Source organism: Streptomyces sp. NPDC033229 (assembly GCF_055576875.1).
This window is the reverse complement of the sequence record NZ_JBVIQR010000022.1, coordinates 1-49,298: the sequence shown is the minus strand read 5'-3', so window position 1 is coordinate 49,298 and position 49,298 is coordinate 1. Positions and strand designations below refer to the sequence as shown.

The window sequence follows — 49,298 nt, the reverse complement described above, 5'->3', positions numbered from 1 at the left end:
TCTTCTGGTTGCTCGACCGGCAGCGGCTCCCTCGTAGGAGGCGCCGGGCCCGGCCGGCCGGAGTAACACCGGTCACCGACGCCGGACGGGCTTGATGTGGCTGAACTCAGCCACATCAAGCCCGTCCGGCGTTTGAGGACGCGCCCTAGGAACCGCGCTGAGCGGCAAGCTCCTTGGCCGCCTCGGTCAGGTCCTTGGCCGTGTCGATGGCGCGCCAGTACGCGCCGTGCGGGAGCGGGAACCCGGCCAGCCGGCGCTCACGGGCCAGCCGCGGGAAGGTGGTGCGCTCGTGGTCGCCCCGCTCGGGCAGCAGATCCGCGAAGCCGGCGGAGAAGACGTACACACCGGCGTTGATCAGATAGGGCGAGGGCGGCGACTCGATGAAGTCGAGGACGTGACCGAACTCGTCGGTCTCCACCGCGCCCCACGGAATGCGCGGGCGGGCCAGCGCCAGGGTCGCCGTGGCGTCGCGCTCATGGTGGAAGGCGGCCATCTCGCGGAGCGAGAAGCGGGTCCAGATGTCGCCGTTGGTGGCGTACCAGGGCTGGTCCGGGTGGGGCAGCGACGCCGCGGCGTGCTTGAGGCCGCCACCTCGGCCGAGGGGCTCCTTCTCGACCACGGTGGTCACCCGGAGCGGCAGGTCGGCCGACGCGAGCCAGTCCTGGAGGACCTCGGCCAGATGGCCGCAGGAGACCACGGCATCGGTGACGCCCTCGGCGGCCAGCCAGGCGAGTTGATGGCCGATGATCGGGATCCCCGTGCCGGGGATCTCGACCATCGGCTTGGGACGGTCGTCGGTGTACGGGCGCAGCCGCGACCCCTGGCCGCCGGCCAGGACGACGGCCTGCGTGGGGTACGGATGAGCGTGGATGCCGGTCATGCGTACGACGATATGCCGTGGCACCGGTCGCCGGGCGACCGGTGCCACGGCAACGCCCGCGGGGGGCGCTCAGTGGTTCTGGGCGACGCCGGTGGCGAAGGACGTGTCACAGACGGGCCGTGAGAAGGCCTGGGCCTGCTTCACGGAGCCGTACTTGGCGACCGCGGCCCGTCCGAGGGCGCGCGCGATGTCGGCGCAGTGGCGGGCCAGTGAGGGGCGTCCCTCGGCGGCCTGCTGGAGGTGCGTGAGCGCGACGCCCGGGTTCTTTTCCTGGAGCTCGGTGAGCAGCCGGTCGCGCAGCACCTCGTGCGGGGCGCGCGCGGCCTTGGCCTGAGTGGAGGCGGTATGGGAGGAAGCGGTGAGCACCTGCGTCCGGTCGCTCGGCGCCGCCCACGGGACGCGGGTGACCGCGAGGGTCCCGGAGAGCACGAGAACGACGGGGAGGACGAAGGCGAGAGTTCTGCCGATGTGGCGGGCGGCCTGGTTCATGTCGCAGATGGTAGCGAGGGGTAATGATATGGCGACATTTAGTCACCCGGTTGAGGGACGCCACAGCGCGTGAGTGCGGTATCGATGTTGACGCACGGGGCTCGAAAAGCGTGGTGTGCGGGGGTATTTATCGGCAGCGGGTGCGAAACGGACGTCCACTTGTGCAAGGTGCTCCACGAGGGCGCGGGGACGACCGGGCCCCGCACCGGGGGCGTCCGGTGCGGGGCCGTCGTCGTGCGCGGGGCGGGCGTCAGTCGCTGAGGCGCTCACCCGAGGAGGTGGAGAAGACGTGCAGTTCGCCGGGGCGCGGCACCACGTGCAGGATCGACCCCTTCTCCGGCACCCGGCGGCCGTTGACGCGCACCACGAGGTCCTTCTGTTCGGTGCCGACCTCGGCGGTGCCGTAGACGTATCCGTCCGCGCCGAGCTCCTCGACCACGTTGACCGTGACGGCGAGGCCGGCCGGGGCGTCGTCGGCCGCCTTGGAGAGCGTCTTGGCGGTGGTGCCGTTCTGCTCGACCACGTCGAAGTGCTCCGGCCGCACGCCGACGGTGACCGTGCGGTCGCCCCGGTCGGCGGCGGCGGTCAGCGCCTGCCGCGAGACGGGCACGACGCTGTTGCCGAACTTCACGCCGCCGTCGGTGATCGGCACCTCGACCAGGTTCATGGCCGGCGAGCCGATGAAGCCGGCGACGAAGAGGTTGACGGGACGGTCGTACATGTTGCGCGGCGAGTCGACCTGCTGGAGCAGTCCGTCCTTGAGCACCGCGACCCGGTCACCCATGGTCATGGCCTCGACCTGGTCGTGGGTGACGTAGACGGTGGTGATGCCCAGGCGTCGCTGGAGCCCCGCGATCTGGGTGCGGGTCTGCACCCGCAGCTTGGCGTCGAGGTTCGACAGCGGCTCGTCCATGAGGAACACCTGCGGCTCGCGCACGATCGCGCGCCCCATGGCCACCCGCTGCCGCTGCCCGCCGGACAGCGCCTTGGGCTTGCGCCCCAGGTACTCGGTGAGGTCCAGGATCCGCGCCGCGTCCTCGACCTTCTGCCGGATCTCCGTCTTGTTGACCCCGGCGATCTTCAGGGCGAAGCCCATGTTGTCGGCGACGGTCATGTGCGGGTACAGCGCGTAGTTCTGGAACACCATCGCGATGTCCCGGTCCTTCGGCGGCAGGTGCGTGACGTCGCGGTCGCCGATCCTGATGGATCCGCCGTTGACGTCCTCCAGCCCCGCGAGCATGCGCAGCGAGGTGGACTTCCCGCAGCCGGAAGGGCCGACGAGAACGAGGAATTCACCGTCCTCGATGGAGATGTCGAGCTGATCGACGGCGGGCTTGTCGGACCCCGGGTAGATGCGAGTCGCCTTGTCGTACGTGACCGTGGCCATGGTGATGCGGTCCCTTCACCGGCAGGAACGTGCCGGACGATCCGAGTAGAGGGAGTGGTCCAGTCCAATGGGACGGGGTTGCGGGTGACGGTACCCGGGCGTGGGGCGGTTGTCAGTAGTTGAGGGGGCGAATTCTGGAGGTGGTGCCAGAGCAATCGCCTTTTGACCTTGATCTCGGTCCCGAGAAGCTTCCTGCTTCCTCCGCCCCGGACGGCGCGGGTTGTGCCCATTGCCAGCAAAGGACAGACGCACTGTCCTCGGCCGTGCCCTTCAAAGGCACTGCCGACTGGTCTTGCACAGGCTCCACAGGCTTTGCGGCCGACGGCCCGTCGGTCCGTGTGTCGCGTTCTTGGTTTACGCCGCAGACGAGCACTCTGCGAGATCGTCAGCCCGGATCACGGGCGGTGGCACCTTGCCCGTCGGTAGCGACTCCGCTACCAACCGGTACAGCCGCAATCCCTCCTCTCGGAGATTGACCGCCGCATTCACATCCCGGTCGTGCACTGCCGCGCACCCCGCACATGTCCAGACGCGTACCGACAGGTCTTTCGGCCCGCTATCCGCATGGCAGGTGGAACAGAGCTGCGTGGAGGGAAAGTACCGGCTGACAACGACGAGGGTGCGGCCGTACCACGCCGCCTTGTACGTGAGCTGCCGTAACAGTTCACCCCAGCCGGCATCCGAGATCGCCTCGTTCAGCCGGGCCCTCAGCCGCCTGTGCATACCGGGCCGGTCGCGCTTCAGGCTCTCGATGTCCAGGTCCTCCACCACGAGCACTTGGTTCTCGCGCACGAGGCGGGTGGTGAGCTGGTCGAGCACGTCTTTACGGACATCACCGATGCGCGCGTAGAGCCGGGCGATCGAGCGCCTGGCCTTGGCCCGGTTCTTGGACCCCCGCTTTTTTCGATGCAGCTGTCGCTGCAAGCGGGCCAGTCGAGTGCGGTAGTGGCGCAGCAACCGGGGATGGTCGACTTTGCCGCCGTCGTCGAGTGTGACCAGGGAGACCAGCCCCAGATCAAGTCCCACCGTCTTCGGGCCGCCCGCACTTCCGTCGAGCCCGACCACCGGGGGCAGTGGATCGATACGTTCCTCAACCAGAACGGAGAGGAAATAGCGCCCCGCGCGGTCCCGCGTCACGGTGAGCTTGACCGGATGCGTCCCAGCGGGCAAGGCCCGCGACCAGCGAACCTCCAACGGGCCGGATTGCTTGGCGAGACATATGAGCCCGGTGCCACGGCGCTCCGGATCCTCGAACCACCGGAACCCCGTCCGTACGTACGTCGCGGAGTCCCGCGCCCGCCCCTTCTTCTTCCGCTGCGGATAACGCGCAGCGCCCCGGAAGAACCGTGAGTACGCCGCGTCGAGATGCCGCAAGGACTGCTGTAGCACCGTTGATGAGACCTCCTGCAGCCACGAGGTCTCGCCTGCCCGCCGCCAGCCCGTCAACGCCCGGCACGTCTCCGCGTAACCGATCGAGACCTGGTGCTGCTCCCAACCGTTTGTGCGGAGCTCCAGGCCCTGGTTGTAGACCCATCGGCAGGCGCCGAAGGTTTTCGACAACTGCTCGGCCTGCTCATCCGTCGGATAGAAGCGGAAGCGGTACGTGCGCTCGCGGGTCCCGGAAGGCTTGGTGCGGCCCTTCATCGGCGAGGCCGGTTTTTGCTGGTGTTTGCGCTGCTCAGGTATACCCAGGGTTTCGCGCTTGACCCGGTGGGCTCTCTCGCCGGTCACCCGTATTCGCTGTTCAGCGGCGGGGGCCGCCTGCTCCTTCATCACACCCTCCCATGCGCTGACGATCGGACCAGCACATGAGCGTCAACGAGCGAAATCATGCAAAGTCACTGATACGCCGCTATGTCGTTGTCTGGGTGCGCTTGGGAGAGGGGAACGGGTGTCTGGGTTGTGGATGACGGAACGGGGCGCTGTGTAGAGTGGTGCCGCGTCCGTGGGCGGTGCCCGCGTGCGTTGTGCCGCCTTAGCTCAGTTGGCTAGAGCAGCTGATTTGTAATCAGCAGGTCGTCGGTTCGAGTCCGACAGGCGGCTCAGTAAAAGCGCAGGTCAGCGCGAACAACGGCCCTCCGTGAGTGATCACGGAGGGCCGTTGCTATTCGCGGTCGTGTACGAACCGGTTACTTACCGGCGGGCTTCCTCGCCCGCCGACCACTGCGGGGCCGTGCCCGCGTCGTCGTGGTGGGCCGGGACGGGCTCCGTGGGGGAGTCCTGGTGGCCCGGCCACCAGGCCTTGTGGCCCAGCAGGGAGGTCACGGTCGGGACGAGCGGCATCGCCATCACGAAGGCCGTGAGGAGGATGCCGAAGGCCACCGCGAAGCCCATCTGCTGGAGCATGGAGTTCTCGGCGAGCATCAGGACGCCGAAGGTGCCCGCGAGGATGATCGCCGCCGAGGTGATGGTCGGGGTCGACTGGGCGACCGCGGTGCGGATCGCCTCCTTCGGCGGGACGCCGCGGCGGACCTCCTCGCGGAGCCGGGCGACCATGAGGATGTTGTAGTCGGTGCCGATGGCGACCACGAAGAGATAGACGATCACCGGCAGCATGAACAGCAGCCCGGACTCGCCCTTGATGTCCTGGAAGAGCCAGACCGTCGCGCCGAGCGTGGCGCTGAAGCCGAGGGCGACCGCGATCATCAGGTACACCGGGGCGACGAGGCTGCGCAGCAGCAGGCCCAGGATGACCATGATGGCGATGCCGGCGACCGGGAAGACCAGCTTGTAGTCGTGGGCGACGGCCTTCTGGATGTCGGAGAGCACCGCGGAGGTGCCGCCGACGAGGGCCTCGGTGCCCTGGGGCGCGGAGGCGTGCGCGGTGTCGCGCAGGGTGCCGCCGGCCAGCTCGATGGACTTGTCCTCGGTGGGCCGGTACTTGAGCACGACCGCGTACTGGGCGACGGTCCCGTCCGGGTTGCTGACGGCGGGGGCCACCTGGCCGACGCCCTCGATGCCGGCCAGCTTCGTGCGGAAGGTGCCCAGTTCGGCCTGGTTCAGCTTGGCGCCGTCCTTGGACTTCAGGTAGACCATGGCGGGGTCGGACTGGCCGGCGGAGAAGCCGCGCTGCATGTCCTTCATCGCCTGGACCGACTCGAGCTTCTGCGGCATCTGGCTGGAGGTGTCGAACTCGGCCTTGAAGCTGAACGCGCCGACGGCGAGGACGGCGAGGACCGCGGTGGACAGGCACGCGACGATGGCGGGGCGGCGGGCGACGAGGTTGCCGACGCCGTTGGCGAACCGGTTCTTCGGGGTCTTCTTCCACGCCTTGGACGGCCAGAAGGCCTTGGTGCCCAGCAGCGAGAACACGGCGGGGACGAGCGTGAGCGCGGCCACCAGCGTCACGGCGACGGAGATCGCGAGCGAGGGGCCCATCGCCCGCATCATGCCCATGGTGGACAGCAGCAGCGCGAGGAAGGCGACGATGACGGCGCCGGCGGCGGAGGCGATGGTCTCGCCGACCTTGGCGACGGCGTCGGCCAGCGCCTCCTTCGGCTCCTGGCCCTGCCGCAGGTGCTCGCGGTAGCGGAAGAGCAGGAAGAGGATGTAGTCGGTGCCGACGCCGAAGAGGACGACGATGAGGATCGCGGAGATGGAGGCGTCCGCCTTCAGCCCGCCGAGCTCGGCGGCGGTGCCGATGAGGCCGTTGGCGACCATGGCGACCACGAGGATGATGATGACCGGCAGGATCGCGATGAGCGGGCTGCGGAAGATGACGAGCAGCAGCACGATGATGAGCAGCAGGGTCGCCATCATGATCATCGCGTCGGTGTCGCCGGAGGACTCCTGGGAGTCCAGGGCGCTGGCCGCCTGACCGGTGATGCCCATCTTCAGCTGGGTGCCTTCGAGCAGCGACTTGCCGTCGTTGCGCAGGTCCTTGACGGACTTGGGCAGCTTGTCGTCGAAGGCGTTCTTGGTGGTGGCGATGATGTTGGCCAGGGCGACCTCACCGTTGGGGGAGACGGCCTGGGGTCCGGTGACCACCTTGGCGATCTTCTCGCGGTGCTTGCCCTCGAGGCCGGCCGACACCTTGATCACGTCGCTGCGGTCGGCGGCGGTGAGTTTGCCGCCGTCCTTGCGCTGGAAGACCACGATGGCGGCGGGCTGCTCGGTCTTGGGGAAGGCCTCCTCCTGGAGCTTGCCGACCCGGACCGACTCGTAGTGCGAGGGGAGGAACTCCGTTTCGTCGGTGGTGGACTTCAGCCCGGGCGCGAACACGGCCAGAAGGACGGCGGCTATGATCCAGCCCCCGATGGTGAGCCAGGGGCGGTGGACGGCGAACCGACCTACTCGTCGGAACATGGTGCTCCTTTAAAAGATTTAATCTTGCGCGGCCCGCCGACCTGTCGCGTGTTTGTATGGCCGAGTGTTTGTACGGGCATGAACACGCTAGGCAGGGGGGTTGCTTGCGCACAACGGATTCAGGGGGAAATCGGTCCTGGGTCGGGGTACACCTCATCCGCCGGTAGGAGGGGCTCTCACCCGTGAGGTCGAGAAGTTCCCGCCGACCGCCTTCGTCCGGATTACGCTGCCCCCATGACCGATGCCGCCGCTGTCGCCCCGGGGTCGTCCGATGACCCGGTGGAACCCAAGGATTACGCCGCCCGGATGGAGCGTGCCGCGCTGTCGGCCGCTGATGCCGGACTGGCCGGACTGATCGTCACACCGGGCCCGGATCTGGTGTGGCTGACCGGCTACCGGCCGCCCACCACCGAGCGGCTGACGGTGCTGTTGCTCGCCCCCGGACGCCGGCCGCAGCTGCTGGTGCCCGCCCTGGAGCGGCCCGACGCCGAACGGGCCCCGGGTGCCCGCGCGTTGGCGGTCAGCGGCTGGACAGACGGCGAGGATCCGTACGCGCTGATGGCCAAGCTCCTGGAGCCGAGGGGTCGTTACGGGGTCTCCGACAACGCCTGGGCGTTGCATCTGCTGGCTTTGCAGCGAAACCGCCCGGAGGTGGCGTACGGCGCCCTCACGGAGGTGCTGCCGATGCTGCGCGCGGTCAAGGACGCCTACGAGGTGGAGCGGCTGGCCGCGGCGGGGGCCGCCGCGGACGCCACGTACGAGCAGATCGTGGGCGTGCGCTTCGCCGGGCGCCGGGAGTCCGAGGTGGCGGCGGATCTGGCGCGGCTGTTGCGCGAACACGGCCACAGCCAGGTCGATTTCACGATCGTCGGCTCCGGGCCGAACGGTGCCAACCCGCATCACGAGGCAGGGGAGCGGGTGATCGAGGACGGCGACATGGTCGTCCTGGACTTCGGCGGGTTGAAGGACGGATACGGCTCGGACACGACCCGTACGGTCCATGTGGGGGAGCCGACGCGCGAGGAGCGCGCGGTGCACGACCTGGTGCGCGAGGCGCAGCAGGCGGCGTTCGAGGCGGTGCGGCCGGGGGTGGCGTGCCAGGAGATCGACCGGGTGGCGCGGCAGGTCATCCGGCGGGCGGGGTACGGCGAGTACTTCATCCACCGCACCGGGCACGGCATCGGGGTGACCACGCACGAGCCGCCGTATCTGGTGGAAGGGGAGCACCTGCCGCTGGTGCCGGGGATGTGTTTCTCGATCGAGCCGGGGATCTATCTGCCGGGCCGGTTCGGCGTCCGTATCGAGGACATCGTGACCTGCACGGAGACGGGCGGCCGACGGCTGAACAACACGGCGCGCGAGCTGCGCGTGGTGGCCTGACGGCGCTGTCCGGCCGGGGGCCCGCCGCTACAGCGGGCGGTGCATGATGTGCAGCCCGGTGTATGTGCCGTCGGGCAGTCGGTAGCCCTCGGGGAGGGTGCCGATGACGGTGAAGCCGAGTGAGCGCCAGAGGGCGACGGCGCGGACGTTGGTCTGGACGACGGCGTTGAACTGCATGGCGCGGTAGCCCTCGGCGCGGGCCCATTCGATGGTGTACTCGCCGAGGGCGCGGCCGATGCCGCGGCCCGTGTGCTCGGGGGCGACCATGTAGCTGGCGCTGGCGATGTGGGCGGCCGGGCCCATGTGGTTGGGGTTCATTTTGGCGGTGCCGAGGACGGTTCCCGCGTCGTCGACCGCCACGACCGTCCGGCTGGGCGCGGTGAGCATCCAGCATTCGCGGGCGAAGTCCTCGCCGATGTCGCGTGGGAAGGTGAAGCTCTCGCCCGCCGAGGCCACGGTGCGGACGATGGGCCATATGGCGGGCCAGTCGGCAGCCTCGGCGATTCTGATCTTCATGGCGTCCAGCATGCCCGCCCGGGCGGGTGCGCGCATGTGGTTTTTCGTGGCGGTGGAGGTGGCGGTGGCGGTGGTGCCGTGCGGTGGCGCGTTCATGGGTTTCGTCTCCATCTCACAGGTGATCGTTGCCTGTTGCACCGGCCGGATATGGTCCTTGACTGCACTGACGGATCAGCGGACGGGGATGTGACGGGTGAGCGAGAAGGATTTGCTGGCGCGACGGTTCGAGGAGCACCGGCCCCATCTGCGGGCGGTGGCCTACCGGATGCTGGGCTCGCTCGGTGACGTGGACGACGCCGTCCAGGAGACCTGGCTCAAGCTGAGCCGTTCCGATGTCACCGGCGTGGAGAACCTGGGCGGCTGGCTGACCACGGTGACCGGCCGGGTGTGCCTGGACATGCTGCGCTCGCGCACCACGCGGCGTGAGAGCCCGCTGCACGACGACGAGGGGCGGGTCCGTCTTCCCGACCCGGTCATCAGCGGTCCGGACGGCCTCGACCCGGAACAGGAGATCCTCCTGGCCGATTCGGTCGGCATCGCCCTGCTCGTCGTCCTGGAGACGCTCGCTCCGGCTGAGCGTCTCGCGTTCGTCCTGCACGACATGTTCGCCGTGCCCTTCGACGAGATCGCCCCCGTCCTCGGTCGCACCGCCGCCTCGACCAGACAGCTCGCCAGCCGGGCCCGTCGCCGGGTCCAGGGTGCGGCGCCCGCTCCCGACTCCGATCTGGCCCATCGGCGCCGGATCGTGGACGCCTTCCTCGCCGCCGCGCGCGGCGGGGACTTCGATGCCCTCGTCGCCGTCCTGGATCCGGAGATCGTGGCGCGCTCCGACGGTGGGGCGCTGCGTCCGGGCGTGCTCCGCCGTGGTGCGGCGGAGGTCGCCTCCCAGGCGATCACCTTCGCCCGGTTCGCGGAAACCGCCTTCCCGGCGCTGGTCAACGGCACCCCCGGTGTGGTCGCGGTGGCGGACGGCCGGGCGATTTCCGTCATGGCGTTCACCGTCCAGGGCGACCGGATCACCACGCTCGACATCCTCACCGACCCCGAGCGGCTCGCGCGGATCGATCTGAGTGTGCTGGGCGGCTGATCAGGTCTCGGCGAACGGCAGCGGGTGCCCGGCCTTGCCGGGCGCCCGCTGCCGTCCCGGGCCGTCGGGGGATGCAGGTCAGGCCTGGCGTCGGACGACGGCGTCGGTGTTCCGGGTGGGGTCGCCCGCCGGTGTGCCGTGCTTGGGCGCCCGGGCGGTGACGAGGAGGCCGCTCGCGACGGCGGCGAGCAGCATGATGCCCGAGCCCCAGCCGATCGCGACATGGAAGCCGTGGACCACGCCTTCCTTGGTGACGGCGTCCCGGACGGCGGGTGTCAGCGGGCCGTCGGCGGCGGCGGATGTGAGGTGCGCGGCGATGTAGCCGGCGCTGGTGGTGGTGGCGATGGTGTTGAGGAGTGCGGTGCCGACGGAGCCGCCGACCTGCTGGGCCGTGTTGACCGTGGCGGAGGTGACACCGGACTCGGTCGGGGCGACCCCCGCGGTGGCGGTGGCCATGACCGGCATGAAGATCAGGCCCATGCCGAGCCCGACGAGGATCTCGGCGGGCAGGACGTGCGAGACGTAGGCGGGCTCGACGGTCAGGAAGGTCAGCAGGAACAGCCCGACGGCGGCGAGCAGCGCCCCGGGCACCATCAGGGTGCGCGGTGGCACGTGGGTCATGAGCCGGGCCGAGACCTGGGTCGAGGTGAGGATGATCGCGGCAGTGAGCGGCAGGAACGCCAGGCCGGTCCGGACGGGGGAGTAGCCGAGCACGACCTGGAGGTAGTACGTCATGAACAGGAACATGCCGAACATGGCGATGACGGCGAGCCCCATCGTGAGGAACGCGCCGGCTCGATTGCGGTCGCGAATGATGTGCGGGGGCAGGAGGGGGCTGCCGGCCCGGGTCTGCCACCAGGCGAAGACCGCCAGCAGTGCCACCCCGCCGGTCAGCAGGGCGAGGACGAGCGGATCGCCCCAGCCGCGCGGTTCGGCCTCGCTGCAGCCGTAGACGACGGCGACGAGGCCGCCGCAGCCGAGCAGCACGCCGGGGATGTCCAGGCGCGGGCGGTGGGTGGGGCGGTGGTCCTGCAGCAGCCACAGGGCACCGGCCAGGGCGCCCAGGGCGATCGGGATGTTCACGTAGAGGCACCAGCGCCAGTCCAGGTACTCGGTCAGCAGCCCGCCCGCGATCAGTCCGATCGCGGAGCCGCCGCCCGCGATAGCGCCGTAGATGCCGAAGGCCTTGCTGCGTTCCCTCACGTCCGTGAACGTCGTGGTCAGGAGGGAGAGCGCGGAGGGCGCGAGCAGCGCGGCGAAGACGCCCTGCAGGGCGCGGGCGGCGAACAGCAGCGTCGAGGTGTGGGCGGCGCCGCCCAGCGCGGACGCCGCCGCGAAGCCGACCAGCCCGACCGTGAAGGTGCGTTTGCGGCCGACCAGGTCCGCGACCTTGCCGCCGAGCAGCAGCAGACCGCCGAAGGCGAGGGTGTAGGCGGTGATCACCCACTGGCGGTCGCCGTCGGACATGTGGAGGTCGCGCTGGGCGGAGGGGAGGGCGATGTTCACGACCGTCGCGTCGAGGACCACCATCAGCTGGGCGAGCGCGATGACGACCAGGGCCCACCAGCGGCGGTGGGGGTGGGGTGGCGGCTCGGTCGGCGTCGGCGCGGGTGCGCCGCCCGGGCTCGTCGGGCTCGAACTCATCGGAACCTGCCTTTCGCGGCCGGTTTCGGACGGCCGACGACGGCGTCTGATGCGCCCGTCCAGCCTAGGTGCGATGGCGTGGGGCCGCTTCTCGAGCCTGGTGGCAGGCCTAGGGTGTGTCCGCGAAGTCGCGGCGTACGCCCGAAGGGCGTGGCCCGCGGCGTCTGGTGCGTGCGATCGCAAGGCGGAGGGTCGCCCTCGTACCGGGCGTACTCGGGCGAGCCCGACAACGCAGCGAGCGTGCGTGCCGGGCGTCGCGGGCCAGACGCGAATTTGCGGACACACCCTAGGGGATGAGGACGACCTTGCCCATCGTGGCGCGCGAGGTCAGTGCCACGTGCGCGGCGGCGGCGTCGGCGAGCGGGAAGCGGTGCACGGTGGGGGTGACGTTGCCCGCGGCGGCCTGGGCCAGCGACTCCTCCTCCAGCCTGCGCAGCCCCACCTGTCCGCCGCCGAACCGGGCCAGCATCGGCGGGCCGAGGACCGACTGCGAGGTGAGGGACCGCTCGGCGAGCTCCGCGGGGTCGAGGGTGATCGGGCCGCCGGAGGACCAGCCGTAGACGAGGTGCGTGCCGCCGGGGCCGAGCAGGTCGACGGCGGCGCGGGCGGCGGGGCCGCCCACGGCGTCGAAGACGACCGTGGCGGTGCGCCCGCCGAGTGCGGTCCGGGCGGCCCCGGCCCAGTCCTCGGCGGTGTAGTCGAAGGCGAGGTCCGCGCCCAGCTCGCGTACCCGCCGGACCTTGGCCGGGCCGCCGGCGAGGCCGACGACGGTTGCGCCCGCGTTCTTGGCGTACTGCGTGAGCAGCGAGCCGATGCCCCCGGCCGCCGCCGTCACGATCACGACGTCCGCGCCGCTCAGCTCGGTGAAGCCGAGGACGCCGAGGGCGGTGCGGCCGGTGCCGATCATGGCGATGGCCTGGTCCTCGCGCAGCCCGTCCGGTATCTCGTGCAGCTTCTCCGCGGCGATGACGGCCAGCTCGGCGTAGCCGCCGGGGGCGGTGCCGAGGTGCCCGATGACTCGGCGGCCGAGCCAGCGGGGGTCGGTGCCCGCGCCGAGGGCGTCGACGGTGCCCGCGATCTCGCGGCCGGGGATGGTGGGCAGCTCGGGGAGGGGGTACGGGCCGTTCGGGTCGCCGGCGCGCAGGGTGGTGTCGACGAGGTGCACCCCGGCGGCGGCGACGGCGACCCGGACCTGGCCGGGGCCGGGCTCGGGGTCGTCGGTCTTCTCGTAGGTGAGGTTCTCGGCGGGGCCGAAGGCGTGCAGCCGGACGGCGTGCATGGGTTCTCCTCGAACGGTGTTCCGTGAACGATGTTCCGTGGACTCCTTGAGTCTTCAATCTCGACCATGGTTGAGGTCAAGGGGTGGGGTGGGGCGCGGCGGTGCGTGCCGACAGGCGTTGTCAGTGCCGTGTGCCACGGTGGCGGCATGACGACGCGCGGCAGGCAGCAGGCAGGCAAGGCACAGCCGACGGCCCGGCTCCCGGAGGTACGGCTGCCGCCGCTGCGGCCGTGGGCGGGGGCGGAGCTGGAGCGGGAGGGCGATTACGACGGCGTCGATTTCACCGAGGTCGACCTGGGCGGTCAGCTCGCTTCCGGCGCCCGTTTCATGGACTGCGGGATCTTCCGCTGCGCGCTGGACGGGACGCGGCTGGACCGGGCCCGGTTCCTGGACTGTGTGCTCGACGGGGTGCGCGGGGTGGGCACGGATCTGGCGGAGGCGACGCTGCGCGACGTGGAGGTGCGGGACGCGCGGCTGGGCGGCACCCAGCTGCACGGCGCGGTGCTGGAGCGGGTCCTGGTGCGCGGCGGCAAGATCGACTACCTGAATCTGCGCACGGCAAGGCTCAAGGACGTCACCTTCGAGGGCTGTGTGCTCTCCGAGGCCGACTTCGGCGGGGCGCGGCTGGAGCGGGTCGTCTTCCGGGACTGCGTGCTGCGTCGCGTCGATTTCACCGCCGTGCGGATGAAGGACGTGGATCTACGGGCGGTCACCGAGCTGGACATCGCCCGGGGGATCGACCAACTGGCGGGCGCGGTGATCAGCCCGTCCCAACTCCTGGATCTGGCACCGGCCTTCGCCGCACAGATCGGCGTACGCGTCGCCGGTCGCGAGCCGTGACGTACGCGCCGGCCCATCAAGCCCGTCCGGCGATTGAGGACGCGCCCGCAGGGGCGCTCGCCGCCGCAGGCGGCAAAGACGGCCCGCAGGGCGCTCGCCGCCGCAGGCGCTGGGCGCCCGGCGATCTCAGACCCGCGGGAACCGGCTCTGCAGATCCCAGACGACCGGGTTGTCGGCAAGACCCTCGTGCATGTCGGAGAGGTCCGCGATCAGGTCGTGGAGGAAGTCCCGTGCCTCGCGGCGCAGTGCCCGGTGGTTGAAGCTGAGCGGGGGTTCGTCCGCCGGCTGCCAGTCGGCGGTGACCTCCACCCAGCCGAAGCGGCGTTCGAACATCAGTCGGTCGGTCGATTCCGTGAAGTCCAGCTCCGCGTACTGCGGGATCGACGCGCGGTTGCCCCGGGGGTCGCGGTCGACCTGCTCCAGGACGTCGCAGAGCGCCCACGCGAAGTCCAGCACGGGAACCCATCCCCAGCCTGTGGACAGCTCCCGGTCCGTCTTCACGTCGGCGAGGTAGACGTCACCGCAGAAGAGGTCGTGCCGCAGCGCCCGCACGTGCGCCGTGCGGTAGTCCGTCTGCGGCGGGTCGGGGAAGCGGTGCGAAAGCGAATAGCCGAGGTCGATCACGCCTCGATGGTGTCACGGGCGTCGGCCGGGTGCGTACACACGCCTGCCCGCGCCCTCGCCACCGTCAGTGGCGAGGACACGGGCCGGTCACCGGAGGGTGATCACCGCGTGGGTGTGAGCACTGCGGGTGCGGTGATCACTTCCGGGACGTCCGCCGTGCCGTGTCCCGGTCGGGACCCGGTCACCTCACGAAGTGGTCACTTCACGTTGATGGCGGTCCAGGCGGCGGCGACCGTCTTGTACTCCGTGCTGGTGGAGCCGTAGAGGTCCGCGGTGGCCTTCAGGGTGCCGGCGCGGGCCGCCTTGTAGTTCGTGGTGGAGGTGAAGTACGTGGTCAGGGCCTTGTACCAGATCTTGGTGGCCTTGTCCCGGCCGATGCCGGTGACCTTGGAGTTGTTGTAGGTGGGGCTGTTGTAGCTCACACCGTCGATGGTCTTCGCGCCGCTGCCCTCGGACAGCAGGTAGAAGAAGTGGTTGGCCGGGCCCGACGAGTAGTGGACGTCGGTGTTGCCGAGGCCCGAGGACCAGTAGTCCTTCGAGGCGCCGTCCTTGCTCGGCTTGTCCATGTAGCGCAGCGGGGTGCCGTCGCCGTTGATGTCGATCTTCTCGCCGATGAGGTAGTCGCCGGCGTCCGTGGAGTTCTTGGCGTAGAACTCCGAGGCGGTGCCGAAGATGTCGCTGGTCGCCTCGTTGAGACCACCGGACTCGCCGCTGTAGTTCAGCCCGGCGGTGGCCGAGGTGACGCCGTGCGTCATCTCGTGGGCGGCCACGTCGAGGGAGGTCAGCGGGTTGGCGTTGTTCTCGCCGTCGCCGTAGGTCATGCAGAAGCAGTCGTCGTCCCAGAAGGCGTTGACGTAGCCGTTGCCGTAGTGGACGCGGGAGTAGGCGCCGACACCGTCGCCCTTGATGCCGCTGCGGCCCAGGACGTTCTTGTAGAAGTCCCAGGTGACCGCCGCGCCGTAGTGCGCGTCGACGGCGGCGGCCTGGCTGCCGGAGCCCCAGACGTCGCTGGAGTTGGTGAAGAGCGTGCCCGTGCCGGACGTGCCCTGCTTCAGGTCGTACGTCTTGTGGCCGCCGCGCGCACCGTCGGTGAGGGAGTAGCCGGAGGACGTCTTGGTGGTGGTCAGCGGGACGGTGCCGCTGTAGGTGCTGGTGCCGCTGCCGGTCTCGATGGCCTCGCGCTGGAACAGCGTCTTGCCGCTGGCCGCGTCGGTCACCACGTGCAGCTTGCTCGGGGTGCCGTCCTTCTGGACGCCCTTGACGACGGTCTCGTACGCGAGGACGGCCTTGCCGCCCGCGGCCCAGATGACCTTGCGCGGGGCCTGGCTGTCGGCCTTGGCGGTCTTCTCCGCGGCGGCCACGCCGAGCGCCTTCTGCTTCGCCGCGGTGGGCGCGAGGGAAGCGGACGTCGTGGGCACGGATATGTCGGCCTCGGTCGCCTTGGTGACGCTGCGCGAGCCGCTCTTCGCCCGGTGCACGACCAGGTCGCCGCCGAGCACCGGCAGGCCTTCGTAGGTGCGCTCGTAGCGCGTATGCACCGTGCCGTTCGCGTCCTTGACGACGTCCCGGACGACCAGCTTCTCCTTGCCGCCGAGACCGAGCTCGGCAGCGGCGGAGGAGGCTCCCGCCTGCGCGTCCTTGAGCGCGGACACCCGCTGACCGGCGGAGAGCGCCAGCGCCGTGGCGCCGTTCTCGCGGTCGGCCGCGGCGGTCGCCGAACCGGTCTGGACGCCGACGGCGACCATGGCGGCGGAGGCGACCAGCGCTGCGGCGCGCAGGGTGTGCTTGCGGGAGGTGGAGGTGATGAGTCTCAACTCTGGCTCCTAATGCGGGCCGCGAACTCGCGGCCGAATGAGGGGGGTTCGGGCAGCCGGTGGGGACCGCCCGTTTGGTGCAGGAGTGGTGCAAGAGCGAATTGAGGAGAGAGTGCCATCACTTCCCTGTCATTGACAGGGGCGCAACAAGGATTTGATCTAGCGTTTTCTTAACAGCGGTTGATTGGATCCGCTATGCGGTGAACTGCTCCCGATTGGTCTGCACTTGACTGCCTACTGGAGTGTTCAACTGAGCAACCGCTGTTCCTTCGCCACCGCCACGGCGCCCGCACGTGTGTCCACGCCGAGCTTGTCGTAGATCCGACCCAAATGCGTCTTCACCGTCGCCTCGCTGATGGACAGCGCCCGCGCGATCTCACGATTGCCCAGCCCACGGGCGAGTTGACCGAGGATGTCGCGCTCCCGCTCGGTGAGCGCGGGCCGCCCCGCGCCGCGCATCCGGGCCATGACACGGCCCGCGACGGGCGGCGACAGCGCGGTGCGCCCCTCGGCGGCGGCCCGGATCGCGGAGAACAACTCCTCCGGCCGCTCGGCCTTCAGCAGATAGCCGGTCGCCCCGGCCTCGATGGCACGGGTGATGTCGGCGTCGGTGTCGTAGGTGGTGAGGACGAGAACGTACGGGCCGTGGGCGCGCTGACCGCCGGTGCCGGCGCCGGTGCCGGTGTCGGCGCCGACCTTGGTGTCGTCGCCCGTGCCGCCGACCGCCGTCGCGTCCGCGACGATGCGGCGGGTCGCCTCGATTCCGTCCATCCCCGGGCCGAGTTGAAGGTCCATCAGCACAACGTCGGGCCGCAGCCTCGCGGCCAGCGCGACCGCCTCCTCGCCGCCGCCCGCCTCCCCGACGACCTCGATGCCGGGCGCGCTGCCCAGCAGCGCGAGCAACCCGGCCCGTACGACGGTGTGGTCGTCGCAGAGCAGGATGCGGACGGGGGCCGGTCCGCAGGGATCGGTCGGGGTCACGGGGTCTCCAGGGGAACGGACGCGGACAGGACGGTGCCCTCGCCGGGCACCGATTCGATCGTCAGGGTGCCGCCGAGCCGACGGACGCGGGCGTGCATCGCGGGCAGCCCGTGTCCGCGGGCCCCGCCGGTCGGGGCGGCGCCGGGGTCGAAGCCGCGCCCGTCGTCGGCGACGTCCAGGACCACCTGGTCGCCGAGGTAGCTGAGGGTGAGGGCGACCGTCGTCGCGGCGGCGTGCTCGGTCACGTTCGCCAGCGCGCCCTGCGCGATGCGCAGCAGGGCCGACCGCACCCGGTCGGGCAGTGGGACGGGGGCGCCCTCGACGTGGAAGCGCACGGAGACGGTGGTCGTCTCCGGCGCGGCGAGCGCCCGTAGCGCGTCCTCCAGGCCCGCGCCCCCGTCGAACTGCGGCGGCGCCAGATCGTGCACGAACCGCCGGGCCTCGGCCAGCCCGCGGGCAGCGATGTCCGCCGCCGTACGAACATGCCGACGCGCCGCCTCCGCATCCGAATCCCAGGTGCGGTCCGCTGCTTGGAGCAGCATCTGCTGGCTGGACAGGCCCTGGGCCAAGGTGTCGTGGATCTCCATGGAGAGCCGCTGCCGCTCCGCGAGGGTGCCCTCGCGCCGTTCGGTGGCGGCGAGTTCGCGACGTGTGCGGATCAAGTCGTCGATCAACGCGCGCTGTCGGGCCGCCTGGCGCTGCGTGTGGACGAAGACGGCGGTGGCGATCGCGGCGACGGCGGGCGGCGCGAGCACGAGGTTGGGGTCGAAGCCCTCGGCGAGACGCAGCTGCGCGGCGACCACCAGGGTGGTGAGCAGGGCCACCAGCACGAGCGACGCGCGGGCGGGCAGGGTGCGCAGGCCCGTATAGAAGAGGGGTACCGCGCACCACGCGAAGCTCGGCGCGAGGACGACCAGCACGACCCAGGACGCGACGACGGCGCCCAGCCAGGTGAACCGCCGGGCGCTCGTGCCGGAGTCGGCTCCTCCGGGTCCCCCCAGTACGGGGCCGAGTACATAGAGGAGGGCGAGGGCCACGCTGAACGCGATGATCCAGGGCGTGCGGGGTTCGCCGGGGTGGCGGATGAGGAAACGGACGAGGGAGGCGCCGAGGAGAAGGAAGAAGGCCGCGTGCATGACGGCTTCGAGCCAGGGGGCGTCCGGGTCGGGCGCGGCTTGTGGCTGGTCTCGCACGCTTCTCCTTGCCGGAGGGTCACTTGTCATGGCGCCCGCACCACCGCTGCGCGGCGGTGTCCTCAATCTCCCCCAGCTACCGCTGGGAGGTGCCCCCAGCGGGCTTGATGTGGCTGAGCTCAGCCAAACCAAAAACGTCTAGGGAGTGAGGGAGGGCTCGTAGGGAGGCCGCCGCCGCAGGCGGCAACGACGGCCCGCAGCCGAAGATCCGCCGGCACCGCCTAGTTCTAACCCGCGCGGAGCGCACCCCGCATCGGCCGATCGGTTGACACCGGGGGCAGCCGGGACGGCGATGTCCGGGGGGCGTGGCGGCTCAAGGATGAAAGACACGGTTCATCTCACGAGGAGCGCATGATGCAGACCCCCACCCTGTCCAAGCGGGCCCGCGTACTCACCGGTGCCGCGGCTGCCGTCGCCGTCGCGGCCGGTGCGTTCGGCGCCGTTTCCGCGACCGCCTCGCCCGCCGCCGGGCAGCAGACCCCGGTGCGCGCCGTCGCCGGCAAGAGCCTCAACCAGTCGACGCACCTGTCGCTGGCCGCCGCCACCAAGGCCGCGCAGGGCGCGCTCGCCGCCGCGCAGAAGGAGGGGCAGAAGGTCTCGGTCGCCGTCGTCGACCGCAACGGCAACACGCTCGTCACGCTGCGCGGTGACGGTGCGGGCCCGCAGTCGTACGAGTCCGCCGTGCGCAAGGGCTTCACCGCGGTGTCCTGGAACGCGCCCACCTCGGAGCTGGTCAAGCGCCTCCAGAGCGCGCCGAACCTCAAGGACATCCCCGGCACGCTGTTCCTGCCGGGTGGCGCCCCGGTCCAGGCGCAGGGCGCGCCGGTCGCGGGCCTCGGGGTCGCGGGGGCTCCGAGCGGTGAGCTGGACGAGAAGTTCGCCCAGGCGGGCGTCGCCGCACTGGGCTAATCTGCCGCGACGGCAGGAGGCAGGGGGCGGCGTGGAGATCAGGACGTTTGCCGAGGACGAGGTTCCGGCGGATCTCCGCGCCCGTGCGCGCACGCTGCGGGAGGCGGTGTGGCCGGGTGTCGTCGGTGCCCACGATCCCGCGCTGCGGCCCCGGACGGTGCTGCTCGTATCGCCGGAAGGCGACGTACCGGCAGTGCTGGACATCCTGACGAAGGACCTCGTCCACGGTGGCCGGCGCTATCGGGCCGCCGGGCTGAGCGCGCTCGTCACGGACCCCGCGCGGCGGGGCCGCGGCTACGGGCGGCAGCTGGTGGCCGCCGCCCGTGCGCTGATCGCGGGGAGCGGCGCGGACCTGGGGCTGTTCACCTGCGACCGCCCTTTGCGGGGCTTCTACGAGAGCGCGGGGTGGAGCGAGCTGGCCGGCGCCGTTCTCGTCGGCGGGACGCGGCAGGCTCCGTTCCCCAGTGACGGGCCCGGTTTCGACAAGGTCACCATGGCCGGGTTCTTCACGGAGCGGGGCAAGCGCGACGCGGCGGCCTTCCGGCACTGCCGCATCGGGCTCTACCCGGGCGGGATCGACCGGCTCTGGTGACGCCGCCTACTTCGGTTCGTCGGTGGGCCGGTTGCCCAGCTGGTCGCCCAGCTTCTGCTGGGCCGTGTCCGTCTGGCTCTGGTACTTGTTCTGCGTCCTGGCGTCGAAGGCGTCACCGGCCTTCTCGACGCCTTGGCGTGCCTGGTCCGGGTGCCCCTTGATCAGACCTTTGAGCTTGTCGAGCATGGACATGGTGGTCCTCCTCGTGGGATGTCTGACGTACCTCAGCATCTCCGCATTCGGCCCGGCCCGCATCCGCGGGGGAGGGCGCGCGGGGGCCCTCGGGCGGCGTGCGGAAGCCCCGGATCAGGGTTTCCCGCGGGGTACGGCCACGCCCAGCTCGGGGGTGACCGTGAACCGGGCGGCCGCGCAGTCCTCGGTGGCGGGGACGGCGACGACGGGTTCGTCGAGCCGTCCGCCGACGGCGACGCCGGTGATCGTGCGGCGGTGGCACTGCTTGCCCAGTTCCGTGCCGGGCAGCCTGTCCGCGGTGGCGCGCAGATGGATCTCCACCGGTACGGGCTGCTTGACCTGCGGCGACGTCTCCGGGGGCGGGTTGGCCGCCCAGGCGTAGACCACGAGGCAGGCCGCGGTGAGGACGCCGGTGCGCAACAGCGTGCGGATCAGGGCGCGATAAAGCTGTTGGGACTGCCAGGCGTTGGCCCGGGTGAGACAGAGGGTGACGGCGTGTTCCAGGGCGGCGACGCGCTCCTGGGCCTCGGTGTCCGTCGGGGTGTGCGCCGCCCGCGCGCGGGCACCCTCGAGCTCCCGGCGGATGGCGGCGGTGCCCTCGAACGGCACGGCCTCGGTGGAGCTGGCCTCCTTGAGCAGGTGCAGCAGCGCGTCGTAGGAGAGATGGCTGCGGCCGGCGGCCAGCAGCGGCAGTGCGCTGCCGCGGCGTCTGATCGCGGGTATCTCGTGGTTGACGAAGATGTCCGTCCAGGTCAGGTCGGGTGTGATCAGCACATGAGCGGCTCGCACGATCATCCAGCCGGTGCCCAGGAGCGCGACGAACACGGCCCCCAGCGCCAGCGGTAACCGCCAGGGCTCCTCGGTGCCCAGCCCGCCCAGCGACCCCAGCTGCAGCCCGGCCACGAGCACCGTGCCGACGGCGGCGAACGCCGTGGTCAGCCAGCGGGCCGCCTCGCGGATCGAGGTACCGCGGTCGGGCGTGGTCTCTGTGACAGGGGGTGTGCCCTGGGGCAGCGACACCTGGCCTCTTCTCTCCAGTACGACGTACGAAGCTTGTCCGGCGCGATGCGCCACCGGCTCAATTACCGTACGGGGAAGGTGTTCTGGCGCAGTTCGAGGATGCGCCCATCCTTTGGCGGGTATCCAACTTGCAGCATCTTCGCTCCACAGATGTACTACATCTTGATGGACAAGTTGCGGCACACTGGGGCGGGCGCACCCGAGGCATGAGGAGAGACATATGACCAAGGTCAGCTTGAGTGAAGCCAGGATCGTCACGATGCGTGAGCTCTCGCAGCGGACGTCCCAGGTGGTCCAGGAGATCTGCCAATCGGGTCAGCCTGCGCTCATCACTCGGCACGGCAAGTTCCTCGCCGCGATCGCCCCACTGGAGGACGTCACCATCGACGCGGCGATCCAAAGCATCGCCGGACGTGCGCCGTTGCCCGATGACGACGGCAACCGGACGCTGCTGGATCCGGATACCGCCCGCCGTCACCTGGGATTGACGCCTTGAAAGTACGCCTGAGGCGTGCGGGGCGCTGCGCTATAAAAGAGCGGTGCAGCGACCCTACTTACTCAGCATCAATGCCTGCGAGGATCTCTATGGTTGCGGCCGAGTGCTCGTAGAAAGCCTGTTTGACGTCATTCAGCACGGGTTGACGATCCCACCGGATCCGGAGGACGAGGACGAGGGCGGCAAGCCGCCGCCCTGCTACTACTGGCGCCGCGGGCTGCTGAAGGAGCACCGGGCGAAGCTCACCGAGGCGCTGAGGTCCGGTCAGGACGAAGAGCCCTCGTACGGCGACGAGCAGGCGTGGAACTACGTCATCGTCTTCCGCAAGGCGACGGCCGCGGAGTGCATCACCGGCCGTATGCGGCTCAGGGACGAGCCCGTCGTGGTGGAACGTTTTCTGGACAGCGCGCGCATCGGTTCCGAGGTGCTGTCGCTCGTCCTGCGGCAGTAGCCGCCCCCGGGGCTAGAGGATCTTGTGCTGCTCGGCCCGGTCCAGGGTGTCCATGAAGCGCTGGAAGCACTCGGCGGACTCCGCACTGCCGGCCGTCACCGTGAACTCCTCGGGTGACATGAACGCCGCCAGCCGTTCCCGGGTCTCGGGGTCCAGCGCATCCCACGCCGCTCTATCCAGAGGTGACTGCGCCGCAGTTTCCGCACTGCCAGTTTCCATTGTTGAGTTGCCTCATGTCTGCAGATCCACATACGGGACAGGTCATGTGCGTCTCCCGAGCGATGATGTCAGCCGGTTGCCGACACCGGTAGTGGCCGTTCACCCATGAACAGTCGGGCGTTCCACGCCCCCCGGCGGCTTGATGGTACGGCGCGGGTGGCGGGCGGCAACAGGGCAACAGCGCGGATGGACGCACCCGGGGGCGCGGCGGGGACGCGGCCGCGAACGGGTACGAAGAGAGGGTCACCCGCGCTGGGGTGACCCTCTCCCGGATCAGCCGCTCGGCGGCCGCGCGCTACGGCGGTGTCAGACGTTGACGCCGAAGTCCGACGCGATGCCCGCGAGGCCCGAGGCGTAGCCCTGGCCGACCGCGCGGAACTTCCACTCCGCGCCGTTGCGGTACAGCTCGCCGAAGACCATGGCGGTCTCGGTGGCGGCGTCCTCGCTCAGGTCGTAGCGGGCCACCTCGGCGCCGCCGGCCTGGTTGAGGACGCGGATGTAGGCGTTGCGCACCTGGCCGAAGTTCTGGCTGCGGGACTCGGCGTCGTAGATGGAGACCGGGAAGACGATCTTCTCGACGTCGGCGGGCAGGGCCGACAGGTTGACGTTGATCTGCTCGTCGTCGCCCTCGCCCACGCCGGTGGTGTTGTCACCGGTGTGCACGATGGACTGGTCCGGGGTGGACTTGTTGTTGAAGAACACGAAGTGGGCGTCGGAGTAGACCTTGCCCGTCGGGTTCACCGCGATGGCGCTCGCGTCGAGGTCGAAGTCCGTGCCGGTGGTGGTGCGGACGTCCCAGCCGAGGCCGACCGTGACGGCCGTCAGGCCCGGGGCCTCCTTGGTGAGGGAGACGTTGCCGCCCTTGGACAGGCTTACAGCCATGGGATAGGTCCCTTTCTATCGATTCGTCGGGCCTCGCGAGGTACGAACGAAGGTCCGCGCCCGAAGCTACCGTCACCCCCGATAACGCGAGCAGGGGACCGAAGGGTTCCAGCACTCTTTACTTTCTTTGCCAATTCCTGATGCGGGTGTCGCGGGGGCAGGCGCAAAACGAGGTGACGCGCCCGGCCCCGGCACGGGATCATGGGTGTCATGTCCGGTCCACACGTCATCCGCGGTTCGGTCTCCCTGCCGGAGGCCGAGCTCATGTGGCGTTTCTCGCGCTCCTCCGGCCCGGGGGGCCAGCACGTCAACACCAGCGACAGCCAGGTCGAGCTGCGGTTCGACATCGCCCGCACCGAGGCGCTGCCGCCGGTGTGGAAGGAGCGCGCGCTGGCCCGGCTGGAGAGCCGGCTGGTCGGCGGCGTCGTGACCGTGCGGGCCTCGGAGCACCGCTCGCAGTGGCGCAACCGTGAGACGGCCGCGGTGCGGCTCGCCGCGCTGCTGGCCGAGGCCACCGCGCCGCCGCCCCGGCCCCGGCGGGCGACGAAGATCCCGCGCGGGATCAACGAGCGGCGACTGCGCAACAAGAAGCAGCGGAGCGACACGAAGCGGGGGCGTTCCGGGCGCGACTGGTCTTAGGCCGCGCCTTTCGCCTGGCTGGCGGTTTCTTTGGCCCGCGGGCCGTCTTTGCCGCCTGCGGCGGCGGGCGCCCTGCGGGCGCGTCCTCAAGCGCCGGACGGGCTGGTTTTCGCTGAGCCCGGCCGCATCGAACCCGTCCGGCGCTGAGGACAGCCGGTTCAGGCCAGCGTCCGGTACCGGCCCCGGAAGTACGTCAGCGGTCCGGCCTCCGAGGTCGGGGCCGCGGCCGTCAGCACCCGGCCGATGACCAGCGTGTGGTCCCCGGCCACGACCCGCTGCTCGGTCCGGCACTCCAGCACCGCCAGCGCGCCCCCGACGAGCGGCGCGCCCGAGGCCTCCCCGCGGGTGTACGCGATGTCCTCGAAGAGCAGCCGGTCGCTGATGCGCCCCTTCATGGCGAAGCGTCCCGCGACGTGACGCTGGCTCTCGGCGAGCACGGACACCGCCCACAGCGGCTGCTCCGCCAGCAGGTCGTCCATCCGTGAGCCGTTGCGAACGCTCACCATGACCAGCGGCGGGTCGAGGGAGACGGACAGGAAGGCCGTCGCCGTCATGCCGACGTCCTCGCCGCGTGGGCCGTCCTCCGGGTCGTGCGCGGTCACCAGCACCACGCCGGCGGCGAGGCGGGCGAGGGCGGCACGGAATTCGTCGGCGCTCACCCCTTCAGGATGGGCTATGGCGGTCTCGAGGGCCGTAGTCGTCTGCAACACGCTCCGCACGCTAGCCGTACTGTCCGTCGTGCCGCATCGGGCCGGGGAACCACTCGGGGCCGATCCGGGGTCCTAGGTCGCGAGGGTTCCGGATTTGCGTTCAGGAAGCATAAGAACGCCTTCGAACGCCAGTAGTAGGACTCCACCGCCCTCTGTGACATGGGTCACAGAGGGCGGTAATTGTTGACCCTGTGTACCGAGTGGTCAGCTCGCTGTGATTCAGTGGCCGGGGTAAGCGGACGACAAGAAGCCTGGAGTTGCTGTCGGGGTCTCGGGGGAGAGCGAGCTATGGAGACCGAGTCGGAGCCGTATGTCCGCCTGGCGACCTTGAGGCAGTTGCATCAAGTAGTCGCTGATCTGAACACCGCGCGCAGCCTCGCGGACACGTTGCAGACCGTGGCGGACGGCATCATCGCCGGGCTCGGCTACGAGCTCTCGGCCGTCAATCTCGTACGCCCCGACGGGGACCTCGTGGTGGCCGCCGTCGCGGGCAGCGCCGGGGCGGAGGCCCTGATGGCGGGCCGGGTCGGCTCGCGGGTGTCCTGGGAGCGCCGGCTCGCGATGGGCGACCACTGGGGCGATCTGCGCTTCATCCCGTACACCGAGGGCTGGGTCCTCGACGACGACGACGTCCCGCAGTGGCACACCACCGGACCCGCCCCGCGCTTCGCCGACGAGTGGCATCCCATGGACCGCCTCTTCGCCCCGATGTACACCGCGGGGGCCTCGGGCGGCGAGCTGCTCGGTGTCATCTCGGTCGACAAACCGCGCAACGGCCGCCGCCCCGGCGCCTGGGGGCGCGAAGCGCTCCAGATGTACGCCTTCCAAGCCGCGATTGCGATCAGTAACGCTCGTCTACGCGCAAATATGCAGCGCGCCCTGGTCAGACTGGAGCGCGAACAGCAGGCGCTCCGCGCCAGTGAGGAAAGCTTCCGCCAGGCCTTCGAGTACGCGCCCAGCGGCATGGCCATCGCCGAGATGGGCGGCGACCAGCACGGTCGGCTGCACCGCACCAACGACGCCCTGTGCCGGCTGCTCGGCCGGTCCGCCTCGCAGATGCGCCGCTACTCCTTCTCCGATCTCGTGCACCCCGAGGACGTCGGCACCCTGCTGCGGACCTCAGCCGAGGGCGGCCGGGCCGAGCTGCGCCTCGGCCGTCGTGACGGCACCTACGTCTGGGTCTCGCTGCGCAATTCCGTGGTGGCCGACGCCGCCGACGGGCCGCGCTTCCTGCTCACCCACGTCGAGGACATCGAGGAGCGCAAGCGCCATGAGCTGCAGCTCGCCCACCGCGCCAGCCATGACTCGCTGACCGGGCTGCCCAACAGCGCCGAGCTGAGAGCCCGCCTCGGCAGCCGGCTCTGCGACCGCCCGGCGGGCAGCGAGACCCACGCGGCGGCGGCCGTCGGGCCGTACGGCTGTCTCGACGGCTTCGCCGAGGTCGAGAGCGCCGCGTACGGACACGGCTTCGGCGCCGACGTCGGCCCGGACTACGCGCCGGAGCGGGGCGGTGAGCCCGCCCCCGACGAGTACCGCGGCGGTCCGGAGGCGGGTTACGACCACCATGTGCACACCATCGCGCCCGACGAGGAGACCGACGACGGCATCAAGGGCCTGGCCGTCCTCTTCTGCGACCTCGACGGCTTCAAGTCGATCAACGACCGGTTCGGCCACCACACCGGGGACGCCGTGCTGATCGAGGTCGCCCGTCGGCTGAGCAACGGCGTGCGCGACGGCGACACGGTGGCCCGCCTCGGCGGTGACGAGTTCGTCGTCCTCGCCGACGGGCTGGGGCCGGCGGACGCGGAGGATCTGGCCGTCCGCCTGCGCAATGCCATCATTCCGCCCATAAGGGTGGAAGGCCGGGCGGTTCGCGTCGGGGCCAGTTTCGGCATCGGCTGGGCCGCCTGCGGAATGTCCGCGGAGGAGGTTCTCGCCTCCGCCGACCAGCGGATGTACGTCGAGAAGCGGTCCCGGTCCAAGGCCGGGCGCCGGGCCTGCTGAGGTCCAGACCACGGCGTGGTCTCCCCCGATCGGGGTAGGCTGCGCCGATGCGGCACCGACGCCGCCCGTGAATCGATCATGAATTTTGGCCATCCGAACCCGCGGTAGCCGGCCGGGCCCCCGGCCGCCTCGGCCGCGGGTTCAGGCACATACGCAGTGGGTGCCGATGGGCAACACCATGTTGGGAGTGACAGGGGATGACGGCGGGTAATAACGGCCAGGGCACGCCGGAGGGCGACGACCCGTTCGGCTACCTCTACCGCGGCGGCGACGGGAGCACCGACGGCGGTCAGCCGGCGCACCAGCCCGGCGTCCCCCGTACGTCGTACAACCAGGTCCGCCCGGTCGGCTCGCGCCAGTACGGTCAGCAGCCCCAGCAGCAGGTGACCTACGGCCAGCAGCCCTCGCAGGGCCCCGCCCCGCACTACGCCGCCCCCGAGACCCTCCCCGGCGGCGCCCCCCAGGCCCCCGCCCAAGGCGGTCGCGGCGGCGCCCGGCCCAAGCGGCGCGGGCCGCTCATCGCCGCCATAGCCGTCGTCGCGGTCGTCGTGGCCGGCATCGGCGTCGCGATCTTCACCAACGGCTCGGACGAGAAGAAGGAACAGCAGAACACCGCGAACGGCGGCGGCGAGGACAAGCCGGCCCCGGCGAAGGACGACAAGCCCGCCGAGGAGAAGAAGACCGAGCCCGCCAAGCGCAAGCCCGCCAAGCTGCCCAAGGAGGACGCGGCGAGCCTGCGGCTCAGCGGCGGCGCCGTCACGGAGAAGACCGTGCCGGGCGCGCAGGGCGACGGTGGTCTCTACATCGCCGGCATGAACAAGCAGGGCGCCGGCGTCGAGTGGAAGGTCGACGTCGAGAAGGCGGGCGACTACCGGCTGAACGCGCGCTACGGCGTGCCCGGCACGGACGCCGCCCTCACGATCTCCGCCAACGGCAAGGCCGACTCCCGGCCCATCAACATGAAGAACTTCGGCGGCACGAAGGACTGGGAGAACGGGTGGAAGACCACCTGGTCCCTGGTCAGGCTCAACGAGGGCACGAACATTCTGAGGCTCTCCTGCGAGGCCGGTAACTCGTGCGACGTGCACCTCGACCAGCTCTGGATCTCGCCCAAGAACGGCTGATGATCCGGGGCGGACAGTGGCGGTCAGCCGCTGACGGTCCGTAGGAAGTGCGCCACCGTCCGAGCCATCGCCTCCCGCGCCGGTGCCAGGTACTTGCGCGGGTCGACCGTCGAGGGATGGGCCTCCAGGAAGGCCCGGACCGTGCCCGTGAACGCCGTGTTCAGGGCCGTGCCGACGTTGATCTTCACCATGCCGGCGGCGACCGCCCGGCGCAGTTCCGCGTCCGGGACGCCCGACGAGCCGTGCAGGACCAGGGGTACGGGCACGGCGTCCCGGAGCCGGGTGATCAGGGCGTGGTCGAGGGCCGCCGTGCGTTCGGTCATCGCGTGGGAGCTGCCGACGGCCACGGCGAGGGCGTCGACGCCGGTGTCCCCGACGTAGGCGGCCGCCTCGGCCGGGTCGGTTCGTACGCCCGGGGCGTGCGCGTCCAGTGGTGGTTCGCCCGCCTTGCCGCCCACCCGGCCCAGCTCCGCCTCCACCCACATGCCGCGCTCGTGGCCCCAACGCACGGCCTCCGCCGTCGCCTTGACGTTCTCGCCGTAGCCGCGCCGGGACGCGTCGAACATCACCGAGCCGAAGCCGTGCGCGTGCGCGGCGTGCAGCAGTGCCACGTCCTCGACGTGGTCGAGGTGCAGCGAGAGCCGCGCGGTCGAGGCGCGGGCGACGGCGGCCGTGGCGGCGGCGATGGGCGCGAGGTCGCCGCCGTGGAACTTCACCGCGTTCTCGGAGACTTGCAGCACCGCGCCCGTGCCCGCGGCCTCGGCGCCCGCCGCGATGGCCTCCGCGTGCTCCACGGTGATGACGTTGAAGGCGGCGACCGCGCGGGCGGCGGCGCGGGCTTCGGTGACGAGTTCGGCGGTGCTGACGAGTGGCATGGCTTGCCTCAACCCTCCGGCCGTAACGGCCCTCGTGTGACGGTGGCGCGCCGCCGTGGGGCCGTGGCGCCGGCCGGCCGCGCCGTCATACCTGAGCGACCTTCACCTGCGGCAGCAGGCTCTCGTACGTCGCGCGGTCGAACTCGCCCGCCGCCGGGGCCCGTACGGTCGCGGCCGACAGGGCCACCGCGCGGGCGACGCGGTCCGGCCAGGACAGGCCCTCGGCCCAGCCGGACAGCAGACCCGCCACGGCGGAGTCGCCGGCGCCCGTCGGATTGCCCGTCAGCCGGCGGGGCGGCGCGGCGCGCCAGGCGCCGTCGGGGGTGAGCGCCAGCAGCCCGTCCGGGCCGAGGGACGCGGCGACGGCGTGGGCGCCGCGCCGGCGGGCGTCGTGCGCCGCGCGCAGCGGCTCGGTGGAGCCGGTGAGCGCGGCCAGTTCCGCGGCGTTGGGCTTGACCACGTCCGGCCGGGCGGCGATGCCGCGCCGCAGCGGTTCCCCGCCGGTGTCCAGCAGCACGGGCACCCCGGCCGCCCGCGCGGCCCGTACGAGCTGGGCGTACGCCCCCACCGGCACCCCCGGCGGCAGGCTCCCGCACAGCGCGACGGCCTCGGCATCGCGCAGCAGCCGGCCGTAGACGTCGCAGAACGCGGCCCACTCCTCGGGGGCGACGTCCGGCCCGGGCTCGTTGAGCTGCGTCGAGTCGCCGGTGGACTCGTCGACGATGCCGACCGTGCGGCGGGTGTCGCCGGTGAGGGTGACGAGGGCGTCGGTGATCCTGTCCGAGCCGTTCGCGAGGTGCCGCCGCAGGATGTCGCCCGTCGCACCGCCCGCGAAGCCCGTCACGACGGTGTCGTGGCCCAGCGCGGCCAGCACCCGGGCGACGTTGATCCCCTTGCCGCCCGGGCGTTCCGCGGCGTGGGTGACGCGGTGCGAGGTGTGCGGACGCAGCCGTGGGACGCGGTAGGTCACATCGAGCGCGGCATTGAGCGTGACGGTGAGGATCACCGGCGTCTCCCTCCCGGGGCCGTCGTGCGGGAACGTCGTGCGGGACCGTGCGGCGGCAACCCTGCTGTCCTTACCGGGGGTTCGCGGACGCCCGGCGCGAGCGATCATGCCAAAACAGCGGCGGCAGGCCCAGACCTGGGGACCCGCCGCCGCTGTTTCCGCCGCCGTTCAAGGGCTTCAAGCGCGGGGCAAATTACTTCACTTCGGGCTTAATCAGCCATTCGCCCTTGCGCATGACGCCCACCAGGTCGTACGAGCCGTTCAGCACGACCAGGTCCGCGTCCTTGCCGGGCTCCAGCGAGCCGATCCGGTCGGCGAGCCCCAGCAGCCGGGCCGGGTTCACCGACAGCGCCCGCACGGTGTCCTCGACGGACAGCCCGTCGACGGTCACCGCGCGCTTGAACGCCGTGTCCAGCGTGAGCGTCGACCCCGCGATCGAACCCGCCGTCGGGCCGTCGGCGATCCGCGCGACGCCGTCCTTGACCTCGACCCGCATCGGGCCGAGCGGGAACATGCCGTCGGTCATGCCGGCCGCGCCCATCGCGTCGGTGATGAACGCGACCCGGTCCGCGCCCGCCCGGGCGAAGGCCAGCTCCAGGACGGCGGGGTGCAGATGCGTGCCGTCGTTGATCAGCTCGACGGTGACCCGCTCGTCCTCCAGCAGCGCGGCGATCGGGCCGGGTTCGCGGTGCAGCAGCCCCGGCATCGCGTTGAAGAGGTGGGTGGCGACCGTCGCGCCCGCGTCGATGGCCTCCAGCGTGGCCCCGTACGTGGAGTCCGTGTGTCCCACCGCCGCGATGACGCCGCTGTCGGCGAGCATCCGCACGGAGTCCAGGCCGCCGGGCAGTTCCGGCGCCAGCGTCATCATGCGGGCCGCGCCGCGCGCGGCGTCGACCAGCTTGCGCACGTCCGCCGGGTCGGGGTCGCGGAGCAGCCCGGGCTGGTGCGCGCCGCAGCGGTGCGGGGAGATGAACGGGCCCTCGAAGTGGATGCCCGCCAGATCGCCCTGCTCGGTCAGCTCGGCCAGCACGGCCGCCTGCCGGGCGAGGTCGTCCAGGTCCCCGGTGACGGTCGAGGCGACCATGGTGGTCGTGCCGTGCGCGCGGTGCGCCGCGATGGCGGTGAGCGCCTCCTCGGCGCTCCCGGCGGAGAACGACGCGCCGCCGCCGCCGTGCACGTGGACGTCCACGAAGCCGGGGACGATCCAGTGACCGGTGAGATCGACGGACGGCTCCTCCCGCGCCGTGTCGTCCACGATGCGCCGACCCTCGACCGTGACGCGGCCGTTGTCGACCACGCCGGTCGGCAGCACCACGCGGGCGCCGGTGAGAACCGTTCGTTCGACCATCAGGCGGATACCTCCGTGGATTCGGGGGACGGGGTGGGGCGGGGGGCGGGGGGCGTCTTGTGCGGGGGCGCGCTTGCCGGGTCGGCCGCTTCGGCGGTGACGCTCACCGTGCCGGCCGCTTCGGCGGTGAGCAGGTCCCAGGCGAGCAGGCCCGCGCCCAGGCACCCGGCGGTGTCCCCGAGCGCCGCGGGGACGATGCCGGGAAGCCTCTGGAACGTGATCCGCTCGGTGACGGCCGCGCGCAGCGGTGTGAACAACGTTTCCCCCGCTTCGGCGAGCCCGCCGCCGATGATCAACGTACGGGGGTCCAGCAGGGTGAGGCCGGTGACGAGGCCGTCGGCGAGCGCGTCGACCGCCTCCTGCCACACCGCGCGTGCGGTGGTGTCCCCGGCCGCGACGGCTCGCGCGCAGTCCGCGGCGTCGGCGTCCGCGTCGCCGGACGCCTCGGCCCAGGCGCGGCTGACGGCGGAGGCGGAGGCGATGGTCTCCAGGCACCCGCGCCCGCCGCACCCGCAGACCGGGCCGCCGGGCCGGACGACGATGTGGCCGATCTCGCCCGCGTAGCCGTGGGCCCCGGCCTCGATCCGCCCGTCCATGCCGATCGCCCCGGCGATGCCCGTGCCGAGCGGCACGAACAGGAACCGGTCGGCACCCCGCCCCGCCCCGATCCGGCCCTCGGCGAGGCCGCCGGTCCGTACGTCGTGGCCGAGGGCGACCGGTACATGGCCGAGGCGCTCGCTCACGCGATCGCGCAGGGGGACGTCGCGCCAGCCGAGGTTCGCGGCGTAGACGGCGATGCCGTTCGCGTCGTCGACGATCCCGGGCACGGCGACGCCCGCCGCCTCGGCCTGCCGCCCGTACCGCTCCTGCCCGAGGGCGCGCAGTTCGGCGGCGAAGTCGAGGATCCCGGCGACGACGGCGTCCGGCCCCCGGTCACGGCCGGTGGGCCGCCTGGCCTCGTACAGAAGCTCGTGGTCCGGTCCGACCAGGGCGGCCTTGATGCCGGTGCCGCCTACATCGAGCGCGATGACGTGTCTCACGGGAACAGTCTCGCGCGATTGCGTGTGAAAGGTCTAGTCCACTCGTTTGCAGGCTGCTGCCCCTGCGTGTCGCGGGTTGCGCGTTCGTTGCCGGGTTCGCCGGGGGCGGGCCTTTGCTCGCCGGGTGCGGCGTCGTTTCCCGCCTTCGGCGGGGGTGGGGGTTTCGGGCCGTCGCGCCGCCGCGCGTTGGTTGGGGGCGGGCCCGTGCCGCTCCGGTGGGTCGCGGGGCTGCTTCGCTTTACGCCCCGCGACCCACCTGCGCGTCCCGGGCCCTCAGCCCGGTGGGCCTGCGGCGCCTCCACCCCTGGGGGAGGGAGGGGGAGGCACCCGGCATGCCTCCACGCCAGTGGACCGTCATGCCCGCCGCTCAAGGGATGCGCTTTACGCCCCGCGACCCACCTGCGCGTCCCGGGCCCTCGCGCCGGTGGGCCTGCGGCGCCTACGCCCCTGGGGGGGGGGGAGGGTTGGGCACCCGGCACGCCACCACGCCGGTGGACCCGTATGCCCGCCGCCCAGGCATTCGCGGCGGCGCCTCCGCCCCTGGGTGGGGAAGGGTTGGGCACCCGGCAGCCCGTAGACGTCAGTCCGTCGGCAGGATCACGCTTCGCGTGAGGTGGCGGGGGTGGTCCGGGTTGTGGTTTTTGGACTCGGCCACCGCTACCGCCAGGCGTTGCGCGCGGATCAGGTCCGCCATCGGGTCCAGTCGGGAGCCGTCCGCTATCAGCGTGCCGCCGGTCGCGGTGATGTCGGCGGCCAGGCCCTCCGGGCGGGGGCCGAAGACCCACGCCACCCGGCCCGGGGCCGTGATCGCGATCGGGCCGTGGCGGTACTCCATCGCCGGGTACGCCTCCGTCCAGGCGCCCGCCGCCTCCCGCATCTTCAGGGCCGCCTCCTGCGCCAGCCCGTACGCCCAGCCGCGCCCCAGGAACGTCCACTGCTCCGCTGCGAGCACCGACGGCGGCAGCGGTTCGGCGACGGCCGTCTCCGCGTCCGCCGCCGCCTCGGCGACTGTGCGCACCCCGGTCGGCAGCGGGCCGTGCGTCTGGAGGCCGGAACGCAGGTACGCCAGGGCCGTCGTCGCGAAGCGGGTCTGGACGACGGACTCCTCGTCCGCCCAGTCCAGCACCGCCACCGTGTCCGCCGTCTCCATCACGGGCGTCTTCGGGTCGGCGGTCAGCGCCAGCGTCGGGGTCCGGCCGCGCAGCGTGGTCAGCAGGGTCAGCACCTCGCTCGTGGTGCCGGAGCGGGTGATCGCCACGACCCGGTCGTAGACGCGGGCCGCGGGGAACTCCGACGACGCGAAGGCGTCCGTCTCGCCCTGTCCGGCGGCCTCGCGCAGGGCCGCGTAGGCCTGTGCCATGAACCAGGACGTGCCGCAACCTGTGACGGCCACCCGCTCGCCGGGCAGCGGCAGCCCCGGTGCCCCGGCCGCGGCCTCGGCCGCGCGGCGCCAGCAGTCGGGCTGGGTGGCGATCTCCACGGCGGTGCGGGAGGTACTGCGAGCGGACTGTTCCATGCGCGGGTGCTCCTTGCGAGGTGCGTGCGGGTAACGGTCAGCACCGTGGATAGCACCCCCTGTGACATGGGGGGAAGGGCGATACCGAAGCGAGACTCCGGTCGGGTAGACCGTAAGGTGGCGAGCGGGAGAGACTCACGGTCTCCAGCGGACAAATCACCAACCTCAAGGGTGGGAAGCAGCAGTGCAGCGGCGGCGTTTCTTGGGTCTGACGGCGGCAGGTGCCGCCACGGCGGCGTTGGCGCCCGCACTGACGGCATGCGGTAGCGAAGCGACCGGCGGTGACAAGACGATCCGGCTGATCGCGGCGGACTACGGCGACAAGCCGACCAACAGCTCCAAGAAGTACTGGGATTCGCTGGCCCGCGAGTTCGAGTCCAAGAACAAGGGCATCAAGGTCAACGTCAGCGTCTACAGCTGGACCGAGGTCGACAAGAAGGTCGCCGACCTGGTCGCGGCCAGCAAGGCCCCCGACATGGCCCAGATCGGCGCGTACGCCGACTTCGCCGCGGTGGGCAAGCTCTACAGCGCCGAGCAGCTTCTCTCCATCCCCACCCAGGCCGACTTCATATCCTCGATCGCCAAGGCGGGCGAGGTGCACCGGGTGCAGTACGGTCTGCCGTTCGTCTCCAGCACCCGTCTGCTCTTCTGCAACCAGAAGCTCTTCGACAAGGCCGGCATCGCCAAGGCCCCCGAGACGTGGTCGGAGCTCCAGGCCGCCGCGAAGAAGCTCCAGGCCTCCGGCGTGAAGATGCCCTACGGGCTGCCGCTCGGCCCGGAGGAGGCGCCGGCCGAGACCATGATGTGGATGCTCAGCGGCGGCGGCAGCTACACCAACAACATCGGTGTTTACACCATCGATTCGCCCGAGAACATCAAGACCTTCGAGTGGCTGCGCGACGAGCTCGTCGGCAAGGGCCTCACCGGCGGCGGCGACCCCGCCCGCACCAACCGGCAGGAAGTCTTCGACGCGTTCACGCGCGGCGAGGTGGGCATGCTCAACGGCCACCCGACGCTGATGCAGCAGGCCGACGCCAAGGGCATCAAGTACACGATGGTTCCGCTGCCCGGCGTGAGCGGCAAGGCCAGGTCGACCATGGGCGTCGCCGACTGGATGATGGGCTTCAAGCAGAACGGCCACCGCGCTCAGATCGGTGCCTTCCTCGACTTCGTCTACAGCAAGGAGAACGTGCTGGACTTCACCGGTCAGTACGACCTGCTGCCGGTGACCACGCCCGCGTCCGCGGCGATGGCCAAGGACGAGGAGCACAAGCAGCTGCGGCCCTTCCTGAAGGAGCTCCCGAACGCGGAGTTCTACCCGGCGGACAAGACGTCCTGGGCGAAGGTCAGTAAGTCGATCAAGGAGAAGATCGGCTCGACCGTGCAGAAGGGCGGCGACCCGGCCGCGGTGCTCGGCGAGATCCAGCGCGAGGCCATGGCGACGGAGAACGCGAGTCGTTAGGTTGGAGCACGTGAGCCAGCCGGAGGAGCCGACCCCGGACGATGGTTCGGAGCCCGCGCCGGAAAGCGGCGGGCTCTCCGACCGGGACCGTGCCGTGCTCGCTCTGGAACGACGCACGTGGTCCGGCCCCGGTGCGAAGGAGCGGGCCGTGCGGGAGCAGCTCGGGATCACCCCGACCCGCTACTACCAGCTCCTCAACGCCCTCCTCGACGACCCGCGCGCCCTCGCCCACGACCCCGTCACCGTCAACCGGCTGCGCCGCGTGCGGGACGCTCGGCGCGAGCGTCGCTAGGGCCTGACCGGTGGTCGACCGTTGTGCCGCCTGCGGCGGCGAGCGCCCTGCGGGCGCGTCCTCAAACGCCGGGCGGGCTGATAGCAGCCCGTACAACTGACCACCCCCGTGGCGCTCGCACCGATAGGGTCGGACGTATGGGTCCTCTTCCCGATCCCGTGACTTCCGCCGGCCGCGACGGACTGGGCGCGCTGCTGGCGCGGCCCGGGCGCGCGGTCGTCGCGCTCGACTTCGACGGCACGCTCGCCGACATCGTGCCGGACCCCGAGCAGGCCCGCGCCCACCCCGGCGCCGTGCCCGCCCTCACCCGGCTCGGTCCCCTCCTCGGCTCCATCGCCGTGGTCACCGGCCGCCCGGCCGGGGTCGCCGTCCGCTACGGCGGCTTCGCCGGGGTGCCCGGCCTTGAGCACCTCGTCGTGCTGGGGCACTACGGCGCCGAGCGCTGGGACGCGGTCACCGGGACCGTGCACGCCCCCGCCCCGCACCCGGGCGTCGCGGCCGTGCAGGCGGAGCTGCCCGGGGTGCTGGACCGGTCCGGTGGCTGGCGGGGCACCTGGGTCGAGACCGCGCACATCGAGAACAAGGGCGGCCGCGCGATCGCCGTCCACACCCGCCGTGCCCCCGACCCGCAGGCCGCGTTCGACGCGCTGCGCGGGCCGCTCGAAGAGCTCGCGGAGCGGAACGGGCTGATCCTTGAACCGGGCCGGATGGTCCTGGAGCTGCGCCCGCCCGGCATGGACAAGGGCGTCGCCCTCGCCGAGTACCTCCGGGAGGTCGACGCGTCCGCCGTGCTGTACGCGGGCGACGACCTCGGTGACCTCGCCGCCTTCGCGGCGGTCGAGAAGCTCCGCTCCGAGGGGCTGCCGGGGACGCTCGTGTGCAGCGGCAGCTCGGAGGTCGCCGAGCTCGCCGAGCGCGCGGACCTCGTCGTCGACGGCCCGAGCGGCGTCGTGGAGCTCCTCGGCGCCCTCGCGGACCGCCTGGCTCTCTGACGGGAGGGTGAGCGCGCCTGTTGGTGCGCGGCACCACCGCTGCGCGGCGGTTGTCCTCAAGCGCCGGACGGGCTTGGCGGCTGAGCTCAGCCACATCAAGCCTGTCCGGCGCTTGAGGACGCGCCCGCAGGGCGCTCGCCGCCGCAGGCGGCAAAGATGGTCCGCAGGCCAATGAGCCGCCGGCCAGGCGAAGGGCGGCAAAGATGGTCCGCAGGTCAAAGAACCGCCGGCCAGGCCAAAGCCGAAGTTCCGGCTACCCCCGCAACGCCCGCAGCTGGTCCAGGAACCAGCGCGCGGGCGGCAGCGCCGTCGCCGCCGAGGCCAGCCGCTTGGTGCGCTCCACGCGCTCGGCCGGCTCCATGAGCAGGGCCTCGTGCAGCGCCCGGGCCGTGGCCTCCACGTCGAACGGATTGACGGTGATCGCGTCCTCGCCCAGCTCCGCGAACGCCCCGGCCTCCCGGGACAGCACCAGCGCGCAGCCGTGGTCGGAGACGACCGGCACCTCCTTGGCGACGAGGTTCATCCCGTCGCGGATGGGGTTGACCAGGGCCACGTCGGCGAGGCGGTACGCGGCGAGCGAGCGGGCGAAGTCGTCCTTGACGTGCAGGACGACCGGCAGCCAATCCGCTGTGCCGAACGCGGAGTTGATCTCCTGGGCGACCTGTTCCACCGCGGCCGTGTAGTCGCGGTAGACCGCCAGGTCCTGCCGGGAGGGGTAGGCGAAGGCGATGTGCACCACCTTGCCCCGCCACTGCGGCCGGTCCTCCAGCAGCCTGCGGTAGGCGCGCAGGCCGCGCACGATGTTCTTGGACAGCTCGGTGCGGTCGACGCGGACGATCGCCTTGCGGTCCGGGCCGATCTGCTCGCGCAGCGCGGCCATCCGCTCCTCGACGTCCGCGCGGTGCGCCCGCTCGCGCAGGAAGTCGGCGTCGGCGCCCAGCCCGTGCACGCCGAGCCGGGTCGTCCGGCCCTCGAAGCGCACCGACAGGGCGCCGTCCGGCCCGTCGCCGTCGCGCATGATCTCCGCGCCCAGCACGTCCGCGCAGCACGCGGCGAACGCCTCGGCCCAGCGGCGGGTGAGGAAGGCGGCGCGATCACTGCCCAGCACGCCGCGCAGCACCTGCTCGGCCACGTCGTCCGGCAGCATCCGGAAGTAGTCCGGCGGGGCCCAGGGGGTGTGCGAGAAGTGGCCGACGCGCAGGTCCGGGCGCCGCTCGCGGAGCAGGCCCGGCACCAGGGTCAGGTGGTAGTCCTGGACGAGGACCATCGCGCCCGGCGCGGCCTCCTCGGCGAGCGCGTCCGCGAAGGCGGCGTTGTACGCCTCGTAGGCCGCCCACTGGGCGCGGAAGTCCGCGTCGAAATCCGGCTCCAGGGGGGTCTGGTACAGCAGGTGGTGGACGAACCACAGCACGGAATTGGCGATGCCGTTGTACGCCGCGGCGAAGACCTCGGGTGCGATGTCGAGCATCCGCACGCTCATGCCGCCGGTGTCGGCCGGATCCAGTCTGCCGCCGGTACGCCGGACGGCCTCGCGGTCGCCGTCACCGAGGGCGGAGCACACCCACAGGGCCCCGGCGTCGGTGCCGATCGCGCTGAGCCCCGAAACCAGCCCGCCCCCGCCCCGGCCCGCCGCGAGCGAGCCGTCCTCGCGTCGCTTGTAGGAGACGGGTCCGCGGTTGGAGGCGACGAGAATCGGGGCAGCGTGCTCAGCGACCATGTGGCCAGCCTTGCCAGTGCGGGAAGCACTCAAACGTACGCACGACGGACGGTTACGCGGCGTGCCTCTGTGCGTACTCGGGTATCCCGGCCATCGGCGGCCGCTCCTCGGTGTCCACCGCGTACGTCCGCGGAACGAAGCCCTCCGGGGTGCGCTCGAACTGGGTCAGGGCCGGACGCACCAGATGGCCGCGGGCCAGTCGGAGCTGCGCGGTCCGGTAGATCGCGGCGGCCATCCGGCCCAGCGCCCGGCCGTCCTGGTGCCGGTGCTTGCGCACCCCGACGTCGACCTGGGCCAGCGCGTCCAGACCCACCGTGTGCAGCGCGTCCACCAGCAGCCCGAGCTCGACGCCGTAGCCGACGGGGAACGGCAGCCGCTCCAGCAGCGAGCGGCGGGCCGCGTACTCACCGCCCAGCGGCTGGACGAAACCGGCCAGCTGCGGCCAGTGCAGATTCAGCAGCGGGCGGGCCACCAGCTCGGTCACCCGGCCGCCCTGGCCGACGGCCTCGCCGAGCGGTCGGTCGTACATCGCCTTGACGAAGTGCACGTCCGGCTCGGTCAGCAGCGGCCCGACGATGCCCGAGACGAACTCGGCCGAGAAGTCCCGCAGATCGGCGTCGACGAAGCAGACGACGTCGCCCTCGGTCGCCAGCAGCGACCGCCACAGCACCTCGCCCTTGCCGGGCAGCGCGGGCAGCCGCGGCAGCACCTCGTCCCGGTGCACGACCCGCGCCCCGGCCGCGGCGGCGACCACGGCCGTACGGTCGGTCGAACCGGAGTCCAGCACCACCAGTTCATCCACCAGCGGCACCGCCTCGGTCATCAGCTCACGGCGGATCGTCGCCACGATCGCGCCGACCGTCGCCTCCTCGTTCAGCGCCGGCAGGACGACGCTGACGGTGGTGCCGGCGCCGCGCTTGGCGGCGAGAATCCGGTCGAGCGGACGGTCTGCGGCGGACCAGGACCGCCGGGCCAGCCAGCGCTCCACCTCTTCCAGCACGTGTACGACTCCTTAGGCCTGTTCGGGGTGTGACCCATCTCGCGGTACGGACGACTGGTTCGAGCGTCCATGCCTTCCGTTACAGTCTTGAACAACGCGGACGGCCATCGCATGTCGGGGTCGTCGCGCGAACAAACGCCTGGGCTGTGCCCAGTGCCATACCGCTCATCCAGAGGGGCAGAGGGATACGGCCCGTTGAAGCCCCGGCAACCCTCCCGCCGGCCTTGCGTCTACCGCGAGGCTCCCGGTGGGGAAGGTGCCAATTCCGTCCCGTGGCGACGTTCGCCGCGGGGAAGATGAGGAGAAAGGGCCTCGCCTCATGGCTGTGCACACCGTCGCCACCACTGTCGCTCTCGGACCCGCCGTCGGCCTCTCGTGCCGCGAGTGCGGAGAGCGCTTCGATCTCGGACCGATCTTCGCCTGCGCCGTCTGCTTCGGACCGCTCGAAGTCGCCTACGAGCTGCCCACCGGTGACCCCGAGGCGCTGCGCCGCCGGATCGAGGCCGGCCCGGAGAACATCTGGCGTTACGCCCCCCTGCTGCCCGTCCCCGCCGACGTCGCGGACAAGCCGAGCCTCAACCCCGGCTTCACCAAGCTGGTCAAGGCCGACAACCTCGCGCGTGAGCTGGGCGTGAGCGGCGGTCTGTACGTCAAGGACGACTCCGGCAACCCCACGCACTCCTTCAAGGACCGCGTCGTCGCCATCGCCGTCGAGGCCGCCCGCGCCTTCGGCTTCACCACCCTCTCCTGCTCCTCCACCGGCAACCTGGCGGGCGCGGTCGGCGCCGCGGCCGCCCGCGCGGGTCTGAAGTCCTGCGTGTTCATCCCGCACGACCTGGAGGCGGGCAAGGTCGTCATGGCCGCCGTCTACGGCGGCGACCTCGTCGGCATCGAGGGCACCTACGACGACGTGAACCGTTTCTGCTCCGAGCTGATCGGTGATCCGCTCGGCGAGGGCTGGGGCTTCGTCAACGTCAATCTGCGCCCGTACTACGGGGAGGGCTCCAAGACCCTCGCGTACGAGATCTGCGAGCAGCTCGGCTGGCGGCTGCCGGACCAGATCGTCGTCCCCATCGCGTCGGGCTCGCAGCTCACGAAGATCGACAAGGGGCTCAAGGAGCTGATCGCGCTCGGTCTGGTCGAGGACCGGCCGTACAAGATCTTCGGCGCCCAGGCCGAGGGCTGCTCACCGGTCTCGCGCGCCTTCAAGGACGGCCACGACGTGGTGCGCCCGGTGAAGCCGGACACGATCGCGAAGTCCCTCGCGATCGGCAACCCGGCCGACGGGCCGTACGTGCTCGACATCGCGCGGCGGACGGGCGGTGCGGTGGAGGACGTCACCGACGCGCAGATCGTCGACGCGATCAAGCTGCTGGCCCGCACCGAGGGGATCTTCGCGGAGACGGCGGGCGGGGTGACGGTCGGCGTCACGAAGAAGCTGATCGAGGCGGGGGTGCTGGATCCGGCACTGACGACGGTCGTGCTCAACACGGGCGACGGGCTGAAGACGCTCGATGCCGTCGCCCCGACCACCGGGCCCTCCGCGACCATCCGCCCGAGCCTCGACGCGTTCCGCGCGGCGGGCCTGGCCGGTCGCTGAGCCTGCGGCCTCCGTTTCTTGGGGCCCCTGCCCCCCGGCACCTCGACGGCCGGTGTCGGCCCCTCACGTCTCTCTAGCCGGAAGGCGCATTCGCATGAGCATCAACGTTCGCATCCCCACCATCCTGCGCACCTACACCGGTGGTCAGGCCGAGGTCTCCGCCGAGGGCGGGACCCTCGCCGAGGTCATCGCCGACCTGGAGAAGAACCACCCCGGCATCGCCGCCCGCGTGCTGGACGAGAGCGGCAAGCTGCGCCGCTTCGTGAATGTGTACGTCAATGACGACGACGTGCGCTTCGAAGGCGGCCTGAATGCGGTGACCCCCGACGGCGCCGGTGTCTCGATCATTCCCGCGGTCGCCGGCGGCTGACCCTTTCGAAGGTTTCCTGCGGAAGTCCCGTGAATCGCCCCGGCCGGAAAACGGACGGGGCGATTCCGTCTGTTGAAGCGCGATACAGTTGAGGCGTTCCCCCTCCTGCGTCAGTGCCGTACGCATATGAGAACCCGTCAAGTTGTGTGCCGAGTGTGTGCACGAATTGTCGGGTTGGTTGCGTTATGTCCGGCCCGACTTGCCCGGGAATCCTTGGAATTCTCCGCTTATCGCCAATCGGCCGCGCCCGGAATTCTCGTCCGAGTGACCTGTTGCAGACGGCATCCGTGCAGATACATTCAGCCGCGGTCGACGCGTTCCGGCGCACATCTTCCGGGGTTCCCCATGTCGAAGATCAGGGGACTGTCGGAGGGTGAGGTCTGACCCGGGTCCGCGAAGTGCGGTCCTGCGCAAGGGCCAGTAATAGGGGAGTTAGGCATGGCTCAGGGCACCGTCAAGTGGTTCAACGCGGAGAAGGGGTACGGCTTCATCGCGGTCGACGGTGGTGCGGATGTTTTCGTCCACTACAGCGCGATTCAGATGGACGGCTACCGCACCCTCGAGGAGGGGCAGCGAGTCGAGTTCGAGATCTCGCAGGGTCAGAAGGGTCCGCAGGCGGACATGGTCAAGCTGGCGGTCGGCTGATCTCGGCGCATCGACCACCTAGGCTCAATCGGCTCGCCGAAGGGCCCGTACCTCCAGGGGGAGGTACGGGCCCTTCGTGTTCCCGGCCTCGGGGCGCGGCCGGGCCTCGTGTGTGACCGCCGCTCGTGTGGGTAGCTCTCGTGTCTTGGGCGCTTGCGCCCCCAGCTACCGCTGGGAGGTGCCCCCAGGTGCCACTGGCGCGAGTGGAACAACCCCCGGACCGCTTGCACTCGACGGGGTCGAGTGCTAATCATTGGGCTTAGCACTCTCCGAGTGAGAGTGACAGATTTGGACCGTCGGTGAGGTCCGCAGGCCAGGCGGGGCAAGGAACCGCCAGGTGTGCAGACCGTCCGTCGCGGGCGCCAGCGCGGTCCGGAGCAATCCACCCCGTCCTGGGAGGACCACTTCACATGGCCAAGATCATCGCGTTCGACGAGGAGGCACGGCGCGGTCTCGAGCGCGGGATGAACCAGCTCGCCGACGCCGTCAAGGTCACCCTCGGCCCCAAGGGCCGCAACGTCGTCCTCGAGAAGAAGTGGGGCGCCCCCACGATCACCAACGATGGTGTTTCCATCGCCAAGGAGATCGAGCTCGAGGACCCGTACGAGAAGATCGGCGCCGAGCTGGTCAAGGAGGTCGCGAAGAAGACGGACGACGTCGCCGGTGACGGCACGACGACCGCGACCGTCCTCGCCCAGGCGCTGGTCCGTGAGGGTCTGCGCAACGTGGCCGCCGGTGCCAACCCGATGGCGCTGAAGCGTGGCATCGAGAAGGCCGTCGAGGCCGTCTCCGCCGCGCTGCTCGAGCAGGCCAAGGACGTGGAGACCAAGGAGCAGATCGCCTCCACCGCCTCCATCTCCGCCGCTGACACCCAGATCGGCGAGCTCATCGCCGAGGCGATGGACAAGGTCGGCAAGGAAGGCGTCATCACCGTCGAGGAGTCGCAGACCTTCGGGCTCGAGCTCGAGCTCACCGAGGGCATGCGCTTCGACAAGGGCTACATCTCGGCGTACTTCGCCACCGACATGGAGCGTATGGAGGCGTCGCTCGACGACCCGTACATCCTGATCGTCAACTCGAAGATCGGCTCGGTCAAGGACCTGCTGCCGCTCCTCGAGAAGGTCATGCAGTCCGGCAAGCCGCTGCTGATCATCGCCGAGGACGTCGAGGGCGAGGCCCTGTCGACCCTGGTCGTCAACAAGATCCGTGGCACCTTCAAGTCCGTCGCCGTCAAGGCCCCGGGCTTCGGTGACCGCCGCAAGGCCATGCTCGGCGACATCGCCATCCTCACCGGTGGCACCGTCATCTCCGAGGAGGTCGGCCTCAAGCTCGAGAACGCCGGTCTCGACCTGCTCGGCCGCGCCCGCAAGGTCGTCATCACCAAGGACGAGACGACCATCGTCGACGGTGCCGGTGACAGCGACCAGGTCCAGGGCCGCGTCAACCAGATCCGCGCCGAGATCGACAACAGCGACTCGGACTACGACCGCGAGAAGCTCCAGGAGCGCCTCGCGAAGCTGGCCGGCGGCGTGGCCGTCATCAAGGCCGGTGCCGCGACCGAGGTCGAGCTCAAGGAGCGCAAGCACCGCATCGAGGACGCCGTTCGCAACGCGAAGGCCGCCGTCGAGGAGGGCATCGTCGCCGGTGGTGGCGTGGCCCTGCTCCAGGCCTCCGCGGTCTTCGAGAAGCTCGAGCTCGAGGGTGACGAGGCGACCGGCGCCAACGCCGTGAAGCTCGCCCTGGAGGCCCCGCTCAAGCAGATCGCCGTCAACGGTGGTCTCGAGGGTGGCGTCATCGTCGAGAAGGTCCGCAACCTGCCCGTCGGCCACGGTCTCAACGCCGCGACCGGTGAGTACGTGGACATGATCGCCGAGGGCATCATCGACCCGGCGAAGGTCACGCGTTCCGCCCTGCAGAACGCCGCGTCCATCGCCGCGCTGTTCCTCACCACCGAGGCCGTCATCGCCGACAAGCCGGAGAAGGCCGCCGCGGGCGGCGCCCCGGGCGGCATGCCGGGCGGTGACATGGACTTCTGACCCTTTCGAGGATCAGCTGTTCCAGCAGTACGTGCCGAGGGCGGCACCCCCATCGCGGGGGTGCCGCCCTCGGGCGTTTTTCGGCGGGCGGGCGGCCTCAGCCCCGCGTCGCGTCGAGCGCGGCGCGCAAGTGGCCCTTGGAATCGGCCAGCAGGCGCGTGGCCGTGGGGCCGTCGACGCGGCCGAGGAGGACGAGGATCGCGTTCTTCACCTCGCCGCCGGTCGCGCCGAGCGCCGCCTCGATCTCCTCGTCGGAGGCGCCCGTGGCGAGCGCGACGATGTGCCGGGAACGGGCCCGCAGCTTCTCGTTCGAGGCGCGGACGTCGACCATCAGATTCCCGTACGTCTTGCCGAGCCGGATCATCGTGATGGTCGAGAACATATTGAGCACCAGCTTCTGGGCGGTGCCGGCCTTCAGCCGGGTCGAGCCGGTGAGCAGTTCCGGCCCGACGACGATCTCGACGGCGTGCTCGGCGGCGGCGCCGAGCGCCGAATCCGCGTTGCACGCCAGGCCGACGGTGAGCGCCCCGGCCCGCCGCGCGTACGCGACGGCCCCGATCGCGTACGGCGTGCGGCCGGAGGCGGAGACGCCGACGACGGTGTCGGTCGGCCCGATGCCGAGCGCGGCGAGGTCCGCGGCGGCCAGCTCCGCGCTGTCCTCGGCCCCTTCGACGGCCCGGACCAGGGCGGACGGGCCGCCCGCGATCAATCCGACGACCTCGGCCGGGTCGGTGTTGAACGTCGGCGGGCACTCGCTGGCGTCGAGCACCCCGAGCCGGCCGGCCGTGCCCGCGCCGGCGTAGACCAGGCGGCCCCCGCCCGCCATCCGGGTGGCGGCCGCGTCGATGGCGGCGGCGATCTCCGGGAGCCGGGTGGCGACGGCGGCGGGGACGGTGGCGTCCTCGTCGTTCATGAGCCGGGCGAGGTCCAGGGTGGGCAGCCGGTCTATGTCCGCGAGTTCGGGGCGGAAGGCCTCGGTGGTCAGGGTCGCGAGCTGGGCGCGGAGGGCGGCGTAGGCGGCGGGAGAGGTCATGGGCGGGCGGCTCCTTCCGTGCGAGGGGCGGTCAGCGCCGGCTCCGCGGGGTGTGCCGGTGGGCGAGCGCCTCGTAGGAGGCGGACAGCGCGGGGGCGGCCCTGTCGTAGGTGCGCTGTGCGACGCCGATGAAGAGGCAGTCCACGACGAGGAGTTGGCTGGTGCGGCTGGACATGGCCGCCGGGCGCAGCTCGCTCTCCCGGGCGGAGGACGTGGTCAGGACGTGGTCCGCGTACTGGACGAGCTCGCCGTCGGGGCGGCCGGTGATCGCGAGCGTCGTCGCGCCGTGCTCGAAGGCGACCCGCAGCGGCTCGATGACGTCGGTGGTCCGCCCCGAATGGCTGATGGCGATCGCGACATCGCCGGCGCGCAGCTGGACGGCGTTGGTGACGGCCAGGTGCGGATCGCCGGGGGCGTGGGCGATCAGGCCGATGCGCAACAGCTTCTGGACGAGGTCCTGGCCGACGAGGTGGGAGGCGCCGATGCCGTACACATCGATGCGCCGGGCCCCGGCCAGCGCGGCGACGGCGGCCTCCAGCTGGGTGGTGTCGAGGGCGGCGGCCGTGTCCGCCAGGCACTGCGCCTCTTCCTGGGCGAGCTTGGCGACGACGCTCGGCAGTGGGTCGTCCACGGCGATGTCGGCGGTGACGGCGGGTGCCGCGCCCGCCGCCTGCTGCGCGGCCAGCGTGGCCAGCGCGATCCGCAGATCGCGGTATCCGGGGTAGCCGAGGATGCGGGCGGTGCGCACGACGGTGGCCTCGCTCGTGCCCGTGCGCTCCGCGAGCCCGGTGACGGTGAGCGCGGCGGAACCGGCCGGGTCGCCCGCGACGGCCTCGGCGACGCGCTGCATCGAGCGGGTCATGGAGGGGGCGAGGGTGCGGACCTTGGCGGCGAGGGCCGCGGGCGCTGGAGGTACCGGATTGACGGGCGATGACGCGGCGTCGAAAGTTTCCTTCAGTTTGCTGCTCACCTTTTGAAAGGTATTTTCGGTCCGGTGAACCGTCAACCCTCGCGGTCCCCGACAATGGACCGTATGGAGCTCGAACAGGCACTGCACATCGCACGCGCGCTCGTCCTCGCCGATCTGGCGGCGGGGGACGTGGCGGAGGCGGAGGTCGTCTCGCTGGTCGAGGACGCGGTCACCCACCGGCGGTGGTGGGTCGAGCAGTGGCCGCAGGGCGCCGCCTTCCTGCCCGGTCTCGTCGCCCAGGACGTTCAGGACGCACTGCTGGAGCGGCACGGGCGCTGGCCGCTGTGCCCGCTGTGCACGGGGGAGGGCGACCCGCACGCGCTGGAGGTCGAGCCGGAGCTGGGCCCGGACCCGCACTGGGCATGCGCGAAGCAGGCGGTGCTGGTGGCGCCGGTGGGATCCCTGGCGACGGCGCTGCGATGACTCTCTACATCGACCCGCCCACCTGGCCGGGACACGGGCGGATGTGGTCGCATCTGGTCAGCGACGTCAGCTATCAGGAGCTGCACGCGTTCGCGGCCCGGCTCGGTGCCCCGGCGCGGGCCTTCGACCGGGACCACTACGACGTGCCGTCGTCGTCGTACGGCGAGGCCGTCCGGCTGGGGGCGGTGGAGGTGGGCACCAAGGAGCTGGTGCGGCTGCTGACGTCGGCGGGTCTGCGCAGGCCGAAACACGAGCGGCCTGGCCGGGTCTAGAGGCTGCCCGGCTGGTGTCCGCTTTGCCCTGCGGGCCGTGGTGGGTGCACCTCCGCTGCGCGGCGGTGTCCTCAAGCCCGCTGGGGGCACCTCCCAGCGGTAGCTGGGGGAGCTTGAGGACGCGCCCAAAGGGCGCTCGCCGCCGCTGGCGGCGCTTTCCGACAGCCGGGCGCCGGGGCGGATCGGTGCGCCCACCGGCGTGCGGAATGGCCGCGCGCCAGGGCGTTCAGTTCTCGGCGCGCGCCCGGGCGGATTCCGGTGCCTCGGCCGGCGCAGCCGACGCGGCAGGTGCGGTCCGGCCGGCTCCCGCGACCACGCGCGAGCCGGTCGTCGCGTGGTGCAGCCGGGACGCGACCGCCGTGGTGCCCACGGCCAGGGCCGCCAGGCCCGCACTCGTCCAGGCGACCGCCGGATAGCCCCAGCCCGCTCCGATGACGAGGCCGCCGAGCCAGGGGCCGACCGTGTTGCCGATGTTGAACGCGGCCGTCGTCGTGGCACCCGCCAGCGTCGGCGCGGCGTTCGCGACATTGAACATCCGGGCGTTCAGCGCCGGTGCCGTCGCGAAGGCCGTGACACCCAGCAGCAGCGCCATGCCCACGGCGGCGGCAGGGGTGTGCGCGGTCAGCGCCAGCACGGCGAGCACGGTGGCCGAGGCGGCGATGCCGCCGTACATCGTGCCGAAGAGATGGGCGTCCGCGATCCGGCCGCCGATGACCGTGCCGATCAGCGCCCCCACGCCGAACAGCCCCAGCACGGTCGGCACCCAGCCCTCGTCCATCCCGGCGGTCTCGGTGAGCAGCGGGGCGAGGTAGGAGAACAGGCAGAAGACGGCGGCGCCGTTCAGTGCGGTGGTCAGGAGCGCGAGCCAGACCTGCCGGTCGCGGTAGATGCCCAGCTCGGTGCGGAGCCGGGGCGCGTCGGCGCCGGTCGGCGGCTTGGTGCCGGGGACGAGCGCGAGCACGCCGACCAGGCCCAGCGCCGACAGCCCGGCCACCGCCCAGAAGGCCGCCCGCCAGCCCGCGTGCTGCCCGAGGAACGCCCCGGCGGGCACGCCCGCGATATTGGCGATGGACAGCCCGCCGACCATCACCGCCATGGCTCGCGCCCGCGCGGTCACCGGCACCAGCGACACGGCCACCGCCGCGCCGACCGCCCAGAACCCCGCGCACGCCAGCGCGCTCACCACCCGGGAGGCGAACAGCACCGCGTACGTGGGGGCGAGCGCCCCCGCCACCTGTCCGAGCCCGAAGACGGCGAGCAGGGCGACGAGGGTCGTGCGGCGCGGCAGTTTCAGCGTCGCGGCGGCGAGCAGGGGCGCGCCGACCACCATGCCGATCGCGAAGGCGGACACCAGCAGCCCGGCCTTGGGTATGGAGACGCCCATGTCGCGGGCGAGGGGCTGCAGCAGCCCCGAGAGCATGAATTCGGATGTTCCGAGGGCGAATACTGACAAACCGAGGACGTGGACGGCGACTGGCATGCGGTTCGGGCCGGCGGTGGGCATGTCCGGTGCCAGCGCGCATTCCGGCCACGGTATTCCCGTGGCCGAGGCCCGTCTCACCCAGTGGAAGGCGGTGCCGTCGCCGGGTCCGCGATATGCGGGTTTGCGGCGTTGTTCCACACGCTTTCGGTGGGGAGTCCGCCGATTACCGTCCGGCGGCGGGGCGGCTGCGGCTATATTGCCGATTCCTGCCCTTGCTGGCCGCCCGGACAAAGAGAGCGGATACATCTGTCGAGGGGCGTATTGAGTCGCAGTGACGGCGCCCCGGTCATGAGCGCCCCGCAGGCTGCTCCGATGCGCTCGGGGTAGGTGGGGAACGTGGGGTCCAAGTGGGTCGACGTCAGGGTGAACGCCGGGATAATCGCTGCTGTCACGGTGCGTTTCGGTCCGTCGAAAGCAGGTGCCATGTCTCTGAAAAAGAAATCGCAGGATTTCGCCTTTTATGTGATGCCAGTTGTTTCTCCCGGATTGACGATCGGATTTACGGCGCTGGCCAATGAGTCCGCCGGTTCCGCAAAGTTTGCCCTCTTTTTCGCGGCGGCGCTCGCGGCGATCATTGCCCCTTTCCTTTCGTCCCTGCTGCGGAAGCGCTACCGACGTATCGAGGGAATTAAATTCGAAGCGGCCATGTCGGCGATCGTCGATCACATGGGCACCTTGGTGGGCGCCAAGCCGGCCCAGGTGCCCAGGATCCTGGGGCAGATTCATGACCGGCTCATCACTGTCGTGGCCAACGGCGCGAGCAGGAAGGCCCGGTCGTCCTTCTATTCCCTGGGTGGCGACGGGCACTTCGACCTGGAGGTCGTCCACGGGCAGGCGACGCCTCCGGTGCAGTTCGACAGGAAGACCGAGAAGGCCCTGATCAACGTCCTGAATCAGGGGCAGATCGTTTACATCCATGACAATCGGAACACCAATGGGAACCTGAAGATCAACCTGGGGGACGATTATCTGTCCGCCATCGTCGCCCCGGTGTGTGCCGGCAGCGAACCCCAGGGGGTGCTGATCATCGATGCGCCCAAGGTGGGGGATCTGCCCGAGGGGAAAGTACGCAAGCCTTATCTGATGGTCATCACCGGAATGCTCGGCACCGCGCACGCTCTGGGCCGCCGGGCGATGGAGTCCTGACGGGCGCTGCCGGGGAGTTACGGCATTCGTCCAGGTGAAACTACCTCAACGACGGGGTAGAAGCAGTGAAGTTGTGGCGAAACGGACGCCGCGGAGGGCGGGGTCCCTATCGTCGACGTACGGCTACGCATAGGTGGGGGTCAGCATGATCGTGCGCGAAGGCGAGATCATCGAGTCGGGGCGGCGCTGGATGGCCGGAGAGGCGACCAATGACGAATATTTCTCCAAGGTGCTGCAATCGGCGCCCATAGCCCCGGGCCGGGAGCTGGTCCGCAGCATCCGTGCCTGGATGCTCGCGGTCCTGCGCTCCCGGCGCACGTCCTAGGTGTGTTGTTCGGACAGGTTGGTGACGCGGCTGGCTGGTGGGTGGCCGTCGATGCCGGTGTGGGGTCGGTGGTAGTTGTACCAGTCCAGC

General features: G+C 71.1%; 48 protein-coding genes, 1 tRNA gene and 1 riboswitch. Of the genes, 22 read left to right on the top strand and 27 right to left on the bottom strand.

Annotated features, from left to right (window positions below):
- Positions 1-145 precede the first annotated feature (145 nt).
- The 4 genes from ACZ53N_RS20265 to ACZ53N_RS20250 all read right to left on the bottom strand — a co-directional run bounded on the left by ACZ53N_RS20265 (position 146) and on the right by ACZ53N_RS20250 (position 4,529).
- Positions 146-880, bottom strand: coding sequence for a nucleotidyltransferase family protein (locus ACZ53N_RS20265; RefSeq protein ID WP_469142210.1), 735 nt, complete (start codon positions 878-880; stop codon positions 146-148).
- A 69-nt stretch (positions 881-949) separates the two neighbouring features.
- A complete protein-coding gene (locus ACZ53N_RS20260) occupies positions 950-1,369 on the bottom strand; it encodes a hypothetical protein (RefSeq protein WP_385971316.1) in 420 nt (139 codons plus the stop codon).
- Positions 1,370-1,619: 250 nt separating this feature from the next.
- Positions 1,620-2,756: an ABC transporter ATP-binding protein gene (locus ACZ53N_RS20255; RefSeq protein WP_469142209.1), complete on the bottom strand. Its 1,137-nt coding sequence runs from the start codon at positions 2,754-2,756 to the stop codon at positions 1,620-1,622.
- A gap of 354 nt (positions 2,757-3,110) precedes the next feature.
- On the bottom strand, positions 3,111-4,529 hold the full coding sequence (locus ACZ53N_RS20250) for an RNA-guided endonuclease InsQ/TnpB family protein (protein ID WP_469142208.1): 1,419 nt from the start codon (positions 4,527-4,529) through the stop codon (positions 3,111-3,113).
- A 196-nt stretch (positions 4,530-4,725) separates the two neighbouring features.
- Here ACZ53N_RS20250 and ACZ53N_RS20245 point away from each other — a divergent pair.
- Positions 4,726-4,799: transfer RNA gene (locus ACZ53N_RS20245), tRNA-Thr, on the top strand.
- Positions 4,800-4,889: 90 nt separating this feature from the next.
- On the opposite strand, the gene ACZ53N_RS20240 is transcribed toward ACZ53N_RS20245, so the two are convergent.
- A complete protein-coding gene (locus tag ACZ53N_RS20240; RefSeq protein ID WP_469142207.1) occupies positions 4,890-7,061 on the bottom strand; it encodes an MMPL family transporter in 2,172 nt (723 codons plus the stop codon).
- A gap of 234 nt (positions 7,062-7,295) precedes the next feature.
- Here ACZ53N_RS20240 and ACZ53N_RS20235 point away from each other — a divergent pair, with 234 nt between their 5' ends.
- On the top strand, positions 7,296-8,441 hold the full coding sequence (locus ACZ53N_RS20235) for an aminopeptidase P family protein (protein WP_469142206.1): 1,146 nt from the start codon (positions 7,296-7,298) through the stop codon (positions 8,439-8,441).
- 27 nt (positions 8,442-8,468) lie between these two features.
- On the opposite strand, the gene ACZ53N_RS20230 is transcribed toward ACZ53N_RS20235, so the two are convergent.
- Positions 8,469-8,957, bottom strand: a complete 489-nt coding sequence (locus ACZ53N_RS20230; protein WP_469142273.1) for a GNAT family N-acetyltransferase — start codon at positions 8,955-8,957, stop codon at positions 8,469-8,471.
- 193 nt (positions 8,958-9,150) lie between these two features.
- On the opposite strand from ACZ53N_RS20230, the gene ACZ53N_RS20225 reads away from it, so the two are divergent.
- Positions 9,151-10,044: a sigma-70 family RNA polymerase sigma factor gene (locus ACZ53N_RS20225; protein ID WP_469142205.1), complete on the top strand. Its 894-nt coding sequence runs from the start codon at positions 9,151-9,153 to the stop codon at positions 10,042-10,044.
- Between the two features lie 78 nt (positions 10,045-10,122).
- Here ACZ53N_RS20225 and ACZ53N_RS20220 read toward each other — a convergent pair whose 3' ends face one another.
- Positions 10,123-11,688: an MFS transporter gene (locus tag ACZ53N_RS20220; RefSeq protein WP_469142204.1), complete on the bottom strand. Its 1,566-nt coding sequence runs from the start codon at positions 11,686-11,688 to the stop codon at positions 10,123-10,125.
- 286 nt (positions 11,689-11,974) lie between these two features.
- The gene (locus ACZ53N_RS20215) at positions 11,975-12,967 is read right to left on the bottom strand and encodes a zinc-binding dehydrogenase (RefSeq protein ID WP_469142203.1); all 993 of its coding nucleotides are present in this window, start codon (positions 12,965-12,967) and stop codon (positions 11,975-11,977) included.
- 147 nt (positions 12,968-13,114) lie between these two features.
- Here ACZ53N_RS20215 and ACZ53N_RS20210 point away from each other — a divergent pair, with 147 nt between their 5' ends.
- Positions 13,115-13,807 carry a pentapeptide repeat-containing protein gene (locus ACZ53N_RS20210; protein ID WP_469142202.1) on the top strand — a complete coding sequence of 231 codons (693 nt, stop codon included), beginning with the start codon at positions 13,115-13,117 and terminating at the stop codon, positions 13,805-13,807.
- Positions 13,808-13,933: 126 nt separating this feature from the next.
- Here the strand turns inward: ACZ53N_RS20210 and ACZ53N_RS20205 are convergent, their stop codons facing one another.
- From ACZ53N_RS20205 to ACZ53N_RS20190, 4 genes are all read right to left on the bottom strand, one after another.
- Complete coding sequence (locus ACZ53N_RS20205; RefSeq protein WP_469142201.1) at positions 13,934-14,431, bottom strand: hypothetical protein; 498 nt, start codon at positions 14,429-14,431, stop codon at positions 13,934-13,936.
- 197 nt (positions 14,432-14,628) lie between these two features.
- Positions 14,629-16,176 (bottom strand): M4 family metallopeptidase, encoded by a 1,548-nt coding sequence (locus tag ACZ53N_RS20200; protein WP_469142272.1) that lies wholly within the window; start codon positions 16,174-16,176, stop codon positions 14,629-14,631.
- 315 nt (positions 16,177-16,491) lie between these two features.
- Positions 16,492-17,226: a response regulator gene (locus ACZ53N_RS20195; protein WP_469142200.1), complete on the bottom strand. Its 735-nt coding sequence runs from the start codon at positions 17,224-17,226 to the stop codon at positions 16,492-16,494.
- Positions 17,223-18,449, bottom strand: a complete 1,227-nt coding sequence (locus ACZ53N_RS20190; protein ID WP_469142199.1) for a sensor histidine kinase — start codon at positions 18,447-18,449, stop codon at positions 17,223-17,225. Before ACZ53N_RS20190 ends, ACZ53N_RS20195 begins: the two co-directional genes overlap by 4 nt.
- A 324-nt stretch (positions 18,450-18,773) precedes the next feature.
- Here ACZ53N_RS20190 and ACZ53N_RS20185 point away from each other — a divergent pair, with 324 nt between their 5' ends.
- Together ACZ53N_RS20185 and ACZ53N_RS20180 are read left to right on the top strand one after the other, a co-directional pair.
- Complete coding sequence (locus ACZ53N_RS20185) at positions 18,774-19,328, top strand: GlcG/HbpS family heme-binding protein (RefSeq protein ID WP_469142271.1); 555 nt, start codon at positions 18,774-18,776, stop codon at positions 19,326-19,328.
- A 31-nt stretch (positions 19,329-19,359) separates the two neighbouring features.
- A complete protein-coding gene (locus tag ACZ53N_RS20180; protein WP_469142198.1) occupies positions 19,360-19,920 on the top strand; it encodes a GNAT family N-acetyltransferase in 561 nt (186 codons plus the stop codon).
- A 6-nt stretch (positions 19,921-19,926) separates the two neighbouring features.
- On the opposite strand, the gene ACZ53N_RS20175 is transcribed toward ACZ53N_RS20180, so the two are convergent.
- Together ACZ53N_RS20175 and ACZ53N_RS20170 are read right to left on the bottom strand one after the other, a co-directional pair.
- The gene (locus ACZ53N_RS20175; RefSeq protein ID WP_469142197.1) at positions 19,927-20,112 is read right to left on the bottom strand and encodes an antitoxin; all 186 of its coding nucleotides are present in this window, start codon (positions 20,110-20,112) and stop codon (positions 19,927-19,929) included.
- A 114-nt stretch (positions 20,113-20,226) separates the two neighbouring features.
- Positions 20,227-21,132, bottom strand: coding sequence for a hypothetical protein (locus ACZ53N_RS20170; RefSeq protein ID WP_469142196.1), 906 nt, complete (start codon positions 21,130-21,132; stop codon positions 20,227-20,229).
- A 220-nt stretch (positions 21,133-21,352) separates the two neighbouring features.
- Here ACZ53N_RS20170 and ACZ53N_RS20165 point away from each other — a divergent pair, with 220 nt between their 5' ends.
- Together ACZ53N_RS20165 and ACZ53N_RS20160 are read left to right on the top strand one after the other, a co-directional pair.
- Entirely contained in the window at positions 21,353-21,628 is a 276-nt protein-coding gene (locus ACZ53N_RS20165; RefSeq protein ID WP_356449559.1) for a type II toxin-antitoxin system Phd/YefM family antitoxin, read from the top strand.
- 142 nt (positions 21,629-21,770) lie between these two features.
- Complete coding sequence (locus ACZ53N_RS20160) at positions 21,771-22,079, top strand: hypothetical protein (RefSeq protein ID WP_469142195.1); 309 nt, start codon at positions 21,771-21,773, stop codon at positions 22,077-22,079.
- A 12-nt stretch (positions 22,080-22,091) separates the two neighbouring features.
- Here the strand turns inward: ACZ53N_RS20160 and ACZ53N_RS20155 are convergent, their stop codons facing one another.
- Positions 22,092-22,298 carry a hypothetical protein gene (locus ACZ53N_RS20155; protein ID WP_469142194.1) on the bottom strand — a complete coding sequence of 69 codons (207 nt, stop codon included), beginning with the start codon at positions 22,296-22,298 and terminating at the stop codon, positions 22,092-22,094.
- Positions 22,299-22,604: 306 nt separating this feature from the next.
- The gene (locus ACZ53N_RS20150) at positions 22,605-23,180 is read right to left on the bottom strand and encodes a TerD family protein (RefSeq protein WP_469142193.1); all 576 of its coding nucleotides are present in this window, start codon (positions 23,178-23,180) and stop codon (positions 22,605-22,607) included.
- Between the two features lie 210 nt (positions 23,181-23,390).
- Here ACZ53N_RS20150 and arfB point away from each other — a divergent pair, with 210 nt between their 5' ends.
- A complete protein-coding gene (gene arfB / locus ACZ53N_RS20145) occupies positions 23,391-23,819 on the top strand; it encodes an alternative ribosome rescue aminoacyl-tRNA hydrolase ArfB (protein WP_469142192.1) in 429 nt (142 codons plus the stop codon).
- Between the two features lie 158 nt (positions 23,820-23,977).
- On the opposite strand, the gene ACZ53N_RS20140 is transcribed toward arfB, so the two are convergent.
- Entirely contained in the window at positions 23,978-24,529 is a 552-nt protein-coding gene (locus ACZ53N_RS20140; protein ID WP_469142191.1) for a flavin reductase family protein, read from the bottom strand.
- 288 nt (positions 24,530-24,817) lie between these two features.
- Here ACZ53N_RS20140 and cdgB point away from each other — a divergent pair, with 288 nt between their 5' ends.
- Positions 24,818-26,533: a diguanylate cyclase CdgB gene (gene cdgB / locus ACZ53N_RS20135; protein ID WP_469142190.1), complete on the top strand. Its 1,716-nt coding sequence runs from the start codon at positions 24,818-24,820 to the stop codon at positions 26,531-26,533.
- Between the two features lie 197 nt (positions 26,534-26,730).
- Positions 26,731-27,657 (top strand): carbohydrate-binding protein, encoded by a 927-nt coding sequence (locus tag ACZ53N_RS20130; RefSeq protein WP_469142189.1) that lies wholly within the window; start codon positions 26,731-26,733, stop codon positions 27,655-27,657.
- 23 nt (positions 27,658-27,680) lie between these two features.
- Here the strand turns inward: ACZ53N_RS20130 and ACZ53N_RS20125 are convergent, their stop codons facing one another.
- From ACZ53N_RS20125 to ACZ53N_RS20105, 5 genes are all read right to left on the bottom strand, one after another.
- The gene (locus tag ACZ53N_RS20125; protein WP_469142188.1) at positions 27,681-28,532 is read right to left on the bottom strand and encodes a class II fructose-bisphosphate aldolase; all 852 of its coding nucleotides are present in this window, start codon (positions 28,530-28,532) and stop codon (positions 27,681-27,683) included.
- A gap of 85 nt (positions 28,533-28,617) precedes the next feature.
- Positions 28,618-29,538, bottom strand: a complete 921-nt coding sequence (locus ACZ53N_RS20120) for a 1-phosphofructokinase family hexose kinase (protein ID WP_469142187.1) — start codon at positions 29,536-29,538, stop codon at positions 28,618-28,620.
- 193 nt (positions 29,539-29,731) lie between these two features.
- Positions 29,732-30,886 (bottom strand): N-acetylglucosamine-6-phosphate deacetylase, encoded by a 1,155-nt coding sequence (gene nagA / locus ACZ53N_RS20115; RefSeq protein ID WP_469142186.1) that lies wholly within the window; start codon positions 30,884-30,886, stop codon positions 29,732-29,734.
- Entirely contained in the window at positions 30,886-31,926 is a 1,041-nt protein-coding gene (locus ACZ53N_RS20110) for an ROK family protein (protein ID WP_469142185.1), read from the bottom strand. Before ACZ53N_RS20110 ends, nagA begins: the two co-directional genes overlap by 1 nt.
- 580 nt (positions 31,927-32,506) lie before the next feature.
- Positions 32,507-33,442, bottom strand: a complete 936-nt coding sequence (locus ACZ53N_RS20105) for an SIS domain-containing protein (RefSeq protein WP_469142184.1) — start codon at positions 33,440-33,442, stop codon at positions 32,507-32,509.
- A gap of 184 nt (positions 33,443-33,626) precedes the next feature.
- Between ACZ53N_RS20105 and ACZ53N_RS20100 the strand changes: the two genes are divergently transcribed.
- From ACZ53N_RS20100 to otsB, 3 genes are all read left to right on the top strand, one after another.
- On the top strand, positions 33,627-34,904 hold the full coding sequence (locus ACZ53N_RS20100) for an extracellular solute-binding protein (RefSeq protein ID WP_469142183.1): 1,278 nt from the start codon (positions 33,627-33,629) through the stop codon (positions 34,902-34,904).
- A 10-nt stretch (positions 34,905-34,914) separates the two neighbouring features.
- Positions 34,915-35,196, top strand: coding sequence for a DUF3263 domain-containing protein (locus ACZ53N_RS20095; RefSeq protein WP_469142182.1), 282 nt, complete (start codon positions 34,915-34,917; stop codon positions 35,194-35,196).
- Positions 35,197-35,333: 137 nt separating this feature from the next.
- A complete protein-coding gene (gene otsB, locus ACZ53N_RS20090) occupies positions 35,334-36,188 on the top strand; it encodes a trehalose-phosphatase (RefSeq protein WP_469142181.1) in 855 nt (284 codons plus the stop codon).
- Between the two features lie 253 nt (positions 36,189-36,441).
- Here otsB and ACZ53N_RS20085 read toward each other — a convergent pair whose 3' ends face one another.
- Both ACZ53N_RS20085 and ACZ53N_RS20080 read right to left on the bottom strand, forming a co-directional pair.
- Complete coding sequence (locus ACZ53N_RS20085; protein ID WP_469142180.1) at positions 36,442-37,905, bottom strand: alpha,alpha-trehalose-phosphate synthase (UDP-forming); 1,464 nt, start codon at positions 37,903-37,905, stop codon at positions 36,442-36,444.
- 52 nt (positions 37,906-37,957) lie between these two features.
- On the bottom strand, positions 37,958-38,905 hold the full coding sequence (locus tag ACZ53N_RS20080; RefSeq protein WP_469142179.1) for a glucosyl-3-phosphoglycerate synthase: 948 nt from the start codon (positions 38,903-38,905) through the stop codon (positions 37,958-37,960).
- Positions 38,906-39,067: 162 nt separating this feature from the next.
- A riboswitch (SAM riboswitch) is annotated at positions 39,068-39,208 on the top strand.
- A gap of 16 nt (positions 39,209-39,224) precedes the next feature.
- Between ACZ53N_RS20080 and thrC the strand changes: the two genes are divergently transcribed.
- From thrC to groL, 4 genes are all read left to right on the top strand, one after another.
- Positions 39,225-40,505 carry a threonine synthase gene (gene thrC, locus ACZ53N_RS20075; RefSeq protein ID WP_469142178.1) on the top strand — a complete coding sequence of 427 codons (1,281 nt, stop codon included), beginning with the start codon at positions 39,225-39,227 and terminating at the stop codon, positions 40,503-40,505.
- A 94-nt stretch (positions 40,506-40,599) separates the two neighbouring features.
- The gene (locus ACZ53N_RS20070; RefSeq protein ID WP_469142177.1) at positions 40,600-40,875 is read left to right on the top strand and encodes a MoaD/ThiS family protein; all 276 of its coding nucleotides are present in this window, start codon (positions 40,600-40,602) and stop codon (positions 40,873-40,875) included.
- Positions 40,876-41,313: 438 nt separating this feature from the next.
- Positions 41,314-41,520 (top strand): cold-shock protein, encoded by a 207-nt coding sequence (locus ACZ53N_RS20065; RefSeq protein ID WP_003967346.1) that lies wholly within the window; start codon positions 41,314-41,316, stop codon positions 41,518-41,520.
- A 410-nt stretch (positions 41,521-41,930) separates the two neighbouring features.
- A complete protein-coding gene (gene groL / locus ACZ53N_RS20060; protein WP_469142176.1) occupies positions 41,931-43,556 on the top strand; it encodes a chaperonin GroEL in 1,626 nt (541 codons plus the stop codon).
- Between the two features lie 97 nt (positions 43,557-43,653).
- On the opposite strand, the gene murQ is transcribed toward groL, so the two are convergent.
- Both murQ and ACZ53N_RS20050 read right to left on the bottom strand, forming a co-directional pair.
- A complete protein-coding gene (gene murQ / locus ACZ53N_RS20055) occupies positions 43,654-44,589 on the bottom strand; it encodes an N-acetylmuramic acid 6-phosphate etherase (protein ID WP_469142175.1) in 936 nt (311 codons plus the stop codon).
- A 31-nt stretch (positions 44,590-44,620) separates the two neighbouring features.
- Positions 44,621-45,559: a MurR/RpiR family transcriptional regulator gene (locus ACZ53N_RS20050; protein ID WP_469142174.1), complete on the bottom strand. Its 939-nt coding sequence runs from the start codon at positions 45,557-45,559 to the stop codon at positions 44,621-44,623.
- A 54-nt stretch (positions 45,560-45,613) separates the two neighbouring features.
- On the opposite strand from ACZ53N_RS20050, the gene ACZ53N_RS20045 reads away from it, so the two are divergent.
- Together ACZ53N_RS20045 and ACZ53N_RS20040 are read left to right on the top strand one after the other, a co-directional pair.
- Positions 45,614-45,982 carry a hypothetical protein gene (locus ACZ53N_RS20045; protein ID WP_469142173.1) on the top strand — a complete coding sequence of 123 codons (369 nt, stop codon included), beginning with the start codon at positions 45,614-45,616 and terminating at the stop codon, positions 45,980-45,982.
- A complete protein-coding gene (locus ACZ53N_RS20040) occupies positions 45,979-46,254 on the top strand; it encodes a DUF4031 domain-containing protein (RefSeq protein ID WP_469142172.1) in 276 nt (91 codons plus the stop codon). Before ACZ53N_RS20045 ends, ACZ53N_RS20040 begins: the two co-directional genes overlap by 4 nt.
- 226 nt (positions 46,255-46,480) lie before the next feature.
- Here ACZ53N_RS20040 and ACZ53N_RS20035 read toward each other — a convergent pair whose 3' ends face one another.
- Positions 46,481-47,734: a Cmx/CmrA family chloramphenicol efflux MFS transporter gene (locus ACZ53N_RS20035; RefSeq protein WP_469142270.1), complete on the bottom strand. Its 1,254-nt coding sequence runs from the start codon at positions 47,732-47,734 to the stop codon at positions 46,481-46,483.
- A 339-nt stretch (positions 47,735-48,073) separates the two neighbouring features.
- On the opposite strand from ACZ53N_RS20035, the gene ACZ53N_RS20030 reads away from it, so the two are divergent.
- On the top strand, positions 48,074-48,883 hold the full coding sequence (locus tag ACZ53N_RS20030; RefSeq protein ID WP_469142171.1) for a hypothetical protein: 810 nt from the start codon (positions 48,074-48,076) through the stop codon (positions 48,881-48,883).
- Positions 48,884-49,028: 145 nt separating this feature from the next.
- A complete protein-coding gene (locus ACZ53N_RS20025; RefSeq protein WP_469142170.1) occupies positions 49,029-49,208 on the top strand; it encodes a hypothetical protein in 180 nt (59 codons plus the stop codon).
- Positions 49,209-49,298: the final 90 nt, after the last annotated feature.

Coding starts and splice junctions, on each gene's coding strand:
- ACZ53N_RS20040 (WP_469142172.1), top strand. CDS start 45,979: ATGACTCTCTACATCGACCCGCCCACCTGGCCGGGACACGGGCGGATG.
- nagA (WP_469142186.1), bottom strand. CDS start 30,886: ATGGTCGAACGAACGGTTCTCACCGGCGCCCGCGTGGTGCTGCCGACC.
- ACZ53N_RS20215 (WP_469142203.1), bottom strand. CDS start 12,967: ATGCACGCCGTCCGGCTGCACGCCTTCGGCCCCGCCGAGAACCTCACC.
- ACZ53N_RS20190 (WP_469142199.1), bottom strand. CDS start 18,449: ATGACAAGTGACCCTCCGGCAAGGAGAAGCGTGCGAGACCAGCCACAA.
- ACZ53N_RS20130 (WP_469142189.1), top strand. CDS start 26,731: ATGACGGCGGGTAATAACGGCCAGGGCACGCCGGAGGGCGACGACCCG.
- arfB (WP_469142192.1), top strand. CDS start 23,391: ATGTCCGGTCCACACGTCATCCGCGGTTCGGTCTCCCTGCCGGAGGCC.
- ACZ53N_RS20125 (WP_469142188.1), bottom strand. CDS start 28,532: ATGCCACTCGTCAGCACCGCCGAACTCGTCACCGAAGCCCGCGCCGCC.
- ACZ53N_RS20065 (WP_003967346.1), top strand. CDS start 41,314: ATGGCTCAGGGCACCGTCAAGTGGTTCAACGCGGAGAAGGGGTACGGC.
- thrC (WP_469142178.1), top strand. CDS start 39,225: ATGGCTGTGCACACCGTCGCCACCACTGTCGCTCTCGGACCCGCCGTC.
- ACZ53N_RS20185 (WP_469142271.1), top strand. CDS start 18,774: ATGCAGACCCCCACCCTGTCCAAGCGGGCCCGCGTACTCACCGGTGCC.
- ACZ53N_RS20255 (WP_469142209.1), bottom strand. CDS start 2,756: ATGGCCACGGTCACGTACGACAAGGCGACTCGCATCTACCCGGGGTCC.
- ACZ53N_RS20260 (WP_385971316.1), bottom strand. CDS start 1,369: ATGAACCAGGCCGCCCGCCACATCGGCAGAACTCTCGCCTTCGTCCTC.
- ACZ53N_RS20150 (WP_469142193.1), bottom strand. CDS start 23,180: ATGGCTGTAAGCCTGTCCAAGGGCGGCAACGTCTCCCTCACCAAGGAG.
- ACZ53N_RS20025 (WP_469142170.1), top strand. CDS start 49,029: ATGATCGTGCGCGAAGGCGAGATCATCGAGTCGGGGCGGCGCTGGATG.
- ACZ53N_RS20085 (WP_469142180.1), bottom strand. CDS start 37,905: ATGGTCGCTGAGCACGCTGCCCCGATTCTCGTCGCCTCCAACCGCGGA.
- otsB (WP_469142181.1), top strand. CDS start 35,334: ATGGGTCCTCTTCCCGATCCCGTGACTTCCGCCGGCCGCGACGGACTG.
- ACZ53N_RS20235 (WP_469142206.1), top strand. CDS start 7,296: ATGACCGATGCCGCCGCTGTCGCCCCGGGGTCGTCCGATGACCCGGTG.
- cdgB (WP_469142190.1), top strand. CDS start 24,818: ATGGAGACCGAGTCGGAGCCGTATGTCCGCCTGGCGACCTTGAGGCAG.
- ACZ53N_RS20165 (WP_356449559.1), top strand. CDS start 21,353: ATGACCAAGGTCAGCTTGAGTGAAGCCAGGATCGTCACGATGCGTGAG.
- ACZ53N_RS20250 (WP_469142208.1), bottom strand. CDS start 4,529: ATGAAGGAGCAGGCGGCCCCCGCCGCTGAACAGCGAATACGGGTGACC.
- ACZ53N_RS20045 (WP_469142173.1), top strand. CDS start 45,614: ATGGACCGTATGGAGCTCGAACAGGCACTGCACATCGCACGCGCGCTC.
- ACZ53N_RS20105 (WP_469142184.1), bottom strand. CDS start 33,442: ATGGAACAGTCCGCTCGCAGTACCTCCCGCACCGCCGTGGAGATCGCC.
- ACZ53N_RS20210 (WP_469142202.1), top strand. CDS start 13,115: ATGACGACGCGCGGCAGGCAGCAGGCAGGCAAGGCACAGCCGACGGCC.
- murQ (WP_469142175.1), bottom strand. CDS start 44,589: ATGACCTCTCCCGCCGCCTACGCCGCCCTCCGCGCCCAGCTCGCGACC.
- ACZ53N_RS20240 (WP_469142207.1), bottom strand. CDS start 7,061: ATGTTCCGACGAGTAGGTCGGTTCGCCGTCCACCGCCCCTGGCTCACC.
- ACZ53N_RS20155 (WP_469142194.1), bottom strand. CDS start 22,298: ATGGAAACTGGCAGTGCGGAAACTGCGGCGCAGTCACCTCTGGATAGA.
- ACZ53N_RS20230 (WP_469142273.1), bottom strand. CDS start 8,957: ATGAAGATCAGAATCGCCGAGGCTGCCGACTGGCCCGCCATATGGCCC.
- ACZ53N_RS20070 (WP_469142177.1), top strand. CDS start 40,600: ATGAGCATCAACGTTCGCATCCCCACCATCCTGCGCACCTACACCGGT.
- ACZ53N_RS20200 (WP_469142272.1), bottom strand. CDS start 16,176: ATGGTCGCCGTCGGCGTCCAGACCGGTTCGGCGACCGCCGCGGCCGAC.
- ACZ53N_RS20265 (WP_469142210.1), bottom strand. CDS start 880: ATGACCGGCATCCACGCTCATCCGTACCCCACGCAGGCCGTCGTCCTG.
- ACZ53N_RS20220 (WP_469142204.1), bottom strand. CDS start 11,688: ATGAGTTCGAGCCCGACGAGCCCGGGCGGCGCACCCGCGCCGACGCCG.
- groL (WP_469142176.1), top strand. CDS start 41,931: ATGGCCAAGATCATCGCGTTCGACGAGGAGGCACGGCGCGGTCTCGAG.
- ACZ53N_RS20175 (WP_469142197.1), bottom strand. CDS start 20,112: ATGTCCATGCTCGACAAGCTCAAAGGTCTGATCAAGGGGCACCCGGAC.
- ACZ53N_RS20035 (WP_469142270.1), bottom strand. CDS start 47,734: ATGCCAGTCGCCGTCCACGTCCTCGGTTTGTCAGTATTCGCCCTCGGA.